The 57,671-nt window shown below is 42.5% G+C and carries 46 protein-coding genes, 5 tRNA genes and 1 other annotated feature (1 of these 52 running past the window's edge); of the genes, 15 read left to right on the forward strand and 36 right to left on the reverse strand.

What is annotated here, in order from left to right:
• Positions 1–418: 418 nt before the first annotated feature.
• The 3 genes from clpB to rluD all read right to left on the reverse strand — a co-directional run bounded on the left by clpB (position 419) and on the right by rluD (position 4,847).
• Positions 419–2,992 (reverse strand): ATP-dependent chaperone ClpB, encoded by a 2,574-nt coding sequence (gene clpB / locus BM100_RS12560; protein ID WP_092511454.1) that lies wholly within the window; start codon positions 2,990–2,992, stop codon positions 419–421.
• A 129-nt stretch (positions 2,993–3,121) separates the two neighbouring features.
• Positions 3,122–3,865, reverse strand: a complete 744-nt coding sequence (yfiH, locus tag BM100_RS12565; RefSeq protein ID WP_092511456.1) for a purine nucleoside phosphorylase YfiH — start codon at positions 3,863–3,865, stop codon at positions 3,122–3,124.
• A 4-nt stretch (positions 3,866–3,869) separates the two neighbouring features.
• The gene (gene rluD / locus BM100_RS12570; protein ID WP_092511458.1) at positions 3,870–4,847 is read right to left on the reverse strand and encodes a 23S rRNA pseudouridine(1911/1915/1917) synthase RluD; all 978 of its coding nucleotides are present in this window, start codon (positions 4,845–4,847) and stop codon (positions 3,870–3,872) included.
• Between the two features lie 147 nt (positions 4,848–4,994).
• Between rluD and bamD the strand changes: the two genes are divergently transcribed.
• From bamD to pheA, 3 genes are all read left to right on the forward strand, one after another.
• Positions 4,995–5,717 carry an outer membrane protein assembly factor BamD gene (gene bamD / locus BM100_RS12575; RefSeq protein ID WP_175494955.1) on the forward strand — a complete coding sequence of 241 codons (723 nt, stop codon included), beginning with the start codon at positions 4,995–4,997 and terminating at the stop codon, positions 5,715–5,717.
• Positions 5,718–6,135: 418 nt separating this feature from the next.
• Positions 6,136–6,468, forward strand: coding sequence for a ribosome-associated translation inhibitor RaiA (raiA, locus tag BM100_RS12580; RefSeq protein WP_092511462.1), 333 nt, complete (start codon positions 6,136–6,138; stop codon positions 6,466–6,468).
• Positions 6,469–6,656: 188 nt separating this feature from the next.
• Positions 6,657–6,781 (forward strand) — a sequence feature (Phe leader region).
• A gap of 81 nt (positions 6,782–6,862) precedes the next feature.
• Positions 6,863–8,017, forward strand: coding sequence for a bifunctional chorismate mutase/prephenate dehydratase (gene pheA, locus BM100_RS12585; protein ID WP_092511464.1), 1,155 nt, complete (start codon positions 6,863–6,865; stop codon positions 8,015–8,017).
• A gap of 108 nt (positions 8,018–8,125) precedes the next feature.
• Here the strand turns inward: pheA and pepT are convergent, their stop codons facing one another.
• The 4 genes from pepT to BM100_RS12605 form a co-directional block, all read right to left on the reverse strand.
• Positions 8,126–9,358 carry a peptidase T gene (gene pepT / locus BM100_RS12590; protein ID WP_092511466.1) on the reverse strand — a complete coding sequence of 411 codons (1,233 nt, stop codon included), beginning with the start codon at positions 9,356–9,358 and terminating at the stop codon, positions 8,126–8,128.
• A 30-nt stretch (positions 9,359–9,388) separates the two neighbouring features.
• Positions 9,389–10,942: an AbgT family transporter gene (locus BM100_RS12595; RefSeq protein ID WP_092511468.1), complete on the reverse strand. Its 1,554-nt coding sequence runs from the start codon at positions 10,940–10,942 to the stop codon at positions 9,389–9,391.
• Positions 10,943–11,567: 625 nt separating this feature from the next.
• Complete coding sequence (gene tyrA, locus BM100_RS12600) at positions 11,568–12,689, reverse strand: bifunctional chorismate mutase/prephenate dehydrogenase (RefSeq protein WP_092511470.1); 1,122 nt, start codon at positions 12,687–12,689, stop codon at positions 11,568–11,570.
• A gap of 5 nt (positions 12,690–12,694) precedes the next feature.
• On the reverse strand, positions 12,695–13,789 hold the full coding sequence (locus BM100_RS12605; protein WP_092511472.1) for a 3-deoxy-7-phosphoheptulonate synthase: 1,095 nt from the start codon (positions 13,787–13,789) through the stop codon (positions 12,695–12,697).
• Between the two features lie 553 nt (positions 13,790–14,342).
• On the opposite strand from BM100_RS12605, the gene BM100_RS12610 reads away from it, so the two are divergent.
• Positions 14,343–15,686 carry an anaerobic C4-dicarboxylate transporter gene (locus tag BM100_RS12610; protein WP_092511645.1) on the forward strand — a complete coding sequence of 448 codons (1,344 nt, stop codon included), beginning with the start codon at positions 14,343–14,345 and terminating at the stop codon, positions 15,684–15,686.
• Positions 15,687–15,854: 168 nt separating this feature from the next.
• Here the strand turns inward: BM100_RS12610 and rplS are convergent, their stop codons facing one another.
• The 5 genes from rplS to ffh all read right to left on the reverse strand — a co-directional run bounded on the left by rplS (position 15,855) and on the right by ffh (position 19,377).
• Complete coding sequence (rplS, locus tag BM100_RS12615) at positions 15,855–16,208, reverse strand: 50S ribosomal protein L19 (protein WP_092511474.1); 354 nt, start codon at positions 16,206–16,208, stop codon at positions 15,855–15,857.
• Between the two features lie 64 nt (positions 16,209–16,272).
• Positions 16,273–17,025 carry a tRNA (guanosine(37)-N1)-methyltransferase TrmD gene (gene trmD, locus BM100_RS12620; protein ID WP_092511476.1) on the reverse strand — a complete coding sequence of 251 codons (753 nt, stop codon included), beginning with the start codon at positions 17,023–17,025 and terminating at the stop codon, positions 16,273–16,275.
• Between the two features lie 37 nt (positions 17,026–17,062).
• The gene (gene rimM, locus BM100_RS12625; RefSeq protein WP_092511478.1) at positions 17,063–17,611 is read right to left on the reverse strand and encodes a ribosome maturation factor RimM; all 549 of its coding nucleotides are present in this window, start codon (positions 17,609–17,611) and stop codon (positions 17,063–17,065) included.
• Positions 17,612–17,629: 18 nt separating this feature from the next.
• Entirely contained in the window at positions 17,630–17,878 is a 249-nt protein-coding gene (gene rpsP, locus BM100_RS12630) for a 30S ribosomal protein S16 (RefSeq protein WP_010845359.1), read from the reverse strand.
• 137 nt (positions 17,879–18,015) lie between these two features.
• On the reverse strand, positions 18,016–19,377 hold the full coding sequence (gene ffh, locus BM100_RS12635) for a signal recognition particle protein (protein ID WP_092511480.1): 1,362 nt from the start codon (positions 19,375–19,377) through the stop codon (positions 18,016–18,018).
• 234 nt (positions 19,378–19,611) lie between these two features.
• On the opposite strand from ffh, the gene BM100_RS12640 reads away from it, so the two are divergent.
• Together BM100_RS12640 and BM100_RS12645 are read left to right on the forward strand one after the other, a co-directional pair.
• A complete protein-coding gene (locus BM100_RS12640; protein WP_092511482.1) occupies positions 19,612–20,403 on the forward strand; it encodes a cytochrome C assembly family protein in 792 nt (263 codons plus the stop codon).
• Positions 20,404–20,459: 56 nt separating this feature from the next.
• Positions 20,460–21,755, forward strand: coding sequence for an HlyC/CorC family transporter (locus tag BM100_RS12645; protein WP_139216961.1), 1,296 nt, complete (start codon positions 20,460–20,462; stop codon positions 21,753–21,755).
• Between the two features lie 136 nt (positions 21,756–21,891).
• On the opposite strand, the gene luxS is transcribed toward BM100_RS12645, so the two are convergent.
• The 19 genes from luxS to gpt form a co-directional block, all read right to left on the reverse strand.
• Positions 21,892–22,407 carry an S-ribosylhomocysteine lyase gene (luxS, locus tag BM100_RS12650; protein WP_092511484.1) on the reverse strand — a complete coding sequence of 172 codons (516 nt, stop codon included), beginning with the start codon at positions 22,405–22,407 and terminating at the stop codon, positions 21,892–21,894.
• 163 nt (positions 22,408–22,570) lie between these two features.
• On the reverse strand, positions 22,571–24,130 hold the full coding sequence (gene gshA, locus BM100_RS12655; RefSeq protein WP_092511486.1) for a glutamate--cysteine ligase: 1,560 nt from the start codon (positions 24,128–24,130) through the stop codon (positions 22,571–22,573).
• A gap of 198 nt (positions 24,131–24,328) precedes the next feature.
• A tRNA-Arg gene (locus BM100_RS12660) sits at positions 24,329–24,405 on the reverse strand.
• An 88-nt stretch (positions 24,406–24,493) separates the two neighbouring features.
• A tRNA-Arg gene (locus BM100_RS12665) sits at positions 24,494–24,570 on the reverse strand.
• 85 nt (positions 24,571–24,655) lie between these two features.
• Positions 24,656–24,732 (reverse strand) — tRNA-Arg (locus BM100_RS12670).
• 85 nt (positions 24,733–24,817) lie between these two features.
• Positions 24,818–24,894, reverse strand: a tRNA-Arg gene (locus BM100_RS12675).
• A gap of 10 nt (positions 24,895–24,904) precedes the next feature.
• Positions 24,905–24,997, reverse strand: a tRNA-Ser gene (locus BM100_RS12680).
• A gap of 415 nt (positions 24,998–25,412) precedes the next feature.
• Entirely contained in the window at positions 25,413–25,598 is a 186-nt protein-coding gene (csrA, locus tag BM100_RS12685) for a carbon storage regulator CsrA (RefSeq protein WP_010845367.1), read from the reverse strand.
• A 247-nt stretch (positions 25,599–25,845) separates the two neighbouring features.
• Positions 25,846–28,473, reverse strand: coding sequence for an alanine--tRNA ligase (gene alaS / locus BM100_RS12690; protein ID WP_092511488.1), 2,628 nt, complete (start codon positions 28,471–28,473; stop codon positions 25,846–25,848).
• Between the two features lie 400 nt (positions 28,474–28,873).
• Positions 28,874–29,947, reverse strand: a complete 1,074-nt coding sequence (recA, locus tag BM100_RS12695) for a recombinase RecA (RefSeq protein WP_092511490.1) — start codon at positions 29,945–29,947, stop codon at positions 28,874–28,876.
• 103 nt (positions 29,948–30,050) lie between these two features.
• Complete coding sequence (gene pncC, locus BM100_RS12700; RefSeq protein ID WP_092511492.1) at positions 30,051–30,554, reverse strand: nicotinamide-nucleotide amidase; 504 nt, start codon at positions 30,552–30,554, stop codon at positions 30,051–30,053.
• A 25-nt stretch (positions 30,555–30,579) separates the two neighbouring features.
• A complete protein-coding gene (lplT, locus tag BM100_RS12705; RefSeq protein ID WP_092511494.1) occupies positions 30,580–31,776 on the reverse strand; it encodes a lysophospholipid transporter LplT in 1,197 nt (398 codons plus the stop codon).
• A 4-nt stretch (positions 31,777–31,780) separates the two neighbouring features.
• Positions 31,781–33,928, reverse strand: coding sequence for a bifunctional acyl-ACP--phospholipid O-acyltransferase/long-chain-fatty-acid--ACP ligase (aas, locus tag BM100_RS12710; RefSeq protein ID WP_092511496.1), 2,148 nt, complete (start codon positions 33,926–33,928; stop codon positions 31,781–31,783).
• 129 nt (positions 33,929–34,057) lie between these two features.
• Positions 34,058–34,588 (reverse strand): shikimate kinase AroL, encoded by a 531-nt coding sequence (gene aroL / locus BM100_RS12715; protein WP_092511498.1) that lies wholly within the window; start codon positions 34,586–34,588, stop codon positions 34,058–34,060.
• Between the two features lie 166 nt (positions 34,589–34,754).
• Complete coding sequence (gene proA, locus BM100_RS12720) at positions 34,755–36,008, reverse strand: glutamate-5-semialdehyde dehydrogenase (protein WP_092511500.1); 1,254 nt, start codon at positions 36,006–36,008, stop codon at positions 34,755–34,757.
• 39 nt (positions 36,009–36,047) lie between these two features.
• On the reverse strand, positions 36,048–37,151 hold the full coding sequence (proB, locus tag BM100_RS12725) for a glutamate 5-kinase (protein WP_092511649.1): 1,104 nt from the start codon (positions 37,149–37,151) through the stop codon (positions 36,048–36,050).
• Between the two features lie 204 nt (positions 37,152–37,355).
• Entirely contained in the window at positions 37,356–37,757 is a 402-nt protein-coding gene (gene crl / locus BM100_RS12730) for a sigma factor-binding protein Crl (protein ID WP_092511503.1), read from the reverse strand.
• A gap of 71 nt (positions 37,758–37,828) precedes the next feature.
• Positions 37,829–39,076 (reverse strand): esterase FrsA, encoded by a 1,248-nt coding sequence (frsA, locus tag BM100_RS12735; RefSeq protein ID WP_092511505.1) that lies wholly within the window; start codon positions 39,074–39,076, stop codon positions 37,829–37,831.
• Between the two features lie 15 nt (positions 39,077–39,091).
• Complete coding sequence (gene gpt / locus BM100_RS12740; protein WP_092511507.1) at positions 39,092–39,553, reverse strand: xanthine phosphoribosyltransferase; 462 nt, start codon at positions 39,551–39,553, stop codon at positions 39,092–39,094.
• Positions 39,554–39,810: 257 nt separating this feature from the next.
• Between gpt and pepD the strand changes: the two genes are divergently transcribed.
• Positions 39,811–41,271 carry a beta-Ala-His dipeptidase gene (gene pepD, locus BM100_RS12745; protein WP_092511509.1) on the forward strand — a complete coding sequence of 487 codons (1,461 nt, stop codon included), beginning with the start codon at positions 39,811–39,813 and terminating at the stop codon, positions 41,269–41,271.
• Between the two features lie 125 nt (positions 41,272–41,396).
• Here the strand turns inward: pepD and dinB are convergent, their stop codons facing one another.
• Both dinB and BM100_RS12755 read right to left on the reverse strand, forming a co-directional pair.
• Complete coding sequence (gene dinB, locus BM100_RS12750; protein WP_092511511.1) at positions 41,397–42,452, reverse strand: DNA polymerase IV; 1,056 nt, start codon at positions 42,450–42,452, stop codon at positions 41,397–41,399.
• An 80-nt stretch (positions 42,453–42,532) separates the two neighbouring features.
• Complete coding sequence (locus BM100_RS12755; protein ID WP_092511513.1) at positions 42,533–43,723, reverse strand: Cmx/CmrA family chloramphenicol efflux MFS transporter; 1,191 nt, start codon at positions 43,721–43,723, stop codon at positions 42,533–42,535.
• A gap of 234 nt (positions 43,724–43,957) precedes the next feature.
• Here BM100_RS12755 and BM100_RS12760 point away from each other — a divergent pair, with 234 nt between their 5' ends.
• From BM100_RS12760 to BM100_RS12775, 4 genes are all read left to right on the forward strand, one after another.
• Positions 43,958–45,484 (forward strand): class I adenylate-forming enzyme family protein, encoded by a 1,527-nt coding sequence (locus BM100_RS12760; protein WP_092511515.1) that lies wholly within the window; start codon positions 43,958–43,960, stop codon positions 45,482–45,484.
• A 34-nt stretch (positions 45,485–45,518) separates the two neighbouring features.
• Positions 45,519–46,388 (forward strand): GNAT family N-acetyltransferase, encoded by an 870-nt coding sequence (locus BM100_RS12765; protein WP_092511517.1) that lies wholly within the window; start codon positions 45,519–45,521, stop codon positions 46,386–46,388.
• A 46-nt stretch (positions 46,389–46,434) separates the two neighbouring features.
• A complete protein-coding gene (locus BM100_RS12770; protein ID WP_092511519.1) occupies positions 46,435–47,958 on the forward strand; it encodes an AMP-binding protein in 1,524 nt (507 codons plus the stop codon).
• 534 nt (positions 47,959–48,492) lie between these two features.
• On the forward strand, positions 48,493–49,731 hold the full coding sequence (locus BM100_RS12775) for an MFS transporter (RefSeq protein ID WP_092511521.1): 1,239 nt from the start codon (positions 48,493–48,495) through the stop codon (positions 49,729–49,731).
• Positions 49,732–49,816: 85 nt separating this feature from the next.
• On the opposite strand, the gene BM100_RS12780 is transcribed toward BM100_RS12775, so the two are convergent.
• Entirely contained in the window at positions 49,817–51,859 is a 2,043-nt protein-coding gene (locus BM100_RS12780; protein WP_092511523.1) for a choline transporter, read from the reverse strand.
• Between the two features lie 209 nt (positions 51,860–52,068).
• Between BM100_RS12780 and betI the strand changes: the two genes are divergently transcribed.
• Genes betI through betA form a run of 3 tightly spaced genes read left to right on the forward strand, consistent with a single transcriptional unit; the run spans position 52,069 to position 55,894 of the window.
• Complete coding sequence (gene betI, locus BM100_RS12785; protein WP_092511525.1) at positions 52,069–52,665, forward strand: transcriptional regulator BetI; 597 nt, start codon at positions 52,069–52,071, stop codon at positions 52,663–52,665.
• Between the two features lie 42 nt (positions 52,666–52,707).
• Positions 52,708–54,186 (forward strand): betaine-aldehyde dehydrogenase, encoded by a 1,479-nt coding sequence (gene betB, locus BM100_RS12790; RefSeq protein ID WP_092511527.1) that lies wholly within the window; start codon positions 52,708–52,710, stop codon positions 54,184–54,186.
• Between the two features lie 28 nt (positions 54,187–54,214).
• The gene (gene betA, locus BM100_RS12795) at positions 54,215–55,894 is read left to right on the forward strand and encodes a choline dehydrogenase (protein WP_092511529.1); all 1,680 of its coding nucleotides are present in this window, start codon (positions 54,215–54,217) and stop codon (positions 55,892–55,894) included.
• A 170-nt stretch (positions 55,895–56,064) separates the two neighbouring features.
• Here the strand turns inward: betA and BM100_RS12800 are convergent, their stop codons facing one another.
• On the reverse strand, positions 56,065–56,502 hold the full coding sequence (locus tag BM100_RS12800) for a GNAT family N-acetyltransferase (protein WP_092511531.1): 438 nt from the start codon (positions 56,500–56,502) through the stop codon (positions 56,065–56,067).
• Positions 56,503–56,684: 182 nt separating this feature from the next.
• Positions 56,685–57,206: an ATP synthase subunit B family protein gene (locus tag BM100_RS12805; RefSeq protein ID WP_092511533.1), complete on the reverse strand. Its 522-nt coding sequence runs from the start codon at positions 57,204–57,206 to the stop codon at positions 56,685–56,687.
• Between the two features lie 259 nt (positions 57,207–57,465).
• Between BM100_RS12805 and BM100_RS12810 the strand changes: the two genes are divergently transcribed.
• On the forward strand, positions 57,466–57,671 hold the beginning of the coding sequence (locus BM100_RS12810) for a TonB-dependent hemoglobin/transferrin/lactoferrin family receptor (protein WP_099139518.1). The gene runs 2,104 nt beyond the window's last position; only the first 206 of its 2,310 coding nucleotides appear in the window; its start codon is at positions 57,466–57,468; its stop codon lies off the right edge, out of view.

The raw sequence follows: 57,671 nt of genomic DNA on the forward strand, positions 1-57,671 counted from the left end.
ACTCTTCAAGACTTTTTTAATCTTTTCGCCTTTCGGCGTTGGATAGTGTCTTGCGAGTGCCCACACAGATTGTCTGATTCAGTTGTTAAAGAGCGGGGCAACCGGGAAGTTTGTTCCGGGTTGCGAGGCTGCGTATCTTACGCTTTTCGCCTCCGGAGTCAAGCGTTTATTTTCGCTTTTCTCCGACTGCCCTCGGCGGCTTGCTTCAGCTCAGCGTCGGTCAGTGGTGGCGCATTATAGGGAGTTTTACGGATGTGACAATAGTTTTTTTTGAAAAAAATGCCAACCGTTCAAATATCCCGCAAAAACACCTAATTTGATGTATTTTCGACCCACAATAAAGAAAAAAGAGGTGCTTTTTGCACCCCTTTTCATCTAAAGACATCTTTTTATACTGCGGACAATTTAAGAAACTCTTTTATTGTCTTGCAACAATACGATCGTTTTCTAGGTCCAGCGTTACTAATTTGCCAGGAATCAATGTGCCAGAAAGAATTTGTTGAGCCAGAGGATTTTCAATCTCTTGTTGGATTGCTCGTTTTAACGGGCGAGCACCATAAACAGGATCAAAACCCGCTTCGCTCAATTTTTCCAATGCACTGGAAGTCATAACGACTTGATAGCCACGTTCTTCTAAACGACGATACAAACGTTGCAACTGGATATCCGCAATGGATACCAAATGTTCTTTTCCTAATGGGTGGAACACGACAACTTCATCAACACGGTTAATGAACTCAGGCCTGAAGTGGTGACCAACAACTTCCATCGCCATATTTTTCATTCCCGTATAATCCAGTGCCCCAAAACGTTCTTGGATCATATCCGAACCTAAGTTAGAAGTCATAATCACAACTGTATTACGAAAATCAACCGTTCTTCCCTGGCCATCAGTCAAACGGCCATCATCCAATACCTGCAACAATATATTGAAAACATCTGGATGCGCTTTCTCTACTTCATCCAGCAAAATGACTGAATAAGGGCGGCGACGCACGGCCTCTGTCAAATATCCCCCTTCTTCATATCCTACATATCCTGGAGGCGCACCCACCAGCCTTGAAACGGAGTGTTTTTCCATAAATTCCGACATGTCGATACGCACCATGGCGTCATCGCTGTCGAACAGGAAATTAGCCAGCGCCTTGCACAGTTCTGTTTTACCTACCCCTGTTGGCCCCAAGAACATGAAAGAACCAATCGGACGATTAGGATCAGACAACCCAGCTCGGCTACGACGAATTGCATTTGATACGGCATCCACAGCCTCATTCTGGCCAATCACGCGTTTGTGCAGCTCTTGTTCCATACGCAGCAATTTATCTTTTTCGCTTTCCAACATTCTGGATACAGGGATTCCAGTCCAGCGAGCAAGTATTTCAGCGATTTCTGCATCCGTCACTTTATTGCGCAGCAGTTTCATATGGCGACTTTCTGTTGCTGTTGCCATTCCCAACCGCTTTTCCAGTTCCGGAATTTTTCCGTATTGAATTTCAGACATTTTCGCCAAGTCGCCACTACGACGGGCTTTTTCTAATTCAATGCGCGCATTTTCTAACTCAGCTTTAATATTCTGAGTGCCACTGAGTTCTGCTTTTTCTGCTTTCCACTCTTCTTCCAGTTCAGAGTATTCACGTTCTTTTTCTGTTAATTCGTCATTTAGCATTTCCAGACGCTTTTTGCTGGCATCATCAGATTCTTTTTTCAATGCTTGTTGTTCAAGTTTTAATTGAATAACACGACGTTCCAGACGATCCAATGATTCAGGTTTAGAATCCATCTGCATACGCAGACTTGCCCCGGCCTCATCAATCAGGTCGATGGCTTTGTCCGGTAACATGCGGTCTGAGATATAGCGATGAGACAATGTTGCAGCGGCAACGATTGCCGGATCAGTGATTTGTACATGATGATGCAGCTCATAACGTTCTTTAAGACCACGTAAAATAGCAATCGTGTCCTCAACGGTAGGCTCTGCCACATAAACTTTCTGGAAACGACGCTCTAAAGCCGCATCTTTTTCAATGTATTGACGATATTCATCCAGTGTTGTTGCACCAACACAATGCAGTTCACCACGAGCCAAAGCAGGTTTCAGCATATTACCGGCATCCATTGCACCTTCTGCTTTACCTGCGCCGACCATGGTATGTAATTCATCAATAAACAGGATGACAGAGCCTTCCTGTTTCGCGAGATCATTCAAAACACCTTTCAAGCGTTCTTCAAATTCACCACGATATTTTGCACCAGCCAATAGCGCCCCCATATCAAGGGACAGAACTCTTTTGTTTTTGAGCCCTTCAGGAACTTCACCATTAACTATACGCTGTGCCAAACCTTCAACTATGGCTGTTTTCCCAACCCCGGGTTCACCAATAAGAACAGGGTTGTTTTTAGTCCGACGCTGCAATACCTGAATCGTGCGGCGGATTTCCTCGTCACGACCAATAACTGGGTCTAATTTGCCTTGTTCTGCACGTTCCGTCAGATCAATTGTATATTTCTTTAATGCCTGACGCTGATCTTCTGCGCCTTGGTCATTCACTTTTTCACCACCGCGCATTTGTTCTATTGCCTTAGTGATTTTATCTTTTGTTGCACCAGCCGATTTCAGTATGTCACTTAATGTTCCACGCTCATCTATCGCTGCGAGAATGAAAAGCTCTGAGGAGATAAAGTTATCCCCTGATTTTTGCGCAAGCTTGTCACACAGATTTAAATAACGGCCCAGTTCATTGGATACCTGAACATCACCACCATTGCCCTCTACTTGCGGCAATCGGTCCAGGGCCTGATTAATTTGATTATTGATACTGCCCGTATCCACTCCTGCCGATGTCAACAGAGGACGAATGGAGCCCCCCTCTTGATTGAGCAACGCACTCATTAAATGGATGGGTTCTATGAATTGATTATCACGCCCTAATGCAAGGGATTGGGCGTCAGCGAGAGCAAGCTGGAATTTATTGGTAAGACGATCCAGACGCATAACACCTCCAATACTGGTCAGAATTTGCTACTGGAGACTAGATAAGGTCATTCCTTAAATATTCAAGGCCTTCTGAAAAGTTAATTGGAAACTTACCGCTACACGCCAGAGATCGTCCTGGTCACTAGATTATCGCAACCAAATTAAAGTTGCCATTCGTCCAGTATCACCATCACGACGATAGGAAAAAAACGTATTTTCCTCTGCAACAGTGCATGCGGTGCCACCAAAAATGTCTGTTATTCCAAGAGACTGCAATTTTAATCTAGCCAGTAAATAAATATTTGCCAGATATTTATCACCATTTTTATCACCGCAAGGGGTGAAAGCTTGTTCCAAATCAGAGTTGGTTGCGATAAAGGCAGCCCTGACTTCACTGCCTACCTCAAAATTCTCTGGACCAATGGCTGGCCCCAACCAAGCTCGTATCATTTGAGGCTTTGCATTAAATTGGGAGACGGTATTCTCCAGTACTCCGGCACATAACCCACGCCACCCCGCATGGGCTGCCGCGACTTCATCTCCGGAAATACTGCAAAATAGAACAGGCAAGCAATCTGCTGTCATAACGGCACAAACTTGCCCTGGGGTATTTGTATAAACGGCATCTGCCTGATTATTTTCCAGAGGTTGACCATTGAGGGTAACAACGCGTGTTCCGTGTACTTGCTCCAGCCAAATTGGCTGTTGTGGTAGTTGAGCGTATTCAACCAAAAGTTTTCGATTTCGCTCTACACATTCCGGCTCGTCTCCAACATGGCTTCCCAGATTAAGACTATCATAGGGTGGGAGGCTTGCACCTCCCATACGAGTTGAACTACAAGCACCAACATTCTCAGGTTGTGGCCAATCAGGAAAAATCAGTGATGTCATTTATCTACCAATCCATTTCATCTTTGAAAGTTTCAGCGTCTGCTTTCATTACTTCAATCAATCGAACCATGTCATCCGGTAATGGAGCATGCCATTCCATTTCAATGCCAGAGATCGGATGGTAAAGGCGTAACATGGTGGCATGCAATGCCTGACGGTCAAAGTTGCGCATTACTTCGCGAAATTCATCTGAAGCGCCTTTTAAGGGACGAGGACGCCCGCCGTACAGGGGATCACCAACCAAAGGATGTTTGATATGTGCCATATGTACACGAATCTGATGTGTCCTGCCCGTTTCCAGACGCAAGCGCAAACGAGTGTGCGCGCGAAAATGCTCCATAACCCGATAATGGGTAACGGCGGGTTTCCCCATAGGATGTACAGACATGTGCGTTCGTTTGGTCGGATGACGAGAAATAGGCTCTTCAACCATTCCCCCCGCAGTCATGCATCCCAAAGCAATAGCCTCATATTCACGGGTGATTTCACGCAATTGCAGAGATTCCACCAAGCGAGTTTGCGCTGGTACAGTTTTAGCTACAACCATTAATCCCGTCGTATCTTTATCAAGGCGATGGACGATACCTGCACGCGGTACATCCGCAATTTCAGGATAACGGTATAATAGGGCATTCAATATTGTGCCATCAGGATTGCCTGCTCCCGGATGAACCACCAAATCACGTGGTTTATTGATTACCAAAATGTCATCATCTTCGTAGACGATATTCAGTTCTATATTCTGAGGTTCCCAACGCGAGTCTTCTTCAATGATAGCATCAATGGCAATTTCTTCACCGCCCAGGACTTTTTCTTTGGGTTTGCTAATTAATTTGCCATTAACTTGAACTTTATTATCCAAGATCCACTCTTTTATACGTGATCTTGAATAGTCGGGAAACAATTCAGCTAATGCTTGATCTAAACGTTGACCAAGCTGAGATTCAGCGACTGTTGCGTTAAGTCGGATTTGTTGTGCCATATATAACTTCTATATTTTACGTTGAGTTTTGACGGCGAAGCCGTTTCATTTAAAATAGTGTGCTATTGTAACCCTATATTTTGCCGGGAGCTTCATGGACAGTCTCCCAGAAAACACTCAGAGGATAATCAACACGTGATGATTCGCATGAAATATCTGGTGGCAGCGACCACATTGAGCCTGGTTTTATCTGGATGCTCCAGCAATAAGGATGCTGTTCCTGACATCCCGCCATCTCAAATTTATTCAACCGCGCAGGAAAAACTGCAAGAAGGTAACTATAAAGTGGCTATCAAGCAATTAGAATCTCTTGATACCCGTTATCCTTTTGGTCCTTACTCTCAGCAAGTTCAGCTTGATTTGATATATGCCTACTACAAATCTGCTGAATTTCCACTGGCACTTGCATCCATTGATCGTTTCATGCGTTTGAATCCAACCCATCCAAACATTGATTATGTGTTATATATGCGTGGATTGGTATCACAAGCTTTGGATGATAGTGCCCTACAGGGCTTTTTCGGCATTGACCGTTCAGATCGCGATCCTGAACATGCCCGTGCCGCATTCCGTGATTTCAATCAGCTCGTCAGCTATTATCCAAATAGCAAATATTCTGCCGATTCCGTTCAACGTTTAGTATTCCTCAAAGAACGTTTAGCCAAATATGAGCTTGCTGTCGTGAAGTATTACACTAAGCGCAGCGCTTATGTGGCTGTTGTCAACCGAGTAGAGCAGATGCTGCGAGATTATCCTGACGCTCCAGCAACACGGGAAGCACTGCCTTATATGGAATCAGCCTACAAAAAGCTTGGTCTTTCAGCTGAAGCAGATAAGGTAGCACAACTTATTACAGCGAATCCTCTTTAAAATCCGGCTACCTAGCTATATAAGCTTTGGATATGATCAAAAACAGCAGCCATTTGGCTGCTGTTTTTTTGTGCTGAATTTAATTGTTATCAGACTTGGGCCCTTGCCTTTTTGTTGTTTTTTTATCCCATTCAGACAAGAAACCAAGGACATGTACGTTATGCTTTTTTAAAATTCTCGCACCAAAAATAACTAACAATGAGCAATTATCACTGATTTTTATAATACCATAACTGACCGATAATGACGCATAATTCCCCACTTAGCAACAAATATTCTCCATAACTTTTTTGAGCATCACAGTTCTGTCACTAACTTCCAAAATCACCCGATAAAAGTGATTTAGATCATTCTTTTTACGCCAAAGAGCGGTATGCTGAATTCATCGAAGACGGAGCAACATTCAAGAGGTAACTATATGTTAGTAAACATTACCAGCAAACAAATGGAAATTACCCCCGCAATTCGTAGCCATGTGGAAGACCGTCTAAATAAGTTGGGCAAATGGCAAGTCAATCTAATTAATCCACATATCGTACTCTCAAAAGAACCGCAAGGATTTCTGGTTGATGCCACTATTGGTACGCCAAACGGAACATTGGTTGCCAGTGCCAAACATGAAGATATGTATGCGGCTATTAACGAGCTATTAGCGAAATTAGAGCGTCAGCTCAATAAAGTGCAACACAAGTCTGAGGCTCGCCGCGCAGATAATAGTGTGAAAGATTCCAATCTCAATCTGGAAGTATAATCATACGTTATTCCATTCCTAACGCGCTCAATGAGCGCGTTTTTATATTTTGTCTATAAACAAAATATCCAGCAAAGCTGCGATGATGTGAAAAATGAAAGAAGCAAAAGCCTTCTGTTGACACTCATCTCTAAATAGGTTAATTAAAGTACATTATTGAAATCATAAATTAATGTGCAAACAAACCAAATGACTAACACTTTGTCTTTCTTATTTTTCTTTTTTACCTTCCCACGAGGAGGCTTTTTTGTTTGAGAAGAAAGATAGACAGACGAACAAAAAAACCTCCCTAGCAACGGGAGGTTTTTTTGTTTTACAGGCCATATTCATATCCACAATACGCAAGCTATCCCACAACAAGCTATGCCCATAATAAGAATGTCAGGAACATACTATGGAACAAGATTTAGTTAATTTACGAGAACAAATTAGTAGTATTGATGCAGAGCTACTGGATTTGCTTGCCAAACGCCGCCAATTGGCGAGCAGTATCGCCCAGACCAAACTGCTTGACCATCGCCCTATCCGAGATAAAAATCGTGAACGAGAGCTATTGAATGTACTAATCGCTAAAGGTAAAAACCGTGGATTAGACGGATTCTATATTACACGGCTATTCCAGATGATCATTGAGGACTCAGTTCTCACTCAACAAGCACTGTTACAGCAGCATCTGAATCAAACCCCTTACGATTCCGCCCGTATTACGTTTCTGGGCCCAAAAGGTTCCTATTCCCATATCGCCGCCCGCCAATTTGCCGCCCGCCACTTTAATCAGTTAATTGAATGCAGCTGCCACAAATTCGCGGATATTTTTTCATTGGTTGAAATTGGCCAAGCCGATTACGGCATTTTGCCGCTGGAAAATACCAGTTCTGGGGCAATAAATGAAGTTTATGACCTATTGCAACATACGCCTTTATCCCTCGTCGGGGAAATGACCCTGCCGATAAATCACTGTTTATTAGTCACTGAACAGACTGATATCTCCAGAATAAAAACGGTTTATAGCCATTCTCAACCTTTCCAGCAATGTAACCAATATCTCAATAAATACCCTCACTGGAATATTATTTATTGTGAAAGTACGGCTGCTGCCATGCAGAAAGTAGATGAACTCAACTCGCCGGAAGTGGCTGCACTCGGTAGTGAAGCTGGTGGTGCCCTTTATGGGTTACACGTTCTAGAAAATAATCTGGCAAACCAGCAAGACAACAGCACTCGCTTTATTGTTGTGGCTCGTAAATCTATTGATGTATCGGAGCAAGTTCCGGCCAAAACCACGTTTATTATGTCAACAGGGCAGCAAGCTGGGGCTTTGGTTGATGCGCTCATGATTCTGAAAAAACATGATATTGTCATGAGAAAACTGGAATCCCGCCCGATAAATGGCAAGCCGTGGGAAGAAATGTTTTATATTGATGTACAAGACAATCTTCGCTCCATGAATTTGCAACAAGCCCTTAAAGAATTGACAGAAATTACCCACTTTTTGAAAGTTCTGGGGTGCTATCCATCAGAAAATGTCGTTCCTATCGATCCCATTTAACTCTCTGATCGCATCGGAGGCGGGAGCACTCCCGCCATCCTCTTACAGCACCGTACGCAGGCGCCATATACTGCGCTTCTGCTAACGCGGACCATTACAGATAATTGGTTATTTTTGCCCAACTAAACGGCAAATCGTCTCTGAAACCAAATAACTTTTCTCGAAAGAACGGATTGGTAAGAATTCAAAACGTGAATGGAAGTTCAGGGCCCCCGTAAAATAGTTGGGTGTCAGAACACCGCGAGCGGATAACGCAGAACCATCCGTACCACCGCGCATTGGAATAACATTAGGCTCAACATCTTGTACTTTCAGTGCATCGAAAATTAAATCAATGGCAGTACGGTCATCACCGAGCGAATCACTGATGTTGCTGTACACATCTTCAATTTTGAAATCGATTTTCGCACGTGGGTGGCGTGCTCTGATAAGTTCAATTGCTTCACCGATATAACGTTTACGCGCATCGAAGCTTGTACGATCAAAGTCACGAATTGCCATTTTGATTTTTGCGTTATCTGGGTTAGCAACCAAGTCAGTGACATAGAAATAACCTTCGCGGTGCTCTGTGTGCTCTGGCGTATCAAAGCGGTCAAAGCAGCCAATAAAGTCATGTGCCACCCGAATTGGGTTTAACATTACATTCTTTGCTGACATTGGATGTGCGGTCACGCCTTTAATAGTGACTTCAATGGAAGCCGCATTAAAGGTTTCATAAACCACTTCACCTAGCGCACAACAGTCAATGGTGTAAGCAAAATCGACTTTAAAACGTGACAGATCCATGATTTTAGAGCCACGCAGGCCAATTTCCTCATCAGGAACAAATGCAACGTAGATATCGCCACAATCAAAATCGGCATTTTGCAGTTTATCCATTAATTCCATTACGACAGTGACTGCTGCTTTGTTATCTGCCCCCAGCACGCTGGTGCCGTCACTGAAAATGATCTCTTCACCAATATATGGAGCTGCTTCTGGATGCTCATCCGCTTTAAACCACACGTCTTCTTGTATGTTCAAGCACAAATCTTTGCCTTCATACTTTAAAGTTTGCGGCTTGATAACGGGTGAAAGCCCCACATCAACGGTATCTAAGTGAGTGACAAAACCAATTTTTGGAGCTGATGGTTTATTCCCCGGACGAACTGCATACAAAATAGCGTGCTCATCGATATAAATGTCTGTTAAACCATAGGTTTCAAGTTCTTTGGCCAAAAGTTTTGCAAGGTCACGCTGCCCTTCCGTACTTGGGACGACCGTGCTCGCGGAATTGCTTTGGCTTTCAATCGCAAGGTAACGAAAAAAACGCTGTTCAAGTTGTTTGCCTAATTCATTCATTTTTTTATTCCTCCTTACTATACAGCCCGATTACGACCCAGGCTGCCATGTGTAACCGCTGTCAAAACCAATTGGAATTTCAAATGCCCAGAACACATATAGCGTTGCAGTCAAAATCACTAACAGACCTACAGTAAACGGTATCATCATGGAGCACAGTGTCCCGATACCCGCATTTTTATAGTATTTTTGGCAATACATCAGGATCAGTGGGTAGAACGGGAACATTGGCGTGCTAACGTTCATCGCAGAGTCACTCACGCGGAATGCTGCCTGAGTTAATTCAGGTGAAATACCCACCGCCATTAACATTGGAACCAATACTGGCGCCATAATTGCCCATTTAGAGGTTGCTGATGTGATCATAATATTCAATATTGCAGTTAACAAAATGACACCAAATACTGTCAACCCAGCCGGCATATCCAATGTACGTAATAACTCAGCCCCTGACAGTGCCAATAATGTACCAAGATTTGAATGTTGGAATGAATAAAGGAACTGCGCTGCAAAGAAAGCAAAAACAATAAATGGGATTAATGACTTCGTGATATTTTCCATCGCTTTCACTACATCTTTTGTCGAAGTGAAAGATTTGGTCATATAGCCATAAACAATCCCAGGAATAGCAAAGAACAGAAATAATAAGGGTACAACAATTTGCATAATTGGTGCTTTCGGGCTTGTCAAACTACCATCCGGCCCCCGCAGCGGCGAGTTTTCAGGCCATAACAGAGCAAATAACCCTACGGCTAATGCTAAAAGAAGTAACCCAGAAACACGGAATGCGCGGTGCTCAATAGGTGAAATCTTACTTAAATTTTTTTCCGCGTCAGTATCAACATCATTTTCTGTAATTGGGCAGTTTTTATTTAACCAAGGCTCAACAATTTTTTCAGTAATAAACCAGCAAATAAAAATAACACCAAATGTGCCGCCCAAACTGAAAAAGTAATTACACAGTACGTTAACGCTATAACCGGGTGCCATCATCTGTGCCGCATCTTGCGTAAAACTCTGCATGATTGGGTCAATGATTGACGGCGTATAGCTTGCAGTGAAGCCTCCCGCCAGCCCCGCAAATGCTGCGGCTATACCTGCTAATGGATGGCGGCCGCTAGCGTAGAACATCATGGCAGAAACGGGCATAAGGATCACATAGGCTGAATCTGATGCGAGATGTGACACTATTCCCACAAAAACAATAGTTGGTGCCAGCATTTTCGGAGAGATGAACGAAAGCATTTTTTTCAATGCGGTATTAATAAAGCCGCTACTTTCAGCAATCCCAATCCCCAATGTTGCAACGATAGTTATTCCGAGTGGAGGAAAATTAATAAAACTTTTCACTGCCGAAGTAATGAATAATATGATTTCTTCATAGTGAAACATATTTACAACAGAGATTTTTTCTTTCGACACTGGGTGATAATAATCATAATCCACGAATGAAAGTAGGTAAGATAAAAACCAACAGATGATCAGAGCATAAATAAATAGCATTGTGACATCGGGCATAACGTTACCAATGCGCTCAACACGATTTAAGAAGCCCTTTTTTTTAGGGAGTGTATTTGTTGTCATATTTGCAAGTTACTTATGTTATTAGAATAGAAGCAGCCTTACAGTAAATAACCCTTTATCAAAAGTAAAATACTTTTAAAATGAAACATTACAGAATAAATTCACTACTATACATTGCATTAAATAAATTTACTCTATAAATAAAAAATAGCAAATATAATTAAATATTATCTAATGTAATTTATTTACAATGGATAGTCAGTAATGAACATTACTTAATAATAGACTCTATTCCAAAAATAATTAAGATAAATAAAATTTAGATAGTTGAATAAAAATCACCATTCAAACTCTTTGTGATCAATTTGGAATTAGCGGGCATTAAAAATGCCGGTCTATCGTATTTTTACTCAATGCCAATTGGTTAATGTCAGCGTTTTTTCATAGAGATTCTACATGACAAGAATCTTGCATCTGCATCTTTTAAGGAAAGTTCAATTTGAATACTTTCATGGAAGCGAACGGTCTCCGTGGTTTGGGCAAACATTGATGCTGCTGAAGGCTTTTACCCTCGAATCGTCTGTTAACCACCACCGGTAACAAACAGCGCTACACACCATGCTCGGCGTACCCATAAAAAAACCGGATGAAAACATCCGGTTTCAATATCCAATTTATCAATGGATTATATTCTGCTGTCATTGGCCTGTTGTAAAAGAACCTGGCTTTCTTTCATGAATCGAGTTGCTTCTTCACCAAACCATTCACTTACTTGGTTAAAACTGGCAATGAAAGCGGCTTTATCTTGATTTTCCAATATTTCCAAAGCCTGGCCAAAACTTTGGTGATAGCTGCGTATCAATTCAATATTCTCAGGGCTGGACATAATGATATCAGCATACAACTGAGGGTCTTGTGCAAACAATCTTCCCACCATCGCTAATTCCAATCGATAGATAGGCGAAGACAATGAAAGCAATTGCTGTAAATCAACACCTTCTTTTGCCAGATGCTTTCCATAAGAAAATGTTGTGAAATGGCGCAGAGCTTGAATGAAGCCCATATTTTTATCATGTTTTTCTGCGTTTATTTGATGCAAACGCGCGCCCCATACCGCGATTTGTTCCAAAAACCATTGATACGCTTCTGGTTGGCGCCCATCACAATACACAACAACCTGTTTGGCAAAGCTACCGACATCTGGCCCAAACATAGGATGCAGCCCTAAAACAGGCCCTTGGTGCACTTCAAGCATTGCGTTTAAAGGCCTGTGCTTAATAGAAGCCAAATCGACCAAAATGCATTGCTTCGGTAATGGAGGTAAACGACGAATCACTTCCTCTGTCAAATGAATAGGAACACTGATAATCACCATACCTGCATCAGCCAATATAGATTCAGCTTTATCCCAGTCATTAGCCTCAAGCACCCTGACCTCATAACCAGACAGGGTCAATACACGGTTGAACAGTTTTCCCATTTTGCCTGAACCACCGACGATAACGACAGGCCCCAAATGTGGGAATAGTTTTTTGTAGCCTTTATTGTTTTCGCTGACATAAGACTCTCGCATGATGCGACGCAAGATATCTTCAATGAGATCAGGTGGAATTCCCATTTTTTCTGCATCCTGCCGACGAGAAGCCAGCATGGAGGCTTCTCTGTCTGGCGCATAGATAGGCAAACCAAACTGACTTTTTACTTCTCCAACTTGTGCGACCAAATTCATGCGCTTTGCGAGCAAAGTCAGCAACTCTTTGTCTACTTCGTCAATTTTTTCCCTCAGTTCAGACAATTCTGTAGCCATCTTGATTACCCTGCTTTTTCCATTACGACGTTCTTATTTGCCAAATGCGGAGCAATTTGTTGATGTAGTTTTCTTAAAACCTGCTCCGTTGTTTGCCAATCAATGCAAGCATCAGTCACTGAAACACCATATTTCATTTCAGAGCGGGGTTGCTCAGAGGATTGGTTACCTTCATTAATATGGCTTTCTAGCATAATACCAATAATAGACTGGTTTCCGGCCATAATTTGCTCGGCAACAGAATCAACAACAATGCTCTGCCGGCGAAAATCTTTGTTGGAATTACCGTGACTGCAATCAATCATCAGTGATGGCGCCAATCCAGCTTTAAGCATTTGACGCTCACAGTCAGCAACATGTTCAGCACTGTAATTGGGTTCCGCACCACCACGCAGGATAACATGCCCATTCGGATTACCTTGAGTTTGCAGTAAGCAAACTTGGCCTGACTGATTAATGCCCATAAAACGATGAGGCATTGCAGCCGCTTTCATGGCGTTGATTGCGGTATTCAAATTTCCGTCTGTCCCATTTTTAAACCCAACCGATACAGATAAACCTGATGCCATTTCGCGGTGCGTTTGAGATTCCGTTGTTCTAGCGCCAATTGCTGACCAACTGAATAAATCACCTAAATATTGCGGATTATTGGGATCGAGTGCTTCATTCGCCAGTGGTAACCCCATTTTGACTAAATTCAATAACAAGTCGCGAGCGATATGTAACCCAGCATCCATATCAAACGAGCCATCCATGTAAGGATCACTGATTAAACCTTTCCAACCAACCGTTGTACGAGGTTTTTCAAAGTAGACACGCATAACTATATACAGACAATCACTCAACTCAGCAGAAAGAGCCTTCAAACGACGAGCATAATCAAGAGCGGCATCCACATCATGAATTGAACATGGACCGCATACCACTAATAAACGAGGATCACGATGCTGAATGATATCAGCAATAGTATTTCGTGCGTTTGTGATGGCATGCAGATCGTTGCGACTCAGTGGGTACTTTTGTTTCAGTTCTTCCGGTGTGATAAGAACTTGTTCATCAAGGATATGAACGTTATTAAGTGCATCTTTTTGCATGATCATTTCTCTACCTGCCTAATTATGTCTGTTTATGTTGTCATGTGTCTGAATGGATAACATACCACGCATCGTAAAGAATTCAATCCATAAGTGTAAAATAAATGAATCAATCGTAAATAAATGTTTACATGCCAATTAATTCATCAATCACACTATATAAATTTCAATAGGTTGCTTTATATCTAGTTCAATCAAATAACATATAAGTAAAATTTAAAATAATATTTTAATTATGCAATGTTAACAATTACATTCACAAAGGAAATATTCCATTAACCATAAGACAAAGTCCGCTACATATATGTATTTATTTTAAAAATCATATAGTAAAAAACAAGATCTAACTCTCATTTTTAAAACCAGATTCTAATAATATTAATGTGTGGTTTTAATATTTTTATGAAACTATAAAAAAATACTTATAGAGAATACTAAGCCCAACGGATTTCGAATCGCGGATTGTTAACTGCAATTTGAAGGATACAAAGCGAAAGTGATGCAGGCTAAATCTGTATTGCCGCTTTTATTTATTTTTAATCATTCATTAAGGACAGATATGATAACGCTGCAATTTGCCATAATAATTATATGCTTATTGATCGGTACGCGTTATGCGGGGATGGGATTAGGGCTGATCAGCGGTATAGGGCTTTTTATACTGACATTTATTTTTGGTTTAGAACCCGGTAAGCCTCCTGTTGATGTCATGCTTACTATTCTTGCTGTGATTGGCTGTGCATCTGTTTTACAGGCAGCAGGCGGGCTCAATATTATGATGCAATTTGCAGAACGTCTTTTGCGTCGTCATCCACAACATATAACCATTCTAGCTCCCTTGACAACGTGGACGCTCACTTTCCTTTGTGGCACGGGGCATGTCGTTTATACCATGTTCCCCATCATCGGTGATATCGCCTTGAAAAAAGGTATTCGTCCTGAACGCCCGATGGCAGTTGCCTCTGTCGCATCACAAATGGCAATCACCGCCTCCCCTGTTTCCGTTGCCGTTGTTTCTTTAGTATCAATTATTGCAGCCAATCATGGTATCGGCCAAGCTTATGGGATCTTGGAAATTTTGGCAGTTTCAATACCAGCGTCACTGACTGGGATATTACTTGCTGCACTATGGAGTTTGCATCGCGGAAAAGATCTTGATAAGGATGAAGAATTTCAGGAAAAAATCAAAGATCCCAAACAGCGTGAATTTATTTACGGTGGTTCAGAAACGTTGTTGGATCAAGTATTTCCTAAACAAGCTTATTGGGCTACTTGGATTTTCTTTGCAGCAATTGCAGTTGTGGTTTTATTCGGTGCATGTACAGACCTCCGCCCCGCTTTCGAATCAAAAGGGACTTTAAAACCTCTTTCCATGAATCTAGTGATCCAGATGATGATGCTCATTGCTGGTTCCATTATGTTAATGGTATGCAAAGTCAAAGCCAACGAAATTGCCAATGGTGCCGTATTCAAAGCAGGCATGGTTGCAATTTTTTCTGTTTTTGGCGTGGCATGGATGAGCGATACGTTCTTCCACGCGCATTTAGGTGACTTAAAACTGGTCTTGGAAGACGTAGTTCAAGCACAGCCATGGACTTATGCTTTGGTGCTTTTTTTAGTATCAAAATTGGTTAATAGCCAAGCTGCGGCTTTAACAGCTATCGCGCCAATGGGATTGCAACTGGGTGTTGACCCCAAACTGCTGATTGCTTTCTTCCCTGCAGCTTATGGGTATTTTGTTTTGCCTACATATCCAAGCGATCTTGCTTGCATCGGTTTTGACCGTTCAGGCACAACAAAAATCGGGAAATTCATTATCAACCATAGCTTTATCATACCGGGGCTGATTGGTGTCAGCGGAGCTTGCGCAGTAGGATATATTTTAGTTAACACATTGATGTAATAAGAAATTAGATTAAAAAGCAGAAACCTAATAGCCCGCTTGTTGAAATACTTCCCATACTGGATTTCATAAGGCGGGTTATTTATTGTAGTTACGTTGGTAAAAACGTAAAAAGGCCAGCAAATTTGCTGGCCTTTAACGATAACTTTCGGATGTAGCGAAAGCGTATTATTTTGCGTTCAAACGCTCTTTAATACGAGCCGCTTTACCAGAACGCTCACGCAGGTAGTACAGTTTAGCTCTGCGAACAGCACCACGACGTTTAACGTTGATGCTGTCTACGACTGGGGAGTGAGTCTGGAATACGCGCTCAACACCTTCGCCGTTAGAAATCTTACGAACAGTGAATGCAGAGTGCAGACCGCGGTTACGAATCGCAATAACCACGCCCTCGAATGTCTGCAGACGCTTTTTAGAACCTTCAACGACCCATACCTTAATTTCCACGGTGTCACCCGGACGGAATGAAGGTACGTCTTGCTTCATCTGCTCTTGTTCAAGTTGTTTAATAATGTTGCTCATAATAACTCTCTTACCCTAGGTAAACTGATATATCAAAGACATTCCTTTACAGGACATATCTGGATTAATTTGTTGCTTCATCTTGATATTCACTTTGGAATTCAGATAGCAACATCCTTTGCTCGTCAGTCAGAGCTAGGCTTTCTAGAAGTTCGGGCCTTCGTAACCAAGTTCGGCCAAGCGATTGTTTCATTCGCCAGCGATTAATTTCGGCGTGGTTTCCCGACAATAAAACAGGGGGAACTTCCATTCCATCCAGTACTTCAGGGCGAGTATAGTGAGGACAATCCAACAATCCATCAGCAAAAGAGTCCTCTTCCGCTGACGCCTGACGCCCTAGAACCCCTGGAATAAACCGGGAGATAGAGTCTATCATTGTCATTGCGGGAAGTTCCCCTCCGCTCAGAACGTAATCACCGATAGACCATTCTTCGTCAATTTCGGTTTGGATTACACGCTCATCAATACCTTCATAACGGCCACAAACCAGAATTAGCTTCTCATTTGTTGCCAGTTCACAAACTCCCTGTTGATCGAGTTTGCGCCCTTGAGGTGAAAGATAAATCACTTTTACGCCATCACCTGCCGAAGCTTTGGCTGCGTGGATGGCTTCCCGTAACGGTTGCACCATCATCAGCATGCCTGGACCACCGCCATAAGGACGGTCATCAACAGTACGATGCCTGTCGTAGGTAAAATCCCTAGGACTCCAGCAATCGATACTGAGCAGGCCATTCTTAACTGCCCGACCAGTTACCCCGTAATCGGTTATTGCGCGGAACATTTCAGGAAACAGGCTAATAACCCCAATCCACATACTGCGTCCCACTCATTTAAACCGTTTTTACCGGAGATTAAAAACCAGGATCCCAATCTACCTCAATAGTTTTGGTAGCGAGATCGACTTTCTTGATAACCTGCCCATCAAGAAACGGAACCAACCGTTCCTTGATACCGAATGCATCTTTCAGGTTTGCTTTGATTACCATCACATCGTTAGAACCCGTTTCCATCATGTCATCAACGATGCCAAGGTTATAACCCGCAGTACTCATTACCTGGCAACCAATCAGGTCTTTCCAGTAATAATCACCGCCTTCCAGTTCTGGCAATTTATTCGAATCCACCACTATTTCACAATTAGTGAATAAATTCGCAGCATCCCGATCATCAATACCTTTGATTTTGACGATAATATCTTGGTTATGGTGTTTCCAAGTTTCCAGCTCAATGTGTTGCCACTGTCCAGAACGCTGAATAAACCACGGCTGATATTCAAAAATGTCTTCGGCATTTTCGGTGGAAGAAAAAACTCTGAGCCAACCACGAATGCCATACGCTGACCCTAATTTTCCCAATACGATTGGCTCAACAGGGTGCTTCAGGCCAGATTGTTTGCTCATTGTTACCACCGTGACAGATTAAGCTGCTTTTTTAGCGTCTTTGATCAGTGCAGCAACACGATCAGACACAGATGCACCCAGACCAACCCAGTGTTCGATACGGTCTAGATCTAAACGCAGAGCTTCTGCATTTCCTGAAGCGATTGGGTTGAAGAAACCAACACGCTCAATGAAGCGACCATCACGCGCATTGCGGCTATCGGTCACTACTACTTGATAGAACGGACGCTTTTTTGCGCCGCCACGAGCTAAACGAATTGTTACCATAACATCCTCATTAGTTAGCAAAACAACCAGACTCCATCGAGGAACGGAGTCCGGCTGTCCATTTAAAAGCCCGAAAATTTTACTCACTTTGGCGCAAAAAGCAATCCAAAGAACATTTTCTTTCGAAATTTTGTCAATTACCGCCCCATAAATCCTGGTGGAAGCATGCCTTTCATGCCACGCATCATTTTGGACAAACCGCCTTTTTTCATTTTCTTCATCATGCGTTGCATTTCATCGAACTGCTTCAGCAAGCGGTTGACATCCTGAACTTGCGTGCCCGATCCCGTAGCAATGCGGCGTTTACGGGAACCTTTGATAATTTCTGGTTTTTCCCGCTCCTTGCGGGTCATGGAATTAATGATCGCTTCCATTTTAACCAAAACTTTATCGTCCATTTGAGATTTGACCGCATCAGGGATCTGTGACATTCCTGGCATTTTGCTTAACATGCTGGTCATTCCCCCCATGTTACGCATCTGTTTTAGCTGATCAAGGAAATCACTTAAATCAAATCCATCACCCTTTTTCAGTTTTGATGCCAATTTTTCCGCTTGAGTACGGTCAACCTTGCTTTCAATTTCTTCGATTAATGAAAGCATATCTCCCATGCCCAGAATACGGGATGCAATACGGTCTGGGTAGAAAGGTTCCAGCGCATCAGTTTTTTCACCAACACCGAGGAATTTAATTGGTTTTCCAGTAATGTGGCGAATGGAAAGTGCGGCACCACCACGGGCATCACCATCCACTTTTGTCAGAACAATACCTGTTAATGGTAAAGCTTCATTAAAGGCTTTTGCGGTATTTGCCGCATCTTGGCCTGTCATCGCATCAACAACAAACAGCGTTTCAACAGGCTTGATGGCAGCGTGAACTGCTTTGATTTCATCCATCATGGCTTCATCGACATGCAGACGGCCTGCGGTATCGACTAATAGCACATCATAGAATTTCAGTTTAGCGTGTTGGATAGCTTTGTTGACGATATCAACAGGTTTTTCCTGTGGGTCGGAAGGGAAGAAATCAATTCCAACCGTTTCAGCCAAAGTTTCAAGTTGCTTAATGGCCGCCGGACGATAAACGTCAGCAGAAACAACCAAAACTTTTTTCTTATTTTTTTCTTTTAGCAGTTTGCCTAGTTTGGCAACACTGGTTGTTTTACCAGCACCTTGCAAACCTGCCATCAGAACAACGGCTGGAGGCTGGGCAGAGAGATTCAGTTCACTGTTGACCTCTCCCATCTCCTTAACCAATTCATTCTGAACGATTTTGACAAATTCCTGTCCTGGGGTCAGGCTTTTGTTAACCTCATGCCCCACTGCACTCTCTTTGATTCGTGAAATAAAATCACGCACAACAGGCAAGGCAACATCTGCTTCGAGCAAAGCCATACGAACTTCGCGCAGCGTATCTTTAATATTATCTTCAGTCAGCCGTCCTCGACCGCTGATATTGCGCAGTGTGCGCGATAGTCTGTCAGTTAAATTATCAAACATTGTCTCAGCTCAGATATCTACAAGTGGGTCTACCTGTATGGCAAATTTTACGAATTATAACACGATGATCGTATGATCTCTGCAAAGAGATTCCCAAGTATGATTAACAACGGTTGGAGGCTACCCCAGCTAACGGTATACTTAAATTTTAAGTTCAATCCATACCCAATAGATTTCAAAACGCTACGGCTTGAAAAATAAAGGGTACACACTATTGCGAAAACGATAAACGTTATGCTGGTATTCTCAATCATTGCCTTACTTGCTTATCTCATTAGCCTGACGCTCATCGTGCCGGGTCTATCTCGCCAACAAAACAATTATCAAAAGCTGGCGCTTTTTTTCGCAGCATTAGCGTTAATTGCCCATGCAATTGCACTGAAATACCAAGTATTTCATGTCAGCAGCGGGCAAAATCTAACTCTATTGAATTTAGGTTCAATTGTCAGCTTGCTGATGTCCATCATTATGACAATCGTCGCTTTCCGTGGCAGGGCATGGTTTTTGCTGCCCATCGTTTACAGCTTTGCCATGATAAATTTGATATTGGCCAGTATGATGCCGGGTGAATTTATTACCCATCTTGAAGCCAGTATTGAACTATTCATTCATATTGGGCTGGCATTACTTGGATATGCGACTTTGCTTATCGCTGCCCTTTATGCATTACAGCTGGGCTGGTTGGATTATCGGCTTAAAAAGAAAAAGCTCACCTTTACTTCCGGGATACCCCCCTTGATGGTAATTGAACGAAAAATGTTCCACATTACCCAAGTTGGTGTAATTTTACTAACATTGACCTTATGTACAGGCATCATGTATATGGATGATATTTTCAGTAAAGAAAATATTCACAAATCTGTATTATCTATCATCGCCTGGTTTGTCTACGTCATTTTGCTTTGGGGGCATTACCATGAAGGCTGGCGCGGCAAACGCGTTATTTGGTTTAATCTGATTGGCGCGTTTATTCTGACTCTCGCGTTTTTCGGTAGCAGGCTATTGCAGGAAATAATGATTTATTAATGAAGTTAACAAATCACTGTAGCCAGTTCGTATAAATATTAGGAAGGAATTCTGTTTTGGAGCACGTCTCAACAGGCACACTCATTATAATTCTTGTTGTCATGGTCATCGTTTCGGCCTATTTTTCAGCCTCAGAAACCAGCATGATGACAATTAATCGCTACCGCTTACGCCATTTAGCCAAACAAGGGAGCACGCCTGCGCGAAGGGTTGAATCTCTGCTGCGTCACCCGGACAGGCTTATCAGCCTTATCCTTATTGGTAACAACCTCATCAATATTCTGGCATCTTCGCTCGCGACTATCGTAGGTATGCGTCTTTATGGCGATATGGGTGTTGCTATTGCGACAGGCATATTAACTTTCGTGATCCTTATTTTCTCCGAAGTAATGCCAAAGACGATTGCTGCGCTTTATCCTGAAAAAGTGGCTTTCCCAAGCAGCTTTCTGCTGAAGCCACTAGAAAAAATCATGCTGCCCCTTGTTTGGGCATTTAACAGGATTAGTTTGCTGTTCATGCGTTGCCTGGGCATTCAGACCTCAAATATCCGCAATGATTCGGTCAGTAAAGACGAGTTACGTACGATCGTAAATGAATCAAACACGCATTTATCGCGCCGCAACCAAGACATGCTGATTTCAATCCTCGATCTTGAGAAGGTCACTGTTGGCGACATTATGGTGCCCCGTAATGAGATTGTTGGCATTGACATTAATGCTGACTGGAAATTCGTTATCAGGCAGCTGACACATTCTCCACATGGAAGAATTGTGCTTTATCGTGACTCTCTTGATGACGCGATCGGAATGCTGCGGGTGCGCGAAGCCTATCGGTTAATGATGGAGAAAAAAGAGTTTACGAAAAGAAACCTTATCAAAGCTGCGGATAAAATTTATTTTATTCCTGTCAGTACCCCATTAAATACCCAACTCGTGAATTTCCAACGCAACAAGGAAAAAGTGGGATTGATCGTTGACGAATATGGCGATATCCAAGGGCTTGTGACAGTTGAAGATATTTTAGAAGAAATTGTCGGCGATTTTACTACATCTATGTCCCCGAGCCTGGCGGAAGAAGTACTTCCTCAAAGTGATGGCACTGTGTTGGTTGATGGTACAGCTAATATCCGTGAACTGAATAAAGCATTTGATTGGGCATTGCCCGAAGATGGTCCAAGAACAATGAATGGAATGGTTCTGGAAGAGTTAGGCGAGATCCCTGAGTTACACGCTCAAGTTCAGATTAATGGATATAATTTTGAAGTTCTTGCAGTACACGACAATGTCATTAAGCAAGTCCGGGTCACACAAATAAGCCCAAATGCAGGAAAAAGTGAAAAAGATAATGATTAATCAAAAGACTAATCAGTAAAGATAAAAATAATTCGGATAGTTTTTTTACAAAAAATGGCCTTACGCAAGGCCATTTTTTGTCTTATATCCTCCCTGCCTTAGGGAGGAACGTACGACGGTTATCACGCTTGATGAACTACACCTGAAGCTCAACCAATTTTTCTTCAGGCAGTGCCAACTCATCGTTATAGTTGACACGAACACCAGCATCCAGAATACCCTGGGCAATACCTTGAGCTTCTTTCAATGAGTGCATTTCATAAGTGCCACACTGATAAATATTCAACTCGGGGATTTGGTTCTGGTTTTCAACTTTCAGTACGTCTGCCATTGCGGCTTTCCACGCTTCAGCCACTCTGGTTTCCGCTGGAGCACCAATCAGGCTCATATAAAAGCCGGTGCGGCAACCCATTGGTGAGATGTCGATAATTTCAACACCATCACCATTCAAATGGTTACGCATAAAACCTGCAAAAAGATGTTCAAGCGTGTGAATGCCCCTCTCAGGCATTACTGCTTTATTAGGGACGCAGAAACGTAAATCAAATACCGTGATGGTATCACCATGAGGCGTATCCATCGTCTTAGCAACTCTAACAGCTGGCGCAGCCATACGTGTATGGTCAACTGTAAAACTGTCCAATAAAGGCATAATATTACCTCCTAAGGCATCAGATTTTTTTACGAGTATTTTTCAGATAAATGAAACCTTTTTATTTGCGGCTGGTCATAAGATATGAAGACGCGCAAAATTGTTATCATCCCTATTCTCTAAGATATTTTATTCGGCCACCACTGGTGGCCATTTTCTTTTTTTAACGCCCTGCATGAAGTTTCAGATAGTCTTCGAAGCTCATGCTGTCTTGCTGCTCAAGATTGTGTTGCAAAGATACAGAGGCATCGCGTTCCGTAGAGAAACTTTCGTCATCTAAAATCGAATAAGGTTCTTCAATCAATTCACTATGATATTTGTTTGACAGTTCCAACCCAAAACCAACTATCCCCTGCGCTTTCATCTTATCCAATACGCGTCCGGAAAACGTTAAGGATGGATCTTCAAGCATAGATGCCAATTCGTTACAGACTGACTGATATTGTGTTCCTGAGCAAGTATCCAAGACTTCTGCAACTCGCTCTAGATCTGCAAATAGCTGCTGCCCAACGACTTTAAGCGGCTTATGCTCATCACCACGGCCAATAGCGATTTGTAGATCAGGTTTACGCCCTTCCAAAATCACCTTACTCCAATTTTGACGGCAACAATCAAGTTCTTTATTTCCCATTTCTGGGGCATCTGCCAAAGCACACCATATCAAGAATAGGTCAAGAAAACGAATCTGAGTTTCATCAACACCAATGGCACTGAAAGGGTTAATATCCAAAGAGCGCACTTCAATGTATTCAATGCCGCCTCTTAACAAGGCATCAGAAGGTGATTCTCCTTCTTTTGTCACGCGTTTAGGACGTATCGGAGCGTACAACTCATTTTCTATCTGGAGGACATTAGTATTCAGCTGCAGATACTTACCATCTTTTTTCACGCCAATAGATGCAAAATCGACAGACGGTTTATGGATGGCCTTCTTCAGACCTTCGACATACGTGTGGAGGTTATTGAAGGTAATATTGAGGTCGCTTTGCGATTTGTTGGTATATCCCAGATCACTCATTCTTAATGAAGTCGCATAAGGCAGATAACACGTCCCTTTTTCTGTTTCTTCAAAAGATAATGTAGTATTTCGTCCATTTAAGAATGAGGAGCAAATCGCTGGTGATGCGCCGAATAAATAAGGGATAATCCATCCAAAGCGGTAATAATTTCGAATCAGGCGAAAATAGCCATCAGAAATTTGTTCTTTCCCGGTTTCTGCATCTTTCACACCTAACCGAGCTTGCCAAAAACTTATCGGCAACGAAAAGTTATAATGTACTCCGGAAATCGTCTGCATTAATGCGCCATAACGATTTTTTAGCCCTTCACGGTACAAAGTCTTAAAACGCCCCACATTGGATGTGCCATATTGGGCCAGCGTAATATTTTCTTCTTTATCAATAAAACATGGCATGCTTAAAGGCCACATTTTTTCATTATCCAGATTTCGCGCAGTATAACGGTGTAAATCTTTAAGAAAATCAACCGTTCTACTTATATTGTTATCAACAGGGGTAATAAACTCCAATAGAGATTCAGCAAAATCAGTTGTAATCCATTTATGCGTTAAAGAAGCACCAAGTGATTTTGGATGCTTAGTTTTAGCTAAATGACCGTCTGGAGTAACACGCAAAGTTTCACGTTCAATACCTCGGCAAATACCTTTTAATACCGTAGGGTTTGCCTCTAACCATGACAATGCTTTTGATACATCCGGGATCAATTTGACCTCCCTTGGAGTTTTAAAAGATTATTACTAAGAGTTTACTTTATATTAAACAGGTCAGGTTGTCGCTGATTACATAAAGATGTCTATGCATCATCGATTAAATTATAACCTAATAACAATAAAAGAAATGTTATGTTTGAGAAGGGATAAAAAAACAAAAAACCCCTGTCTCATGGAGGCAAGGGTTTAATATGGTGCATCCGGGAGGATTCGAACCTCCGACCGCTCGGTTCGTAGCCGAGTACTCTATCCAGCTGAGCTACGGATGCATTTTTTAGTTTTCTGTTTCTGGTCAGACACTCTTCTTTGTCTTATTCCAGAATTCGGACATCACGATTAAAATCATAACGTCTAATATGGTGCATCCGGGAGGATTCGAACCTCCGACCGCTCGGTTCGTAGCCGAGTACTCTATCCAGCTGAGCTACGGATGCATTGTCGATTTTCTATTTCTGCTCAGGCGCTTTTGATTGCCTGAATTTTCAAAACTGGCGCACCTAAAATTCACGGTGACTAAAATGGTGCATCCGGGAGGATTCGAACCTCCGACCGCTCGGTTCGTAGCCGAGTACTCTATCCAGCTGAGCTACGGATGCATTGTCGGTTTACTATTTCTGTTCAGGCGCTCTTGATTGCCTGACTCGACAGAATTGAGATACCTAAAAATCGCGGAGTTTAAAGTGGTGCATCCGGGAGGATTCGAACCTCCGACCGCTCGGTTCGTAGCCGAGTACTCTATCCAGCTGAGCTACGGATGCATTTCTTAAATGGCGGTGAGGGAGGGATTCGAACCCTCGATGCAGCTCTTAACCACATACTCCCTTAGCAGGGGAGCGCCTTCAGCCTCTCGGCCACCTCACCATTTTTTAAAACACTTCGCTTTAAAACTTGCAACTCAGAATCTTTTATTCAAGCTCTTCGTCGCTGCGATGGCGCACATATTACTTTCCCTGCCTGATAAGTCAAACAATTTTTCGCAACTTTTTTCCGTTTGCACACTTCGCACACAAAATGATTGGATTAACGTCTAAAGGGCTGTTTTATCGACAGCAAAACCACCTAATTACTATTAGGATTTATAAAAATAATTATTCATCGCTATGGCCTCATGAACGAGGTCTTTTCAACTGATAGAAAATAAAAAGACGTGAGAGAATGGAATTAGCTTGAAAAGAGAGAAATAAAACCGCCAGGTTCAAAAAAGAGAGGTAGGGGGAGCACAAGTAGGAGTAGAGTAGCGCCCAAGTCTTAAAAAAGCATGGACGCCATTCTTGAATTAAAAAGTTGTAGGCTGAGATTTCTCTGCCTGGATCCGTTGATAAATTTCTTCACGGTGAACAGAAACTTCCTTGGGCGCATTTACACCAATGCGAACTTGGTTGCCTTTAACTCCCAGTACTGTGACTGTTACCTCATCGCCTATCATGAGTGTTTCACCAACTCGACGAGTCAGAATAAGCATTCTTTGCTCCTTGAAAATTTAAAAGAGTCGGGTCTCTAGGTTTCCCCGCTATTATCCATCAAACACCGTGAAAACGTAAAGCAATGATATCTACTTAAACTATAAGCAGTTTTGAACACATTCCCCACATCTATAGGATAGCTAAAATATAAGTATGTGCCCAACATTTCAACAATTTCACAACAAAAAACATTCGGCACCATAAAAAAACACTTTCATGATGCCGTTGCAGTCACGGCAGTACCGACTATAACCGCAATGTTACCCACTCTTCTACACTAGCCAATGCTGAAGGAAGAGCCGCTACATCCGTACCACCAGCTTGAGCTAGATCAGGACGTCCTCCTCCTTTACCTCCAACTTGTTGGGCAACAAAAGAGATTAAATCGCCTGCTTTTATTCTAGCAGTCAAATCCTTCGTTATACCAACAATTAGGCTGACTTTATCACCAGTTGCCGTAGAAAGCACAATAATTGCTGATCCCAATTGGTTTTTCAGGTCATCAACCATTGTTCTGAGCATTTTTGGTTCAACATCACCCAACTGTGTTACCAGAAGACGGACACCCTGAATTTCTTTAGCCTGACTAGACAAAGAAGAACTTTCTTGAGCTGCCTGCTGAGACTTCAGCAATTGCAACTCTTTTTCCAATTGCTTGGTTCTATCTAGTGTCGTTTTCACTTTCTCATTTAAGCTACCGATATCACCCTTAACCAAATGAGCAATGTCTTGTAGTAAATCAGCTTGCTGATAAAGAGAATTCAACGCAGTTTGGCCCGTAATAGCTTCAATACGGCGAATTCCGGCAGCCGTGCCTGATTCACTGGATATACGGAATAAACCAATATCACCTGTGCGACTTGCATGAGTACCACCACAGAGTTCGGTAGAGAAACCCCCCATGCTCAATACACGCACTTTTTCATCGTATTTCTCACCAAACAGCGCCATGGCACCTTTAGATTTTGCCTCTTCCAGTTCCATCAATTCGGTAACGATTGGGGAATTCTTACGAACCTCTTCATTCACCAAATTCTCTACCTGACGGATCTGTTCTGGTTTCATCGCCTCGTAGTGGGAGAAGTCAAAACGTAGATATTTATCATTAACCAAAGAACCTTTCTGGGTAACATGTTCTCCCAGAATTTGACGCAATGCTGAATGCAATAAGTGAGTTGCTGAGTGATTCAAGCGAATAGCATCTCTACGTGCTACATCGATTTCAGCATTGACTGTATGGTTAACGCTCAAACTACCACTTGTCAATTTGCCAATGTGGCCAATCGCCTGTGCATATTTTTGTGTATCAGCTACTTCAAATACGCCGTGATTGTTCGACAATTTACCTGTGTCACCAACCTGCCCGCCAGATTCAGCATAGAAGGCGGTTTTATCCAGTATAACAACAGCTTCTTCGCCTGCATGAATTTGTTCAACAGATTCACCATTACGGAAAATTGCAGTCACAGCAGCTTGTTGTGCATTGTGTTCATAACCACAGAAATCACTGCGACCATCAACTTTGATCAGCTCATTGTAATCGGTATCAAAACCGCTGGATTCACGAGCACGGCGGCGTTGATTTTCCATTGCGGTATCAAAGCCAGCTTCATCAACTTTAATATTGCGCTCACGGCAAACATCCGCAGTCAAATCAACCGGGAAACCATAAGTGTCATACAAACGGAAAGCCGCTTCTCCCGGAAGGGTATCACCGGATAACTGAGCCAATTCTTCATCCAGCAATTGCAAGCCACGTTCCAGAGTGCGGGCAAATTGCTCTTCTTCGGTTTTCAATACTTGCTCAACCAAAGATTGCTGCTGTCTCAATTCTTCACCTGCAGCGCCCATGACTTTAATTAATGGAGCTACTAGTTTATAGAAGAAAGCCTCTTTCGCGCCTAACATATTTCCATGGCGAACCGCGCGACGAATGATACGGCGCAGTACATATCCCCTATTTTCATTGGACGGAGTAACGCCATCACAAATCAAGAATGCGCATGCACGAATATGATCAGCCACAACCCGCAAAGATTTGTTGGTGAGATCTGACGCACCTGTAACCTGAGCGACCGAAGCAATTAAATTCTGGAATAAATCGATCTCGTAGTTGGAATTAACATGCTGCAATACTGCAGAAATACGCTCTAATCCCATGCCTGTGTCGACGGAAGGTTTTGGCAGTGGCTCCATGGTGCCATCTGCATGACGATTGAATTGCATGAAAACAATGTTCCAAATTTCAATATATCTATCGCCATCTTCTTCTGGGCTGCCTGGAGGTCCACCCCAAATGTGGTCGCCATGATCGTAGAAAATTTCTGTACAAGGGCCACAAGGACCGGTTTCACCCATTTGCCAGAAATTATCAGAATTAAAAGGCTTATCACCTTTATCGCCTATGCGAATAATTCTTTCTGCTGGAACACCAACTTCTTTGAGCCAAATATCATAGGCTTCATCATCTGTCTTATAGACAGTCACCCACAATTTTTCTTCTGGCAGATTAAACCATTCTTTGCTGGTCAATAACTCCCATGCATATTTGATCGCATCTTGCTTGAAGTAATCGCCAAAACTAAAATTACCCAACATCTCGAAGAAAGTGTGGTGACGTGCGGTGTAGCCCACATTTTCTAAATCGTTATGCTTACCGCCCGCACGAACACAGCGCTGAGCCGTTGTTGCTCTAGAATAAGGCCTTTTATCCAAACCCAAAAAGACATCTTTGAATTGGTTCATTCCCGCATTGGTGAACAACAATGTTGGATCATTGGTTGGCACCAATGAACTGCTTGGTACTATTTGGTGCCCTTTAGTATGAAAAAAGTCAAGAAACGCTTGACGGATCTCAGCGGTGCTTTTGCTCATAATTGTCCCGAAATCAAGCTGAAAAACAGATTTGTGAATAATTGAAATGGTATATCACATTGCCATTTCAACTCACGAATAAATTAAAGTAGGGTTAAGATAGAGTGTCTTCCGTAAGAAGTAAAATCCCATATAAATCCATTCGCTTTTCAGCATTGTAATTCGTCTGGGAATTTTCTTAAAGCCCGTTTGTTAAGCCAGTTTCGATACGCCCATTTCAATAATGTTTATCCCTTTCGTCTTCCAAGTGGCAATTTTGTTAGCCCATTCTGAAATTCATTGGCTGTATTTATCCATAAAAACAAAAAACCACACCCATTTTGGATGTGGTTCTTAAAAAATTGCCTCTGCAAATTACAGAGAGAATTACAACACAAGCAACAGTGAGTATGAAAAGTAATTAGAACTCTTCGTTATTCACTTCTTCAGCATTATTTTCGTAATCTGATTCATAATCTGCGGCAGCGCTGAAATCTCCGGTGCTGTTTAACAACAGCTCACGCAGTTTCTTATCCAACTCGGCAGCAGCTTCTGGGTGCTCTTTCAGATAGATAGTTGCGTTGGCTTTGCCTTGACCAATTTTATCGCCATTGTAGCTATACCATGCGCCCGCTTTTTCCACCAATTTATGTTTAACACCCAAGTCGATCAATTCACCGAAAGTGTTAATGCCTTCGCCATAAAGAATCTGGAATTCAGCTTGTTTAAATGGTGCAGCAACTTTATTTTTGACAACCTTCACTCGTGTTTCACTACCAACAACTTCATCGCCATTTTTCACCGAGCCAGTACGGCGGATATCTAAACGGACAGAAGCATAAAACTTCAGAGCATTACCACCAGTCGTTGTTTCTGGGTTACCAAACATTACCCCAATTTTCATACGGATCTGGTTGATGAAGATCAGCAAAGTATTTGAGTTTTTCAAGTTACCTGCCAGCTTACGCATGGCCTGACTCATCATACGTGCTGCCAACCCCATGTGAGAATCGCCGATTTCACCTTCAATTTCTGCTTTCGGTGTCAATGCAGCAACGGAGTCAACAATAATGACGTCAACCGCGCCAGAACGTGATAATGCATCACAGATTTCCAACGCTTGTTCGCCTGTATCAGGCTGAGAGCACAACAGATTATCAATATCTACACCCAGCTTTTTAGCATAAACCGGGTCAAGGGCATGTTCGGCATCAATAAAAGCACATGTTCTGCCTTCACGTTGGGCAGCGGCAATAACTTGTAATGTCAGCGTTGTTTTACCGGAAGATTCAGGCCCGTATATTTCAACGATACGCCCCATCGGCAAACCGCCTGCGCCTAATGCAATGTCCAGTGACAAAGAGCCAGTAGAGATGGTTTCAACATCCATCGAGCGGTTTTCACCCAAACGCATGATGGAACCTTTACCAAATTGTTTTTCAATTTGACCGAGCGCTGCTGCTAGTGCTTTTTGTTTGTTTTCATCGTTAGCCATGTTTACTCCTTCGCAAGCAATGAAGGGGCTGCCCCACTGCTGATAAACTGTTTCTGATACCAAAGTGCCGTATGATTATACTGTATAATCATACAGCATCAAGTTAATTTTTTATGATTTTGTCCAACAATGTTTTTAAAGAAAAAATGACCGCCTGCAAACGTACGGCATTACGATCTCCCATAAAATGCTGGCGGTATGTTACGGTCTGTATACTGCCCTCAATATAAAAGGCAAATCCAACCCATACAGTACCCGTTGGTTTTTCTTCGCTCCCACCATCCGGACCGGCGATACCACTGACAGAAACAGAAAAATCCGCTTTGGCGATTTTTAGTGCCCCTTCTGCCATTTCTTTGACTATTTGTTCACTTACCGCGCCGAACTGTTGCAGTGATTCCAGTGATACTCCCAGCATTTCATGTTTGGCATCATTACTGTATGTCACAAAACCGCGATTAAAATAAGCTGAACTTCCCGCAACATCTGTAATTACTTTAGCAATCCAGCCTCCCGTGCAAGATTCAGCACAGGTCACGGAGAGTTTCTTCTGCTTTAATCTTTTTCCCAGTTCAATACTAAGCTGATTCAGGATTTTTTCATCCATAACAAGCCTTCAATTCGATATTAAATTAATTTTTCCGAAGCATATCCCAAATCCACAATCCCCCGATGGCCAGTGAAAGTGAGATACCAAAACCAATGCCAACCGCAACAACTGATATTTTCAACATTATGGCGATCAAATACAGTCCCAGCATAATCAACATGGCGCTATTTTCACCGAAATTTTGCACAGCAACAGCTTTACCTGCCCCCATGCTATTCTTGCCATGTTCCTGCAATAACGCATTGAGTGGAACAATGAAAAGCCCGCCAAATGCGCCAAGGAAAATTAATATCAAGTAAGAAAGCCAGATTGATTGTTGAGTAACCAGCAGAACGACCATTATGCCAATCAAAACACCAGCGGGCATACAACGCCGGACTGTCGTCAATGTGATAAAGCGTGCAGCCAGCCCAGCTCCGGCAATGATACCAATAGAAACGACAGCAGACATCAATGTAGGCGTTGTATTCCCCTCAATTCCCAGCACCAGCGGAACCCATGAAATCAGCAACAAACGCAGTGTCACTCCCGCTCCCCAAAACAGGCTGGTGCCAACCAGTGAGAATCGCGTCTCTTGATTGCGCCAGAGTGAGGTGCAAACCGCTATAAAATCCACCAGCATTTTTTTGAGAACCCAACCTTTATCCTGACGCGCTGCTGGCAAACGAGGGATATAAAAGTTGGCTACAACTGCCCCGCCATATAGCAAAGCACAAAGCCCCAATGCCAGTATCAGGCTAAAGTCAGAAATAAAACCACCGGCGACTGAACCCACTAAAATGGCGGCAATGGTTGATGCTTCCATGATGCCATTAGCTTTTACCAAACTCCGCTCGTCTGTCAGTTCTCCCAAGATACCGTATTTGGCAGGAGAATAAACGGCGGCGCCAATTCCGACCAAGGTATAACCGACAAACGGGTTTACATCAATGCAAATACTCATGGCGCCAATCAGCTTGATACTATTGGAAAAGAGCATGACACGCCCTTTGGAAAACCGATCAGCAATTTGCCCCACAAAGGGAGCAAATACAATGTAGGCCAGTACAAAGACCATTTGCAAGGCCGGCAAACTCCATTCAGGGTAAGCCTCCGCCTTCAATTGAGCCAAGATGGTAAATAAGAGTGCATTGTCAGCAAATGCAGAAAGAAATTGCGATAATAATACGGCCTTCATTCCCTTATTGAGCAGGGAATTATTCTCCACAGAACCTTCCATTTCCTTACCCCTGTTCAGCCATTCTTCTTAAAGTGACAAAATCCGGTTTCCCGCTGCCCAGCAAAGGCAGTTGTTTTATATAACGGATATCACGCGGAACCGCCAGCTCCGGCATGCCCAATTCACGCGCGATCCCCAGCATTGAATTTCGCTGTAAATTGGCATCGGTTGTGAACAGTACCAGTGCTTCCCCTTTTTTATGATCACTCTTGGCTGTTGCGGCATGTTGTGCATCAGTAGATACATGTGCAGCCATGTGCTCTACCGCTTCAAGGGAAACCATTTCTCCCGCAAGTTTAGCAAAACGCTTTACACGCCCTTTGATCGTACAAAAACCTTCTTCATCAATGTAAACAATATCTCCGGTGTCATACCAACCTATCTGGTTATTCCCTTCCGCATCCTCTGCTGATGGCGGTTCCAGGCGTTCAGGGGCTTCAACACGCAGATAACCTTTCATGATATTAGGCCCACGCAATTGTAGACGTCCGCCTTTTTCAATACCTTGCACTGGCAATAAACGCGCTTCCATTCCGGGTAATATCCGCCCAACAGTTCCCACTTTTGCTGCCATAGGGACGTTAATTGCTACAACAGGCGCACATTCCGTTACACCATAGCCTTCCAGAATGCGGATACCGAATTTATCCTGCCAAATATTCTTGGTGCTCTCTGATAATTTTTCTGCACCAGCTACAACATAACGCAAACGGGCAAAATCATACGGATGCGCAAAACGGGCATAATTTCCCAAGAAAGTCGAAGTACCGAATAACACCGTACAATTGCAGTCATAAACCAGCTCAGGTACAACACGATAATGCAGTGGACTTGGGTAGAGAAATACACGGCTGCCGGTCATTATTGGAGTCAATAAACCGACTGTCAGCCCAAAGGCATGGAACAGCGGCAAGGAAGACATAAAGCGATCTTGTGGAGTAAAATCAGCAATCGTTTTTATCTGCTCGACATTTGCAATTAAACTGGCATGGCTGTGCACTACGCCCTTGGGCGCGCCTTCGGAGCCTGACGTAAATAGGATCAATGCGTCATCATCAGGTTTTTGCGACGACATAATAGCTTTGGAAGGAAAAATCAGGTGCCACAAAACCCAACATTTATCTTCCCAAGTAATCGTATCTTTTAAATCTTCGAGATATATCCAATTGGCTTCTGCTACCTGTTCTGGCAAATCCGTTAACTGCCCTTTTTCCAGAAATTGACGCGATGTCACAATAGTTTTGATGGTTGCTGCTTGCATGGCATTTTTAATTCCGCTGCTTCCGGCCGTATAGTTCAGCAGAGCTGGCACCCGCCCTTTCACAGAAGCACCATATATGGCGACAGCCATTACCGTTGCATTCGGCAACAATAAACCTACCCGCTCACCTTCTGTTGTAAAGCGTTCGAATATCCGGCTAATACCCAATATTTTTTTCAGCAATGTGTGATAACTATCTTCCTGAAAGTTCACATCTTCGATACAAGGTTTGAAGCGACCAAAACGTTTTTGAGAGGTTAAGTAAGCACTGAACAGTGTTTCTTTTGGTCGCGTTTGCATTCTCACATTCATCATGATGGCATGGAGATGCTCTCCCGCTAAACGACGGCGTTCCGTTGAATCGGCTGCCTCCGGCATCGGCAGATCAACGGCAGGTAAAATCTTAATGGTGATTTTCGGGAACCAATGTAATTTCATAATCCCTTTTAATCGACCAAAAATGGATTGTTCCGCGCCATCAATACGGATTGGGACAACCTTCGCCCCTGATTTAGCAGCGATAAAGGCTGCGCCATCATAAATTTTCATCAGAGAGCCAGTTACGGTGATTCTCCCTTCCGGGAAAATAACAATCGGACGCCCTTTATCCACCTCTTTAACCAATGTCCTTACCGCCATTGGGTTGGTGGGATCCAGAGGCACGACATCCGCATACGCCTTAACAAATTTCATGAAATTGCGGGTAGCAATATTAGAATAGATAGCGAAGACTGGCTTGACTGGCAGAAACAGCCCGATTAAAAGGCCGTCCAAAAAAGAAATATGATTGGGTGTAATAATGCATTTGGGATGTTCGAACTGCTTAACATCACCTTCAACTGTAACCCTAAAAAGTATACGAATCAGTAACCGAATCAAATTCAAGAGCATATCCATATCTCAAATATAATTAAAAAAAATTAAAGTAAGTAAATAGGGTTATACTATAAATTGTATAGGCTGACTGATATATAAGATTTCCCCTCCATATAAAAAATAAACTAAAAATACATTAATATATCAAATTATCTTATTTTTCTGGTTTAAAATATAGGATTTAATGTCATTGACAATATCTTCTGTCGCTAAACTGGCATCAACAATGAAATCTGCACACTCGCAGTACAGAGGTTCCCTTTCAGCCAATACTTCTTCAATCTCTTCGAGGATGGATTTCCCTGTCAGGCTAGGGCGCTGTGAGTTTTCCGGTGTGAGGGATAATCTATTGATGAGAATGTTGGCTGGCGCTTGCAAGTAAATCACGACCCCATGCTGTCGCATATAATCGCGGTTTTCTGACGACAAGACCATTCCCCCACCGGTTGAAACGATATGCTTGCTTTGGCTCACCATTTTCAATATTTGACTTTCTAACTTCCTGAAATATTTCCAACCATGTTGTTCAACAAGATCGGCAATAGTCATTTTGCTAGTAGCTTGAACACTTTCATCAGTGTCAATAAACTTGTACGACAATGCTTCAGCCAACAACTTACCTATTGTCGTCTTCCCTGCACCGCGCGCGCCTACGATGAATAGAGTCTGTTTCATTTCGTTGTTTTCCTGAAGAGTAATTAAGTTAAACCTAAAACACAAAGTATAGTAACTAAATATTTACACTGGTGTAAAAAAGTATTTTTCATTGAACAAAAAGTCACACTTAAAACTAAGTGTGACTTTTTGTCGTTAAATAAATTCTAATTAAAACAGAATATCATTATCGGCGGGGTAAATAATCACCATAACCAATCCATTTATACGTCGTCAGCGCATCCAGCCCCATCGGTCCTCTGGAATGCAATTTCTGGGTGCTGACAGCAACCTCTGCCCCCAAACCGAACTGACCTCCATCAGTAAAGCGCGTACTTGCATTCACATAGACTGCGGCTGAATCTACATGACGAACAAAATGGTCAGCCTGTTGCAAAGATTCCGTCAAAATAGCGTCAGAGTGAGCCGTACCATAGGTACGTATGTGGGAAATGGCCTGATCGATATCGCTGACAATCTCGACATTCATATCCAGCGATAACCACTCATCAGAGTAATCTTCTTCTGTCACTTCAACAACCGCTGCCGGGCCATCTTTTAGCAGCGGCATTGCTGATGCGCTTGCGTGCAGTGTCACTCCCTGCTCGTTCATTTTGGTACTTAACAGCGGCAAAAAATCACCCGCGATTTTTTCATGTACCAATAAGGTTTCCAGAGAGTTACAGGCACTTGGTCGCTGAACTTTAGCGTTGGTGATAATTTCCAATGCTTTTTCTATATTGATGCTTTCATCTACAAATGTATGACAAACACCAATACCGCCAGTAATTACGGGAATAGTCGACTGTTCACGGCATAGTTTATGCAATCCGGCACCACCCCGAGGAATTAACATATCGACATAACGATCCATTTTCAGCAATTCAGCTACCAGCTCGCGATCGGGTTTATTGATTGCCTGAACCGCCGCAGCAGGCAATCCGCTTTGTTCCAGTGCTTGCTGAATAACTTTAACCATTGCCTGATTGGTATGATGGGTTTCTTTACCACCGCGTAGTATCACAGCATTGCCAGTTTTCAGACACAGTGACGCCACATCGATAGTGACATTGGGGCGGGCTTCATAAATCACGCCAATCACCCCCAGAGGAACCCGACGGCGGCTCAATTGCAACCCATTATCCAACGTTTGCCCGTCCATAACCTGCCCAACAGGATCTGCTAAACGGCATACCTGGCGCACATCATTGGCGATGGCATTCAAGCGTTCCGGTGTCAGTAACAAGCGGTCGAGCAGCGCTTCGCTCATGCCCTGCCCGCGAGCCTGTTCCATATCTTGCTGGTTGGCAGCAAGGATCATTTCAGTTTCTGCTTCCAGCAAATCAGCAATGTGATTCAACGCCTGATTTTTTTGACTGGTGCTCAATTGTGCCAACTGCCATGAAGCTGCTTTGGCGGCTTTTCCAATCTGCTCTAGCATGGTGGAATCCTTAACTCATGATCAATTACGATCAACTAATTAACTTACGATCAAATCGTCACGGTGAACCGCAACTGCGCCATATTCATAACCTAATATCAGGCTGATTTGCTGTGAATGGTGGCCAGCTATCATACGTAAAGCATCGCTATTATAACGGCAAACACCATGAGCTAAATCCTTGCCAGATAAGCTACGGATACAAATAACTTCACCGCGGGAGAAGTTGCCTTTAACGTTTTTAATCCCTTTTGGCAGCAGAGAGCTGCCTTTTTCCAGAATGGCTGTTTCTGCTCCATGATCGACGATGATTTCCCCGGCAGGAGGCGCACCAAAAATCCAGCGCTTGCGATTTTCCATTGGACTCGTCAGGCCGTGGAAACGTGTTCCGACTGGTTTTCCTTCAATGACATCGGCTATCACGTCCGCTTTGTTACCTGCGGCAATAACGACATCAATTCCGGCACGCCCTGCCACTCCGGCAGCCTGAAGTTTTGTGGCCATTCCTCCTGTGCCTAAACCAGAAACACTGTCCCCGGCCATCATTTTCAGATCATCGCTGATGTCATGAACTTCAGAGATCAATTCGGCGTCAGGGTTATTGCGGGGATCGGCAGTATAAAGCCCTTCGATATCTGTCAGGAGCAAGAGCTTATCTGCACTACCTAAAATAGCGGCCAATGCTGAAAGATTATCATTGTCACCCACTTTTATCTCTGCTGTCGCGACAGCATCATTTTCATTAATGATGGGAACGATGTGATTATCCAGCAACGCCTGAAGCGTATCCCTCGCATTAAGGAAACGTTCGCGATCTTCCAGATCTGCGCGAGTGAGCAACATCTGACCGACATGGATACCGTAAATAGAAAAAAGCTGCTCCCACAGCTGAATCAACCGGCTTTGCCCTACCGCAGCCAGTAACTGTTTTGACGCGATTGTTGCGGGAAGATCCGGGTAGCCTAAATGCTCGCGTCCGGCGGCAATTGCCCCGGAGGTCACAATAATAATGCGGTGGCCTTTTTCATGTTGTTTAGCGCACTGGCGAACCAATTCCACAATATGGGCCCGATTCAAACGACGAGAGCCACCTGTCAATACGCTCGTCCCCAATTTCACAACCAATGTTTGGCTGCCATTCATCATATTTCTGCCATTACAGTTAATTGAAAAAACAATAAGTAAAAAACAACTTGAAGAAACAATACGTTTAAGGAAATTGCATATTCAAACAAATATCAATTCAGGAAAAACGCTGGCTAAAAACCAACGTTAGTTTTAACAGGAGAGAAGCGTTATGCCAACTGACATAACGCAAAATTTAAAAAAAGCGTGTTTAAACCCAGCTTATACTACAAGTTGGGTTTGAAGAGGGGTGGTATTTTGCGATGGAACCAACTGTAATTTAAGCGTATCAAAAGAATCGGCCAGACGTTTGTGAAATGCCTGCAAGATTGATTCAAGATGTGCAAGATCAGTTTTCTTTTTGATACTCATGGCGTGCCAATCACCATTTTTATCAAATAAACCTATCTGATATTTATAGACAAAGCCTTGCTCTTGCGCCTCTAACTCTAACCACCATCCCCAAAATTCTCGTTTTTCTGGTGCCACTTTTGCACTGACACAAACAGCCAAGCAATCAAAGAAAAAATAATCGCTTTGGCATTTTAATTCACGTACATACGGCCCTAATGCAGAAAAACGCTTTAACAACTTATTTTTAGAATAACTTGCGGGTAAAGTCATACAAAGGTCTCCTTATATACAGAACACCTTTGTATCAAATGATTAAAAAATATCAAGTAATAAATTTTGTTTTATAGAACTTTATCTTCTAACCATACACTTATTTCGTGTAAAGACTGCTTGAATCCACTATAAACCGATTTAGCCGGGATAGCTCGCAATGAGCCATCCATTGATGACATTGCAATTAATCTTGAGTCTTTTCTCGGGCTAAAAATATCATCTTCCCAATACACCGAAAGCATAGGCACAGTGCAGCGGCGCCCTAACAAACCTTGGTTTTTCAAAGAATAACAGCTCAGTTCGGAATGCAGCCTTTCTTTATCCACAAAACCGATACCCAATCGGCTAGCCAATACATCAAAATACATTGGCGGGATTTTCTGCTGTAATTTCTTATCATGCAGTAATTCATGAACAACCGGCCCAAGCACCGCTACCCCTTTAATAAGTTTTGGTTCTAGATAGGCAAGGCGAACCGCTATATTTGCCCCAAAACGAAAACCAAATACACCTATACGAGTATGGTCAATCCACGGCACATTATCCAATTGCTGCAAAACTTGTTGATGAAGTGCGCAAGTATCTTGCGTCAAAGTGAATTTGCCAGAATAGCCAACAGAAGGTATATCCAGCGTTAGCATGGCGAAACCAAGAGGCGAAAAATGCTCACGAAACAACTGCAAGCAATCGCTCTGTACGTTATCAAGGTTGGTACACACCAATATCGTCGGGCAAGGTCCTTGTGAATCAGCAGGAAGATGCAATAAACCGGTAACAGGCTTGCCTCCTTCCAGCTGAAAATCCAGCTTTTTCAATTCATAGTCAGAAAAGCGGGCAGCATTCTCATAAGCCTTATTCGCCAACGCGATTGCCTGATCGGCCAACTCATCACCACGCAAATGCGGATAAGCGGCAATGCTATACAATGCAGAAGCCTTTACCCAATGAGCTCCGGCCTCTGCACTTTCTTGTGCACGCAATGCTTCCTGCTGCCAGTGCATTGCGCGCTGTGACCATTCAAATGTCCAGTTTCCTCTACGATAGCCGACCACGGTATCCAACAAATGATCGATACTTCGTTCAGCATCTGTCACGGCAATCCGGCTGAGAACATCTTGGATTTCCAGCGGATCGACTCCCCTCCAGATCCAAGCGAGCCAATTGATCTTTCGATACCAATTCTCGCGGTGCTTCTCTCCAAGCTCACTATCACTGACAGTGATAGAGTCTGAGCAAGTGTATTTTACCAACGTAGAGGTTTCCCGATGTTTAAACTTCGGCTTAAACAACGATTCTGAAAGGTTTTGTTTAGTCATGACAAAAGAAAAATCTTACGGCTTCTCACAAATAGGTGGAACAAACATTACGCCCATATCCCATGGTTGCTCAATCCATGTATTTTGCGGAATATCAACAACATAATCATCAACAAGTGAACGACCTGCTGGTTTTGCGAAAATCGTTACAAAATGAGCTTTGGGATACATATCCCGGATCGCTTTCGCGGTACCACCGGTATCAACCAGATCATCGACGACAATAAAGCCTTCACCGTCACCTTCCGCTTTTTTCAATACCGTCAATTCACGCTGGTTATCGTGATCATAGCTGGAAATACATACGGTATCGACATGGCGGATACCTAATTCACGAGCAAGCAATGCTCCCGGCACAAGACCACCGCGGCTGACAGCAATAATGCCTTTCCACTGATCTGCGGGAAGTAAACGTTGGGCTAATTTACGGGCATGTATTTGCAACATATCCCACGTTACAACATATTTTTCACTCATAAAATTTGATCCTGGAAATTAAGAATATTTCAGAAAAGCGTATTTTGCGGAAAAAAGTTGCGCGAGATTATAGTGATTTGAGCAAGCAAAAACCAGTAAAAACAAGGTAAGTACTCATTCTGGCTGCGCATTAAGGCAATAAAATGATATTCTCAGACCTAATGTGAACATTGGGATAACGGTAAATGACAAAAAATTCCCAATGTGTCAAAAAATACCCTTTTTATCTCAACAGATGTCGTTATAGGAGATTCGCTGTGTCTGAATTATCAACATTATCCCCTCAACCTCTATGGGATATTTTTGCCAAGATTTGTTCCATTCCCCATCCGTCCTATCACGAAGAAGAATTAGCATCTCACATTATTGAATGGGCCAAACACAAAGAGTTTCATGTAGAACGAGATGAAGTCGGCAATATCTTGATCAGAAAACCCGCCTCAAAGGGAATGGAAAACCGCAAGGCAGTCGTGCTTCAGGCGCATCTTGATATGGTTCCGCAAAAAAACAATGATACCCAGCATGATTTCACCAAAGATCCAATCCGACCTTACATTGATGGTGATTGGGTCACAGCTGATGGCACAACTTTGGGTTCTGACAATGGTGTCGGCATGGCTTCCGCTTTGGCTGTTCTGGAAGATGAGTCAGTCAAGCATGGTCCATTGGAAGTCTTATTGACCATGACCGAAGAAGCAGGCATGGATGGTGCATTTGGTTTGAAATCCGGTTGGTTGCAGGCCGATATTTTGATCAATACCGATTCAGAAGAAGAAGGTGAAATTTACATGGGTTGCGCTGGTGGCATTGATTTTGTCACAACATTGCCGCTTTCCCGTGAAGCTTTGCCTGTTGGCTACAAGACCCTGAAACTGACCATGAAGGGATTGAAAGGAGGCCATTCCGGTGGTGACATCCATTTGGGATTGGGCAATGCGAACAAATTACTGGCTCGCTTCTTGGCAGCACATGCTGATGAACTGAATCTGAAATTGATCCATCTGCAAGGCGGAACCCTGCGCAATGCAATTCCTCGCGAAGGTTACAGCATCATTGCTGTTCCTGCTGATCAACTGGAAAAATTGCACCAGTTGAAAGAGGATTATCTGGAGACCTTGAAGAATGAATTTGCTGTCGTTGAAGCTAATCTGACTCTTCTATTGGATGAAATCGAAACTTCATCACCCGCTTTAACACAAGAATGTCAGGCTCGTTTCTTGTCCATGCTCAATGCCATGCCCAACGGTGTTATTCGCATGAGTGATGTTGCCAAAGGTGTTGTGGAAACTTCACTGAACGTTGGCGTTGTGACAATGGATGAAGAAAAAGTTGACGTTATTTGCTTGATTCGTTCATTGATCGAAAGCGGCAAGATTTATGTAGTCGACATGTTGCACTCACTGGCAAAACTGTCTGGTGCCGAAGCCGTTGCGAGTGGCAGTTACCCGGGCTGGCAACCTGATGCTAACTCTCCAGTTATGCATTTAGTCAGAGAAACGTATCACCAACTTTTCGATAAAACCCCAAATATCATGGTCATCCACGCAGGTCTGGAATGTGGATTGTTCAAAAAGCCTTACCCTGATATGGACATGGTTTCCATTGGCCCAACCATTCGTGGAGCGCACTCACCGGATGAAAGGGTTCACATCAAGAGTGTCGGTCAATACTGGCAACTGCTCACCGCTATTTTGAAAGCTATCCCGGTTAAAGAATAACATCCGGCAACAGCGCCTCTCCCCTGCCATTCCGCGTGGGGGAGAACCCATGCCCTCTCCTTCAATTTACTGCTCCTTGTTTACTACTCCTTATTTACTATGTCTTCTTGACTATTCCCTTGAATTTACCACTCCAATACAAGCTGGCGTTCCAATTGTGGGCTTTGTAAAGTGACATGCAAACCGACCAATCTAACCCCTCGCCCTTCCCTGCGAGTTTCCCAAGCTTGTTTTGCAACCTGAAGCAGATCAGATTTATCCAGCAAGGGATGAACATGTTCCTGTGTTGTTAATTGAAAATCGTCAAACTTGAGTTTGATGCCCTGACGGGCAATACGGAGATCAGGTTTTACTTTTGCTAGCCTGTTTTCCAGCTCAGGGTAAAGTTTTTCAATCAGCTCTACGCAATCGCACCATTCATAAATATCCTGCACCAATGTTTTTTCCACCCCGACTGATTTGCGCAATCGCTCTGGTATGATTTGCCGTTCATCAATGCCGTGGCAACGTTCCCAAAGCGAAAGACCAAATTTGCCCAAACTCTTTATCAATGTCAGTTTATCGTAATGTTGAACATCAGAGCAGGTTTCCAGCCCCATATCTGACAGGCGCTTGGCCGTGACTTTCCCAACACCGGGAATTTTACGCAACGGAAGGGTTTTCACAAAAGCATCCACACTTTCTGGAGCAATCACACATTGACCATTCGGTTTATTGATGTCAGACGCTATTTTGGCCAGAAACCTGACAGGGGCAACACCCGCAGAGGCAGTCAGTTGCAATTCATCAAAAATAATCTGACGAATTTCCTGAGCAATTAATGTGGCAGAGCCGTGGCAATGCCGGCAATCCGTTACATCCAAATAAGCTTCATCTAATGAAAGAGGCTCGATCAAATCGGTGTAACGGGAAAAAATACGGCGGATATGTTGGGACACTTCTTTATAAAGTGACATTCGACCTTGGACTACTTTCAATTGCGGACAAAGTTTCAATGCCATGGCTGTGGACATTGCACTATGTACTCCAAAACGGCGGGCGAGATAATTTGCCGTACTTATCACCCCTCGCCGATCTGCGCTTCCTCCCACAGCAATAGGGATATTGCGCAGTGATGGATTATCCCGCATTTCAATGGCAGCAAAAAAACAATCCATATCGATATGAATAATTTTGCGCATTTCATCTCCCCCGGATCAGAATACTGTATAAATATACAGAAGGAGATTATGAAACTCTAGATAATTTTTTCAGAAAATTTTCAATTTACTGGTTTCTTTGAATGCAAACGTGCATCCACCCAAACTGGCACTAACGCAAGCATACCAAGCAAAGCACCAACCCAGCCGATGGAAGGTAAGCCGTACCCAGCCCCTATCGCAAACCCGCCCAATAGAGGTGCCAGTGTAATCCCCAGTTGAAATGCGGAAACATTGGTTGCCCCCGCCAGAGTCGGCGCATTTGCTGCGATGGTATAAACCCGGTTCATAACCGCTGGGTTCACAACAAAGCCAAACACCCCAAGCAAAAACACCAGACAAATTGTTGCGATCGTATGTTCAGCCCAAAAAGCCAAAGCAATAGAAATAATAATCATGCCGATAATGCCAATGGATAGCGTTTTGAACGGGTATTTATCTGCGGTACGCCCGCCTATGCTCAAGCCGATAAAAGCCCCGATCCCGAAAAGAGCCAAAACGGCCGGAACCCAATTTACAGCCAATTTGCTGACATCAATCAACAATGCGCCCAAATAACCAAATGTCGCCATATAAGCGGCTGTTGTTAGTAGTGTCGTCATATAAGCAACCCACAGTTTCGGTTGCTTCATCACCTTCAATTCAGCGTCCAGTACAGACACATTTTCATGATTCTGCTGCATTTCAGGCAGCATAAACCATAATGCCACTGCAGCTACCGTTGTGGCTGCCGCCACGGCCCAGAAACCTGCCCGCCACCCTGCCATATCACTGATGACCGTTCCTAGCGGCCCACCAACCACCATTGCCAGACTCAGCCCACTGACAACAACGGCCAAAGCTCTTGCGGTGCGATCCTGTGCCACTAAACTGACTGCCGTAGTCGCCGCCACGGCCCAGAATCCGGCATAAGCCACACCACTCACCACACGCGCAATTACCAACGGCCAATAGCCGGGAGAAAGCATGCCGATCGCAGTGGCTATAACGAACAGCGCTTGGCTTATCAGCAGAGTTGATCGCCGCGGCCAACGCAATGTTGCAATAGCCAATGGCGGAGCACCGAACAACACTCCCACCGCAAATGCAGAAATCAACATGCCCGCAGAAGGCAAAGACACCTGCAAATCAACAGCAATCTTTGGCAACACCCCTGCAATCAAAAATTCCGAACTCCCCATGGCGAAAAGGCTTAAGCCCAGCAAATATACCGAAATAGGTATTTTTGATTGCACTGCATTTGAAACAGACATAGGTGAACTCCTAAGTGTTTTGTTGAAATTATGTAATAAATAGCCATAGACCAATTGACTAAAGATAAATTACAACATTATTATTCAAATAATCAATTGAATGTTTCACGGGGAATGCATTTACATTAATTAACATTAAAATTATGGCAAGGAAGCACATTCAACTTAAAAACTAATTATTACACTGTTTTTAAAGAATAATATTTTATAAATATTAATTTTTTGGGGGAGTCAATGATGAAAATAATTGAATACTTCAAACAACTACTCAATGGAACACCTGACAATTATGATGCTATTGAATATGAAGGAGACTGGTGGACATGGGCTAAAGTACGTTCCTGTACAAATATGCTGGAAAACGCATTGATAGAAGCCGGGATTAAATCTTCAGAACGAATTGGCTTAATTTTAGAAAATCGTCCAGAGCATATTGCAACCACCTTGAAATTGTTAACAAAAAATATGCCAATTGTTGTTCTCAATCCATTACAACCAACATCCCGCCTTATAGAAAATATTACACGCCTAGATATAAAAATTATCATCGCAGGCACTGCACTACTGGCAGATAAAAAATTACTTGAAGAGATAATTAAAAATAGAATGATATTTAAATTAAGCCAGAGTGGAGAAACATTTTTAATCAGTAATAATAATAGTAATAGAACAAATAAAATTAATGATCAAAATATAGCTATCGAAATGCCAACTTCCGGAACCACAGGCACACCAAAACAGGTAAAACTCACCTATCAACAATTAGATAATGCTGTAACTGCCAGTGTACAAGTTCCTAAAGATAAAACATTATTAATGGAGTCAGTGTCATTGGTCTCTATGCCAATGGTTCATATTTCTGGCTTGTGGGGCGTCCTGAGTGCATTATATACAGGCCGGAAAATAGTACTTATGTCGAAATTCGCCTTAATGCCTTGGATTGAGGCTGTTGAGCGTTATAAAATACGGGCGACATTTCTTGTCCCGACCGCTTTATATGACCTGCTTAATTCTAATGTCCCTCCAGAAAAACTTCATTCACTGAAAATTATTACAACTGGATCAACCTCTTGTTCGCCCAAGCTAATTGAACAGTTTTTTCTCCGGTACGGAATAAGAATATTAGCAACCTATGGAGCCACGGAATTCGCCGGAGCCATTGCCGGCTGGGATTCTGCTCTACATGAAAAATGGTGGAATAAAAAAGCAGGCAGTGCGGGAAAAACATATTCAGGCATTAAAATTAGAATTACAGGTGAATCAGGAGCTGAATTATCTGCGGGTCAAAAAGGATATCTCGAAGTTCTTACCAAACCCAATTGGCTTGTTAATCAATATGAATGGGTGCGTACTAACGATCTCGCTAATATTGATTCTGATGGTTTCCTATGGATTTTAGGAAGAAAGGATAACATCATCACACGTGGGGGTTTTAAAATCCAAACTGAAAAAATAAAAAATCTGTTAGAAACCCATCCTTCTGTAAAAGAAGCTGCTGTAATCGCCATTCCAGATACTCGACTCGGTTCTATCCCCATCGCTGTTATTGAAATATTGCCCAAATATCCGGTGCCCAGTATTGATGAATTGGTCAACCTATGCCGCAGAGAGCTGTTACCGTATGAAAGACCTTCACATCTTTTAATTGTAGATAAATTACCTAGAACACCATCATCCAAAATAGATCAAGTCGAACTTCTAAATATGACTGTTACTTCCTTAAAGAAAAGGCCTATCGCTAATAATAGCTATCAAGGATAGTCATGAATAATTAACTCATAAAAAACTCATTATTATGAATAAGATGAAATATTTTACCGTCACTAATGCCACTCTCCAAGATTGGAGAAAAATAATAGAATGGGGAAATAGGGAGGGATGGAATGCCGGTTATCAAGATGCTGCTTGTGCCTATCAGATTGATCCAAAAGGATTATTCATAGGCTGGCTGGATAATAAGATTATTGCCGCAGTTTCATTGATCAATCATTCTGAAAAGTACTCCATATGGGGAAGTTATCTAGTTCACCCGGAGTATCGAGGGAAAGGATATGGAAAAGCGATTTGCAAAATAGCTCGGGTTCATGCAGGCAACCGCGAAATTGGTTCTAATGCCATGCCTGAAATGACATCCAATTATATGAAATCTGGGTTGGTTTCCGTCCATAAAATTATTCACTATGCCGGGAGAGTTAAAAGAAAAAAAATCAACCCACTGAATAAAACGAATAAAATATTCCCCATTGAACCACATCATTTAGATATCATTACTGACTACGATGCAATATTTTTCCCAACATCACGAAAACGTTTCCTGCAAAATTGGTTATTTTCTGCCGGACATAAATCGCATGTCAAATTTGATAATGGAGAAATCACTGGTTACGGTGTGATTCGCCCTGCGCCACAAGGCTATAAAATTGGTCCATTGGCAGCCACGACACCAGATGATGCACAAGACCTCTTTGATTCATTAACTGCTGATTTAAATCCAACCGACAACATTTCTATTTTTGTTCCTGACTATGCGAGTGAAAAATTCACTTCCTCTCTACGTTATAAAGGGCTTTCCAGTCAATTTCATGTGGTATATATGCACAAAGGCAGCATATATAAAAACATGAATGAAATCATATACTCCCCTGCAAACTTAGAGATGGGTTAAATATGAACATTCAATATAATACTTAATTCTAGATAAGGTGAAAGCTATGTCCCAAGAAAAACCAATATCTTATAATAATGAAAGAGTAGTATTTCCCTACAGTACCGGAGCCATTCTAGAACGATGTAGTTTGACTTATGATCAAAACATAGCGGTTATATTTAATGATCATGAGATAACCTACCGAGAACAAATAATTCGTATTCGTCAAAGTGGGCAGGCATTGTTGCAGCTAGGGATGGTTAAAGGAGATAGAATCGCGCTATTGCTCCCCAATAGCCCAGAATTATTGAATATTTATTTTGGTGCCCTATGGGCAGGTTTAGTTGTTGTTCCCTTATTTCCCAAAGGAAGCTTTATTGACCACTCCTTTATTATCCAAGATTCTGCTGCTCGGGCAGTGATATACGATGGATACCTACATAATTTTGATGCTGAATTTGCTTTAAACGTAAATGATTTTATTCAATTAGCAAATAAACAACCTTCAGAAGCGAGAATACCTGACGTCAGTCCAATGGATCTATATGGCATTTTTTACGTCGGGGGAGATGACGGGCGTTTAAAAGGCGTATTGCATACACATGGGAGTTATCTGTCTTCCATTGCAGGACAAATGATTGACATTGGACTTGGAGAGCAGGAAAGATTCGCTCATGTTGCACCAATTACCCATGCAGGTGGAATGTTCATCCTCCCTGTATGGATGAAAGGCGGAACCAATGTATTATTAAGTGGGTTTGATCCTGACAAACTGTTATACACCATTAATAAAAATAAAATTACATCTACAATGATGGTTCCAACCATGTTATATACGCTATTAGATAAATTGGAAAATAGCAGTAATGAATCACTTTCATTAACCAATATTATCTATGGAGTATCACCATTTCAACAAGATAGATTATTACAAGCATTAGATATTTTCGGGCCTATATTCACTCAGGTTTATGGGATTACCGAAGCACCAAATCAATTAACAATATTAGATAAACATGAGCATTTTCATGCATTGAAAACCAATAATTTTAAAAGACTCACCTCGTTAGGTCGAGCAGCGTCATTAACAGATATTAAATTAATCAATAATGAAAGCGTCAGCGATTTTCATGGTGAAATGGTAATACGCGGCCCGCATATTACACTCGGTTATTGGAAAAGACCCAAAGAGACTCAAGAAGTTTTACGTGATGGTTGGTTATACACTGGAGATATCGTTACAAAAGATGAGCAAGGTTTTTTGTACCTAGTTGAAAGAAAAAAAGACATTATCATTTCTGGTGGATTTAACATTTATGCTAAGCATATCGAAGCAACATTACTACAACACCCTAAGATACAGATGGCAGCAGTGATTGGCGTACCTGACAATAAATGGGGTGAATTAGTAAAAGCAATTATCTCCCCTGTTCCAAATGTTAACATTACTGAAGCAGAGATTATTGCTTGGGCTAAAGAGCGATTAGGTTCAATATATACTCCAAAAGCTATCAGCTTTGTTGATCAGATTCCTGTCACCGAAGAGGGAAAAATAGAAAAATCAGAATTGAAGAAGCATTTAATATAAGAATAAGAATAAGAATTAAAACAATAATAGAGTCACAAACTATTTTTAAAATTACATCATTGCCAAAAAAAATAATTTTTTATTGTTATGCTAAAATATCAAATACTCGGTATGCGCTGAGTATTTGATATATAATCCAAAGAAGTCATTATCTTAAACAAAGACCATAATTACCCTCTCTGCCCAGCTCGTCCTCTTTGAACGTTGATCGTTTTCTGGCTAGATTTGTTTACTCCCAATTCATTGGCTTCTCTGCCCGCTAGAAACAATTTAAAAAATAATATTGCAAAAAAATGATAACAATAATGTTAATAAATTTTTTTACCAACACCAAATTTATTCACATTCTTTGTAGCAATCACTCAACGATTAATATCGGTTAAACAACTTGCAGGAAAGATATGCTATATCAAAAAATAACACACAAATAATAAATAAGTATGACTTTATACATAAAAGTGACATACATGCATTTCGCATGTACTATTACCGCTATTTATCAAAAATACATTTTTAATAAAAATAAGGATAGTAATGAAAAATAATATTTCATTTTTTTTATATCAACTCTCTGATATTTTGTTCACTTCTTCCACGCGAGCATTTGGAATGTTGTTCTCATGGTGGATGATTGAAGTACTAAATCTGGAATTTCAACTTGGATGGTTTATTTTTTCATCATGGTTCCTGCAAGTCTTATTCCTTGTTTTCATGAGCGACCTTGGGGATAGGTTCAATAAAAAGAACATTGTTCTAATTTGTATAATCCCTATCGCATTGCTTTTCATCCTGTCTAATTTCATAGATAAAAATCTATATATGCCATTAGGCATAATCTATATTTTCGCGTCTATTTCAGCCATACTCATTCAGCCAATAGGAACAAGTATCCTGCCGGAAATAAGCAATAAAAACAAGCTAGAATCTTCTTTTAAATATAGAGGAATGGTTAACTCAGTTAATATCATCCTTGGCCCCGCAATATCTGGCATAGTGATCCATTACTTAAACATTAATGGAGCTTTGATTTTTATTTCTTCAATGTCTATCTTATCCATAATCGGCTTTTATTGTGTGCAAAACAAACAAAAAGAAAAATCATCACAACAGCATAAAAGCAGTGTAGGAAATATCAGGATAATTACGAAAAACCCAACAGAAGCCAGTCTGGTGATTGTTTCTTCTTTTTTCAATTTTACTGTCGTTCCACTTGTGACTTATATCACGCCACTTATCATCATCAATGAATTTAAGCTAAGTGCTTTACAAGTTGGGATTGCTGAAGCAACTTTTGGTATCGGCATGATGATTGGCAGCACGATTGTTATTAAACCCATGAACAAGATTTTCTGTAAAGCACACAGTGCTTTTATTTCCGCTTTCACGATTGCAGCATGCATAACAGGAATATCCACAGCGGGTTCATTGGTTGAGTTATGTGGTTATATGCTGCTCAGTGGCGTAGGGTTGGTTATTTATAATATTAATACTACTTCAATTCGATGCCTTGCAACGCCGGAACCTTATCGCAATACAATGGAATCTAAATTCCTTGCCATTTGCATAGTATCAATACCATTGGGAATGTTATCTGCAACCTACCTGATAGAAAGTTATGATATTAGAGTCCTGTTAATTATCTTTTCAGCGTTGATGGGCTTAATGTCATTTTTCGTTCTATTCTCCCCTAAATATGTTGAGATCTCAAAAATGCCGGAAGCCCAATTAGAGGGCTATTACGAAAAGATATATCCCGATGCTTACCGTTCATAATATAAATCAATACGTAACATAATTGATTTCCTGCTTTGATAAAAGGTCATCCGCATAATGCAGATGACCTTTTATCGCTTGAGTTTTATCCTCCACTTGGGAAAATCAATGTCTGCCCCGGAGCTTCCCTGTTCAAGTGAATAAAATTAAGGTGCTTTTCGTAGTGATCAAGAATGTCACTGATAATCTGCTCTTTCGTATAGTCCATTAAATCATTGCCTTGTGTTCCTTCCATCAGAAAAGTTTCTAATCGGAAATAATAGGATTTACCCAATCTGGCTCGATAGGTAAATCCGGGCGCTGAATAACGCTGGGGCCAGATTTGATAGACAAAATTCTGTTCATCGCCCAAATCAACAATCAATTCCAGTGGATTCAACCGAATTTCTTTCTCTGCCGGTAAAACATTAAATTGGACTTTCGCTCCCTTTGCTACCAGCTCCTTAGCAACTTCCAGCATGGCTGGACGGCAAATAGAATCCAGCATTCGCTGTGTATTTTTCGTTCCGGGGAAATGCATCATGCGGCTTAAGCGCTGTTTCCAATTTAATGAACCATTATCATGCACCAACGTTGGGGAGGTATTTTGCAACGAACTGGCTTTGCGGAAATCTTCAACCCGCAAGGATTTATACAAGCCTGCCATGACAAAGAAGATCACAAAACTAAAAGGTAATCCCATTATTACAGTCGTATTTTGCAAGGCAGAAATACCGTTGGTCATCAATATGCCCAGCGTCAAAACACCTATCGCGATAGACCAAAATACCCGCAACCAGTTAGGCGCATCATTGTTGATGTCACTGAGATTGGAGGTAAAGTTTCCCAGAACCAATGATCCTGAGTCGGCGGATGTCACATAGAACAATAGCCCTGTGATCGTGGCGACAGAAGCACTGAACGTAAAGGCCGGGTAAAGTGCCAATAAACCATAAAAACCTTGTTCCGGATGTTGCAGCACGGTTTCAGCCAGTTGGCGGTTACCATGAATAACTTCATACAGCACACTGTTACCGAAAATCGATAACCATATCAGAGTGAAAACGAATGGAATAACTAAGGTTCCCATCACAAACTGGCGAATAGTTCTGCCACGGGAGATACGCGCGAGGAATAAACCGACAAAAGGCGACCAGGCTACCCACCACGCCCAGAAAAATAACGTCCAGTTATTCATCCATTCCGTCGGACGCTCGAATGCATAGCTATTTAGTGTCATTCCCATGAAGCGACTAATATAGTCCCCAACGTTCTGTACCAAGCCATTGAGCAAAAACTCTGTATCGCCGACAAACAACATAAATAAGACTAAGCCCAAAGCCAGAAACACATTCAATTCTGATAAAAAGCGAATGCCTTTATTCACTCCGGAAGTCACGGAAACAATTGCCATCACTACAGACAACAGGATCAAACCACCCTGCACACTCAAGCCTTGCGGCAAGCCAAACAATACTTTTAGGCCGTAATTCAATTGCACCACGCCGATGCCCAGCGTAGTGGCAATGCCAAAAATCGTACCGATTACGGCCGCTATATCGACGGTATGGCCAATTGGGCCGTTTATCCGATTACCAAAAATAGGATAAAGGGCAGAACGAATAGTCAAGGGCAAGTTATAACGATAACTAAAGTACCCCAAAGCAATCCCCATCAGGGCATACATTGACCAGCCCGTCAGGCCATAGTGAAACAACGTCCACACCATCGCCTGACGGGCTGCTTCAATTGTTTCCCCTTGGCCCGTAGGGGGTTGCATATACTGTGTAACAGGTTCAGCTACCGAGAAAAACATCAAATCTATGCCGATTCCGGCCGCAAACAACATGGATGCCCAACTGAGTAAGCTGAATTCCGGCTTGGATTGTTCAGGCCCCAATTTGATGGAACCAAAACGGGAAACGGCAACAAAAATCACGAAGACAATGTAAAGCGTGGCTGCCAACAAATAATACCAACCAAAGGTTTTAGATACCCAATTCAGCGTGTTTTTTATCCAGACACTCGTTGCATCAGTAAAGAGGATCGTGAAGAAAGAAAACAAGATAATCAGTCCGGCTGAGATGAAAAAAACGACAGAGTTCAATGTATCCTTCTGAGTGTTTTTTGGACTGTCATGTGTGTTCATAAGCAGTTCCTGAAATTTTAAATGTAGTAAGAACGAAAGAGAGAAATAATATAATTATTTGAATTTAAACAAAAATATAAAAATACACTGCCTGTTCCAGATTGCAATTTGTGAATATATTGTAATAAAACATATTTAATTTTGATTGAACATTCAATTAAAAAAAAGTTTAATACCTACCGGATGATTGATTTTTTGAGTGTAAAATAATGCCAAAAGTTGGAATGCAGTCGATAAGGAAACAACAACTCATTGATGCGACGTTAGCTGTCATCAATGAGGTTGGGATGCAAGAGGCGAGCATTGCACAAATCGCCCGCAAGGCTGGTGTTTCCACTGGCATTATTAGCCACTACTTCAAAGATAAAAACGGGCTGTTGGAAGCCACCATGCGCTTTCTGTTACATCAGTTGGGAGTGGCCGTCGCATATCGTTTGCGATTGCTTGATGACGATAGCCCCACAGCGAGGCTAAAAGCCATTGTTGAAGGGAATTTTGATCCCAGCCAAATCAGCAGTGCAGCCATGAAAACCTGGTTGGCGTTCTGGGCAAGCAGTATCCACCAGCCCAATCTATATCGCTTACAGCAAGTCAACGAACGCCGTCTGTATTCCAATATTTGTGTTGAATTCAGGCGTGCACTTCCCAAAACAGAAGCCCGATTGGCGGCCCAAGGTCTTGCCGCATTGATTGACGGCATTTGGCTGAGAAGTGCATTAAGCAGCAATCCCTTTGATATCGAAGGGGCATTTAAAATTACCATTGATTACATTGAGCAGAAACTCGGGGCATCGGCTATGACCTGAGTTCTGGCTTATATCCATTGGATAGACTCTTAAGGAGAATCTATGACCCATTTTGGATTGCAGAAACTTTATATTCATGGGGCTTATGTTGATAGCTCCCAACCTGATAATCCGATATTTGATGCAATCAACCCCGCTAATAGCGAAATTATTGCTCAATTTCAGTCCGCGACGGAGCAAGATGTTGAGCTGGCCGTCGAAAGTGCCATTAAGGGGCAAAAAATCTGGGCGGCCATGACAGCAGTTGAACGCTCGCGGATTTTGCACAAGGCCGTGAATATTTTGCGTGAGCGCAATGATGAACTGGCAGAACTGGAAACACTGGATACCGGCAAAGCCTTTTCTGAAACTCAGGCGCTTGATATTGCCTCTGGTGCCGATGTATTGGAATATTATGCAGGCTTGATCCCTGCACTTGAAGGGCAGCAAATTCCACTGCGCGAATCATCTTTCGTATATACACGCCGTGAGCCGCTGGGTGTTGTGGCTGGGATTGGTGCATGGAACTACCCTATCCAAATCGCCCTGTGGAAATCCGCCCCTGCACTTGCAGCCGGCAATGCCATGATTTTCAAGCCCAGTGAAGTCACATCCCTCACTACCCTCAAATTAGCCGAAATTTATACCGAAGCCGGTTTGCCTGATGGCGTGTTCAACGTCCTGACTGGTGCGGGCCATGAGGTTGGTCATTATCTGGCAACTCATCCCAAAATCGCCAAAATGTCTTTCACCGGCGGCACAGTCACTGGCAAAAAAGTCATGGCAAATGCATCTGGCTCCAATTTAAAAGAAGTCACAATGGAGCTGGGTGGAAAATCCCCTCTGATCATCTTTGATGATGCCGATCTGGATCGTGCAGCAGATATTGCCATGATGGCAAATTTTTTCAGCTCCGGTCAGGTTTGTACCAACGGAACACGTGTTTTTGTTCCCAAGGCACTGCTTTCACAGTTTGAGGACAAAATTCTTGAACGAGTGAAACGCATTCGAATTGGTTCACCTCTCGATCCCAATACCAATTTTGGCCCGGTTGTGAGTTTCCCTCACATGGAATCTGTTTTGCGCTATATCGAGAGTGGCAAAAACAGCGGCGCCCGTTTGCTCTGTGGTGGTGAACGTCTGCTGGAAGGCGAATTGGCAAAAGGCGCGTTTGTTGCCCCCACAGTGTTCAGTGATTGTACTGATGACATGTTGATTGTACGGGAAGAAATTTTTGGCCCAGTGATGAGTATTCTGACTTATGAAACAGAAGAAGAAGTCATTGCCCGGGCCAATAACACGCATTACGGCCTAGGCGCCGGATTGGTGACAAAAGATCTTTCCCGTGCACACCGTGTTATCCACCAACTGGAAGCAGGAATTTGTTGGATCAATACATGGGGAGAATCTCCGGCCGCAGTGCCTGTCGGCGGTTATAAACACTCCGGCGTCGGTCGTGAAAATGGCCTGATCACACTACAAAATTACACACAAATTAAATCAATACAGGTGGAATTGGGAGAGTTTGAATCCCTATTTTAATCCACGCCTGAAACAGAGGAGATAATTAATGGTATTTGACTACATTATTATCGGTGCTGGTTCAGCGGGTAACGTACTTGCAACTCGTCTGACGGAAGATCCCGATATCACTGTTCTGCTTTTGGAAGCTGGCGGGCCAGATTACCGATTCGACTTCCGTACTCAAATGCCAGCAGCGCTGGCATATCCCTTGCAGGGAACCCGTTATAACTGGGCATATGAAACCGATCCTGAACCCCACATGAACAACCGACGCATGGAATGCGGGCGCGGCAAGGGGCTTGGAGGATCTTCACTCATCAATGGCATGTGCTATATCCGCGGCAATGCATTGGATTTTGATAATTGGGCATCAAAGCCAGGGTTGGAAGATTGGACGTACCTAGATTGCCTGCCTTATTTTCGCAAAGCTGAATCACGGGATATTGGCGAAAATGACTATCATGGCAGCGCTGGGCCGGTCAGTGTCACAACGCCAAAAATGGGAAATAATGAACTGTTTCACGCTATGGTCGAAGCAGGTATTCAGGCGGGTTATCCACGAACTGACGATCTGAATGGTTATCAGCAAGAAGGTTTTGGCCCAATGGATCGCACTGTCACTCCCAGTGGGCGACGGGCCAGTACAGCCCGTGGGTATCTTGATCAAGCCCGGGCACGCAATAATATCACGATTATCACCCACGCCTTGACAGACACTCTTGAATTTGAGGGTAAGAGAGCTATCGGCGTCAATTTTTACCGGGGTAAAAGCTCTACTTTAACGCACGCCAAAGCACGTAAAGAAGTTTTGCTTTGTGCCGGAGCCATAGCCTCACCGCAAATTTTGCAACGCTCTGGCATTGGCCCTGAAGAGGTTATGAGCGAATTTGGCATTCCTGCGGTACAAATATTGCCGGGAGTCGGGCAAAATTTACAAGACCATCTTGAAATGTATTTGCAATATGAGTGCCTCCAACCCATTTCTCTCTATCCTGCTTTGAAATGGTATAACCAGCCTCAAATTGGCGCAGAGTGGTTATTCAAAGGAACTGGCATTGGGGCCAGCAATCAGTTTGAGGCTGGCGGTTTTATTCGTACCAGTGAGAAATTTGCCTGGCCGAATATTCAGTTTCACTTTTTGCCCGTTGCCATTAATTACAACGGCAGTAATGCCATCAATCAACACAGTTTTCAGGCTCATGTTGGTTCCATGCGCTCCCCAAGCCGTGGCCGTGTGAACATTAAATCGCGGGATCCACGCCAGCATCCCAGTATTCTGTTCAACTATATGTCAACAGAACAAGATTGGCAGGAGTTCCGCGATGCTATTCGCATTACACGGGATATTATGGCGCAGCCTGCACTGGCTCCGTATTGTGGCCGTGAAATCAGCCCGGGTATTGAAATTCAGACCGACGAGCAACTGGATACCTTTATTCGTGAGCATGCGGAAACCGCATTCCACCCATCGTGTAGTTGTAAAATGGGGATGGATGAAATGGCTGTCGTTGATGGTCAGGGGCGTGTACACGGTGTTGAGAATTTGCGAGTGATTGATGCATCCATAATGCCTGAAATTATTACCGGAAATTTGAATGCGACGACAATTATGATTGCAGAGAAGATTGCAGATAAGATCCGCAAACAACCTCCCTTGCCACGCAGCCAGGCAAAATATTACGTTGCCAATGGTGCGCCGGTTCGTCAATTAACACAAAATCGTTGAGCAAGAAATTTGTTCTTAGTGAAATAACATAAATTATCAATACGGGAAAATGAGGGAATTAGGTCTACTGTTTGCATAGTTTTCACTATTGTTTTCCCGCATTGATATTTACAGAAAAATAATAAATATTTTTCGATATTAAAACCCATTTTAATTATCAGAAAAATCGATTACGTTAAATTTAACACCATATAGATATGCTCAGCCCCATCTTCTAAATAAATTTCCCCATGCGCTTGATAACCGAGTCCTTCATAAAATGGCTGGGCATGACATTGTGAAGATAATTCGATGGTTGAAATATTATTTTTGCGCCCATAATCTTCAATAAATTCCATGAGAATACGGCCAATTCCACGACCACGGTAATCTTTTAGCACCGCAATTCGCCCAGCTTTCAGTACGTTGCCATTTTTTGTGAACGCACGTAACACACCGATTGGTTTTTCGTTATCAAATATTACGGCATGCAGAGCAACATCATCATACTCATCAATATCAATGTCAGCCTCAAAGCCTTGTTCATCAGTAAATACTTTTTCACGAATGAAAAATGCCTGCTGGATTAATTCTGGATCTTGTCTTCCGACACTGTATTTTATTTCCATTATTATGTCCTGAGTGTGATGTGCAAAATAGCCTTTAACCTACTGCCAAATGGATAAATAAGTCAAGTTAGTGCGCACTAAAACGCCATTGAAATAATGTCAAAAAGAAGGGTAATCATCGTTAGATTACCCTTCTGATATTTGTTGTACAGTTGGCTCTTACAGGATATCAAACAGATAAATTAACCTTCCTCTTTTTTATCGCTGTCACCTTTCAGGCTATTAATCAAATCATCCGTTTTTTTATCAGTCTCAGACTTTATTTCTTCTGTCTTCGACTTCACGCCATCTGAAAGCTGGTTGAGACTATCAGCCGCCTGATTTTTGATATCGCCTGTTCCCTCTTTGATATTCCCCATCAAATCATTAGCTGCCTTAGTGGCATTATCCTGTATATCTGCCATCTTGGACTTGACTTGATTTGCGACGTCATTGACGGAATTACTGATTTGGCTTTGGGCTTCTTTGGATTTATCGACCATACCTTGGCCTTCTTTCAGAGCGTTGTCCTTCATTTCCTGTGATTTTTCTTTTGCATCATCCATCATGTCCGTGGTTTTTTGCTCAGTATCCGTTTTCATTTGCGTTGCACTTTCTTCTGTTTGCTGTGTAACTTCGTCTGCTTTTTTAGCAGCATCATCACAACCTGCAACCAGTGCCACAATACCAGCCAAGATCAGAGAACCAAGGATCTTTTTCTTCATTGACTAACCCCTTTGCACTTAAGGAAATTGCATTTACAGAAATGACCTCGCCAGCAAGCGCCATGGCTATTCAATACCACGGCAACCACAGGCCCTATGCTCTCATTACCAACATTGTCAGCAATTGAGAGGGTATAACGAACAGACAAAATAAAAATAATTCTCATTTTTATTTGCCCATTTTGTTTTCTAAGGTAACTTATCGCGTGGTAAATATTTCACGTAACAATATTTCACGTAACAATATTTCAGGATATTTATGGCAAAGAATAGTCAAAAATTAGAAAAACGCCCAATTGCAGCAATAACCCAAAAAATTTTACGGGGTACATTATCAGGATCTTTAGCGTTAGGTACTGTATTCTCAGGCTCTATCTATGCTACTGAAAATTCAAATGAGCAAAAAACAGAAAAGAAAAGTGAGGTGATGAAGTTACCGACACTTTCGGTGGTGGAAAGTATACA

The organism is Xenorhabdus mauleonii (assembly GCF_900113945.1).
Classification (GTDB): Bacteria; Pseudomonadota; Gammaproteobacteria; order Enterobacterales; family Enterobacteriaceae; genus Xenorhabdus; species Xenorhabdus mauleonii.

Bases quoted from the DNA above. Each gene is read 5' to 3' on its own strand.
- rplS (WP_092511474.1), bottom strand. From the start codon at position 16,208: ATGAGCAACATTATTAAACAACTTGAACAAGAGCAGATGAAGCAAGAC.
- proB (WP_092511649.1), bottom strand. From the start codon at position 37,151: ATGAATGGCAGCCAAACATTGGTTGTGAAATTGGGGACGAGCGTATTG.
- pheA (WP_092511464.1), top strand. From the start codon at position 6,863: ATGGAACAAGATTTAGTTAATTTACGAGAACAAATTAGTAGTATTGAT.
- frsA (WP_092511505.1), bottom strand. From the start codon at position 39,076: ATGACTAAACAAAACCTTTCAGAATCGTTGTTTAAGCCGAAGTTTAAA.
- BM100_RS12800 (WP_092511531.1), bottom strand. From the start codon at position 56,502: ATGGAAATAAAATACAGTGTCGGAAGACAAGATCCAGAATTAATCCAG.
- BM100_RS12760 (WP_092511515.1), top strand. From the start codon at position 43,958: ATGATGAAAATAATTGAATACTTCAAACAACTACTCAATGGAACACCT.
- BM100_RS12755 (WP_092511513.1), bottom strand. From the start codon at position 43,723: ATGTCTGTTTCAAATGCAGTGCAATCAAAAATACCTATTTCGGTATAT.
- luxS (WP_092511484.1), bottom strand. From the start codon at position 22,407: ATGCCTTTATTGGACAGTTTTACAGTTGACCATACACGTATGGCTGCG.
- bamD (WP_175494955.1), top strand. From the start codon at position 4,995: ATGAAATATCTGGTGGCAGCGACCACATTGAGCCTGGTTTTATCTGGA.
- BM100_RS12805 (WP_092511533.1), bottom strand. From the start codon at position 57,206: ATGAAGAAAAAGATCCTTGGTTCTCTGATCTTGGCTGGTATTGTGGCA.
- betA (WP_092511529.1), top strand. From the start codon at position 54,215: ATGGTATTTGACTACATTATTATCGGTGCTGGTTCAGCGGGTAACGTA.
- dinB (WP_092511511.1), bottom strand. From the start codon at position 42,452: ATGCGCAAAATTATTCATATCGATATGGATTGTTTTTTTGCTGCCATT.
- crl (WP_092511503.1), bottom strand. From the start codon at position 37,757: ATGACTTTACCCGCAAGTTATTCTAAAAATAAGTTGTTAAAGCGTTTT.
- betB (WP_092511527.1), top strand. From the start codon at position 52,708: ATGACCCATTTTGGATTGCAGAAACTTTATATTCATGGGGCTTATGTT.
- BM100_RS12605 (WP_092511472.1), bottom strand. From the start codon at position 13,789: ATGATCATGCAAAAAGATGCACTTAATAACGTTCATATCCTTGATGAA.
- BM100_RS12770 (WP_092511519.1), top strand. From the start codon at position 46,435: ATGTCCCAAGAAAAACCAATATCTTATAATAATGAAAGAGTAGTATTT.
- raiA (WP_092511462.1), top strand. From the start codon at position 6,136: ATGTTAGTAAACATTACCAGCAAACAAATGGAAATTACCCCCGCAATT.
- BM100_RS12775 (WP_092511521.1), top strand. From the start codon at position 48,493: ATGAAAAATAATATTTCATTTTTTTTATATCAACTCTCTGATATTTTG.
- gpt (WP_092511507.1), bottom strand. From the start codon at position 39,553: ATGAGTGAAAAATATGTTGTAACGTGGGATATGTTGCAAATACATGCC.
- aroL (WP_092511498.1), bottom strand. From the start codon at position 34,588: ATGAAACAGACTCTATTCATCGTAGGCGCGCGCGGTGCAGGGAAGACG.
- yfiH (WP_092511456.1), bottom strand. From the start codon at position 3,865: ATGACATCACTGATTTTTCCTGATTGGCCACAACCTGAGAATGTTGGT.
- pepT (WP_092511466.1), bottom strand. From the start codon at position 9,358: ATGAATGAATTAGGCAAACAACTTGAACAGCGTTTTTTTCGTTACCTT.
- rpsP (WP_010845359.1), bottom strand. From the start codon at position 17,878: ATGGTAACAATTCGTTTAGCTCGTGGCGGCGCAAAAAAGCGTCCGTTC.
- lplT (WP_092511494.1), bottom strand. From the start codon at position 31,776: ATGGAAGGTTCTGTGGAGAATAATTCCCTGCTCAATAAGGGAATGAAG.
- betI (WP_092511525.1), top strand. From the start codon at position 52,069: ATGCCAAAAGTTGGAATGCAGTCGATAAGGAAACAACAACTCATTGAT.
- ffh (WP_092511480.1), bottom strand. From the start codon at position 19,377: ATGTTTGATAATTTAACTGACAGACTATCGCGCACACTGCGCAATATC.
- BM100_RS12780 (WP_092511523.1), bottom strand. From the start codon at position 51,859: ATGAACACACATGACAGTCCAAAAAACACTCAGAAGGATACATTGAAC.
- BM100_RS12640 (WP_092511482.1), top strand. From the start codon at position 19,612: ATGCTGGTATTCTCAATCATTGCCTTACTTGCTTATCTCATTAGCCTG.
- rluD (WP_092511458.1), bottom strand. From the start codon at position 4,847: ATGGCACAACAAATCCGACTTAACGCAACAGTCGCTGAATCTCAGCTT.
- rimM (WP_092511478.1), bottom strand. From the start codon at position 17,611: ATGAGCAAACAATCTGGCCTGAAGCACCCTGTTGAGCCAATCGTATTG.
- proA (WP_092511500.1), bottom strand. From the start codon at position 36,008: ATGCTAGAGCAGATTGGAAAAGCCGCCAAAGCAGCTTCATGGCAGTTG.
- aas (WP_092511496.1), bottom strand. From the start codon at position 33,928: ATGCTCTTGAATTTGATTCGGTTACTGATTCGTATACTTTTTAGGGTT.
- csrA (WP_010845367.1), bottom strand. From the start codon at position 25,598: ATGCTTATTCTGACTCGTCGAGTTGGTGAAACACTCATGATAGGCGAT.
- recA (WP_092511490.1), bottom strand. From the start codon at position 29,947: ATGGCTAACGATGAAAACAAACAAAAAGCACTAGCAGCAGCGCTCGGT.
- BM100_RS12595 (WP_092511468.1), bottom strand. From the start codon at position 10,942: ATGACAACAAATACACTCCCTAAAAAAAAGGGCTTCTTAAATCGTGTT.
- clpB (WP_092511454.1), bottom strand. From the start codon at position 2,992: ATGCGTCTGGATCGTCTTACCAATAAATTCCAGCTTGCTCTCGCTGAC.
- tyrA (WP_092511470.1), bottom strand. From the start codon at position 12,689: ATGGCTACAGAATTGTCTGAACTGAGGGAAAAAATTGACGAAGTAGAC.
- trmD (WP_092511476.1), bottom strand. From the start codon at position 17,025: ATGTGGATTGGGGTTATTAGCCTGTTTCCTGAAATGTTCCGCGCAATA.
- BM100_RS12765 (WP_092511517.1), top strand. From the start codon at position 45,519: ATGAATAAGATGAAATATTTTACCGTCACTAATGCCACTCTCCAAGAT.
- BM100_RS12610 (WP_092511645.1), top strand. From the start codon at position 14,343: ATGATAACGCTGCAATTTGCCATAATAATTATATGCTTATTGATCGGT.
- pncC (WP_092511492.1), bottom strand. From the start codon at position 30,554: ATGGATGAAAAAATCCTGAATCAGCTTAGTATTGAACTGGGAAAAAGA.
- alaS (WP_092511488.1), bottom strand. From the start codon at position 28,473: ATGAGCAAAAGCACCGCTGAGATCCGTCAAGCGTTTCTTGACTTTTTT.